Consider the following 53,744-nt stretch of genomic DNA (forward strand, 5'->3'; position numbering starts at 1 on the left):
CCAAGATCATAACCTCCTTCCCACAAGTGCAAATCACTATGACAAACACCTACAGATTTGACTTTAACTAAAACCTGAGGTCCTTGTGGTTTTGGAGTTTCAGATTCAGATACTGCAAGTGGTTGATTAGGGCCAATAATTCTAGCAGATTTCACAAAGTGACTTTTGATACTAACAATATAAGAGTTGACTGGATATGAGAAAAAAATAGAGCCCTTAGATATTATTGAATATGAAGAGAATACACGTGTGAGCGAGTCGCCAACACCTAACAGCATATCTCAAGAACCAGTAAATATCCTATTTAGCCCTCAATCAGTTGCCAAAAAAGACGTTTGGGAAATTGATTTAATTCAAATTTTAAACTTGTTGATAAAAATTCTTGAAAAATCAGGTAAGAAAGACCTCAAAGTAGCAGGAATGGCCGCACTTTCTTCATCACTAATTTACAGAATGAAGGTTGAAAGTATTTTTGCATTACAAAGAGCAGCGATGCAGAAAAAACCAATGCATCAAAGAACAGATGTAGATATTGATTTAATAGATATGCCATACAGACATGAATCCACATATCCAGTTTCATTAGATGATTTGCTAGGATTACTTCAGAATCTAATCGGTACAATTGCAAATCCCCAATCAAGAAGAAACAGACAAGTAGAGATAGAACCAATTGAGGCACCTGACTTTCAGGAATATTTTATTTCACTTGAAAGTATAATTGGAAAATATGAAGACTTGGTAATGAAAAAAATTGCAGATGCAGGATACGGATTACTTCAGAATATAATTTCAGAGCTTGACTCTGTTGATTCAATCAGATGCTTTTTTGCAATATTGTTTTTGGCAAGAGACCAAAAAGTAGACTTGGAGCAGTTTGAAGACGATATCAAGATTACGATGATAAAAGAAGTATAGCTCATTTTGACAAGCATTTACTTTAACAAATGATCAGTTTTTGTGCCTAGAAAATCACTAAATTCTAAACTCAGGTCAATCTTCAATATTTACGATCAGAAAAATCTACACTCAGACAAAAAAATACACAAAACTCATGAAATCACATCTAGAAAGTAAATCACCCAGATTCAAACTCACCATAAAAGAAGATATGGAATCAAGTAAATTTGGAATATTTTAGTCAGTGTAAGAGATAGTTTTCTCAAATAAGAATATGTTGATAAGATAGGATCATATTTTTTAATAGTAAAAACTAATGAAATAATGGAAGATTATAAGAGTTTTTTAGAAGATTTGATGACATCGAACAAAAATGTGAGATTGTCAGCTATTTGCAATTTAGATGGCCAATTATTATTTCAAAAATGTCGTGATGATAGCAGACAGTTGTTTTCCTTAGAAGAAACAAAAAAACAATTGAATCATGAAAATCACATGCATCTAACCGCAGGATTGGATCTAGTTTAAAGTGCTTTTCTCAGGCAGTCATTAATCACTGCTGAAAAGCTTACGGACTTTTCAGTGTCTCGTATCTTCTTTGCCTGAAGCATCCTTATTTTTTTGTCAAGGTCATCGTCTATCATTACTGTTACCCTTTTTGCCATGTCTAGAGTCTGCTGCTAAATTATTAAACACATCCTGCCAAAAATGGAAACTCCAAAAAAATAATTTTACAATAATAGTTCTTTGTAATATTTCTCAAAAATAATTCTAAAGATTCAATCCATACGATTCTGCAATTTCCATGAATCTCCTAATGATTCCAGATATTCTCTTCCTTTGGATGTGTCAATGAACTGTTCGAAGAATTAACAAACTGATCAAAAATGAAGAAAGGGTTTCTTTAACTATATTTTGTAGGAATAGACGAGTAATTGGCCAAAATCGATAATATTGACGAAGCAACAGCAAGAGTTGAGGCGGCACTCTATTCAGCAGGCAGACCACTACGAATAGAAGACATTATCAAAGCCTCAGGCACAGAGTCAAGGACAAAAACACTAGATATTCTTCAAAACATAATGAAAAAGACAAAGTCTGCCTTTAAGGCGTTAGAAGTAGTCATACTACCTGACGGATCCTATGTTATGCAGTTAAAACCAGAGTACAGTGCTACAGTCAAAAGATATGCTTCAAAACCAGTTCTTCCAAATGCTACCCTCAAGACATTATCATACATTGCATATCAACAGCCAATATCATCAAAGCAACTTGTCGAAGTTAGAGGTTCGGGTGTTTATGCACATCTAAAAGAGCTTAGACAATTAGATTACATTAGTCATCAAAATGTTGGGCGAATCAAAATTTACACCACAACAGAAAAGTTTCAAAAATATTTTGGAATTCAAGGAGATGTAGAAGATCTAAAACAAAGATTATTCTCAAAAGTAAGAAAGACTGCAAGTACAAGACATACAAATCCCCCACCTCAAATGGTAACAGAAGTAAACTAGGATTTTTTACTTTAAGGCTAATTTTTTGCGTTTTGTATAAATTAGAGTGATTCAGACAAGTTTTCGTGAGAAAATCAGTAGAGAATCTAGCAACCAGTAAAACAACTGGAGGAAGAAGACATCCACTTAGAATTAGACGAAAGTATGAAACTGATAGATATCCAAATGAAGCTGAAACAGGAGCTCAAGTAACAATAACAAGAGCAGTCCGTGGAAAAAATAGAAAAACAGCTGTTAAAACAATTGATTTTGTTAACCTTGCAACAGGAGATGCTAAAGTAAAGAAAACAAAAATTCTCAAAGTATTAGATAATGCAACAAACAATGATTACAAAAGACGTGGCATCATTACAAAAGGTGCAATATTAGAAACACAGGAAGGAAAGTGTAGAGTAGTTTCCAAACCAGGACAGAACGGAATAGTAAACGCAATTTTAGTAAAGGAATAAAATGAAAGATTACGAACATGTCGTAATCTGGTTGGATTATTTCAACAAGAATTTAAAAAAATCAAAAGGTAGAAGACTAGGATTAGACAAATGTGTTTTTGATCCTTCATTAAAAGAATTAATGGATGCAACAAAATCTGCAGGATTTGAAATAACAGAATCCGATGACAAAGTACGATTCCCAAAAAGACCATTTGTTAGATCAGGGTATGTTGTTTTGCCAAAAGGATCCTCTAAGACAAAAATTCTTAACAAAATTTCCGAAAAACTTGTTGCAAAAAGGTCCAAACAATCAAAATAAAATCAAATCTAGCTCTTAGCTAAAGTAAAGTTGACAGAAGTCTATGATAAGAATATCATGATTAGTGTTTTTAATTGCAGGAGGTAGGCGAAATAATGCACCTAGCCGGTAGTGGCAGGGTAATCATTCAACTATCAAACAAATTAGTTGAAGGACAGATACTCTGCGACGAGAAGGGAACTAGAGTTGCAAAAGTAATGGAATTGATTGGTCCAGTAAGAAGACCATTTGCATCGGCAACGCCGTTGACAAACAACATCAAAAAATACATTGGCAAAAGTGTTTTCGCAACTGAACATTCTCCTGACAATTCAAAGAAAAAATTTAGGAGAAGAAAAAAATGAACATACTAGAAAAACAAAACTGTCCTGAATGTCAAGCAACAGTAGTTAATGACATGCAGAACGGAGAAATAATCTGCTCTGGCTGTGGTGTAGTAGTTGCAGATCAAGTAGCAGATTATGGTCCAGAAACAATAAGTTCGAATCTTGAAGACAAAATGAAATTAGCAAGAGCGACCGGACAAACAACTTATTCCCAACATGATTTGGGAATTACAACTGAGATAGCAATTAGTACAAAGGACTTTAGTGGAAAAACAATCAACCACGAAGTCGCAAACCAAATGCATAATCTCAGAAAGTGGCAACAAAGAGTAAGAGTATCCTCACCAAAAGAAAGACGACTTGCAAATGTTTTAACAAAAATGGGCGAAACATGTGATGGTCTAGGTCTATCAAAAAATGTGTTGGAGACTGCTTCTATGATATACAGAAACTTGGATGGACATGTTGATGTGAAGGGAAAGTCAGTAGTAAGCATTACAGCTGCTACAATTTACATGGCATGCAAACAATGTGATGTAGTAAGATCGTTAGAAGAAATTATTCGAGGAATATGTCCGCCAAAAGACGTAAAATCAAAAACAAAACTTGCAGCAAGATACTATAGAACCATGGTAATGGAAATGGGACAATTAACTGCCCCAGTAGTGACCATGGACAAATACATCTCAAAGATAGCAAACATGACACAAACTGAGGTAAGAGTCGAAAGATTAGCCTTGGAAATTGCAGAGAAAACTAAAGACAGCAGTATTGCAGATGGGAAAGCCCCAAATGGAATTGCTGCAGCATATCTGTATGTGTCATCAGTCCTGCTTGGACAAAGCGTACTCCAAAGAGACGTTTCAAGTATTGCAGGAGTAACTGAAGTTACTATCAGAAATAGATGTAAAGAGATTCTAACAAATTACAAACTCAAAATTACTTTGAGACCATCTCTGGCCAAATACTAACATCCCCCCCTCTTTTCATTTTATTATCAAAAACGTACGTTAGGATCAGCTAAATTTCGTCGGTATTATATATAGAAACAAAGCATTGCGCAACATGGCAATTCTTGAGATCAAAAACCTTCATGTAACAAGAGAAGGAAAAGAGATTCTCAAAGGTGTTAATTTGAAAACAGGTCCTGGAGAAGTTCATGCCATTATGGGACCAAACGGTTCAGGAAAGAGTACATTAGCTTACACATTACTTGCACACCCAAAATACGAAGTTACACAAGGAGATATTTTGTTAGATGGTGAAAGCATTTTAGAATTAACAGCAGATGAAAGAGCAAAGAAGGGATTATTCTTAGGATTTCAATACCCAACAGAGGTTGCAGGTGTTGGATTTTCTCACTTTCTTAGAACAGCTTACAATTCTCTAAGTAAAGCACTTGAAGGTGATGACAGAGAAGTGTTCATCACAGTAAGAGAATTCCAGAAATATCTCAAAGAGAATTTAGAAAAAGTTGGACTAAAAGAAGAATTTCTTTCAAGATATCTTAATGAAGGATTTTCTGGAGGAGAGAAGAAGAGAGCAGAAGTTTTGCAAATGGCAGTACTAAAACCAAAAATCTCCATTTTAGACGAACCAGATTCGGGTTTAGATATTGATGCAGTTCAAGCAGTTGCAAAAGCAATCAGTCAAGTTTCAGGTAAAGATGCAACAGTAATTGTCATTACCCACTATGCAAGAATTTTAAAATTCTTAGACAAACTAGACTTTGTCCATGTATTTGCAAGAGGTCAAGTTCTCAAAACTGGTGATGCATCACTTGCAGACAAACTCGAATCAGAAGGATATGATTGGGTTTTAGAGCAAACAGCATAATCAAACTAATAGAAATTTCACAATAGAAAATCTAGTTTTTATTTAAATAGGGTTTTCAAATTCTACAAAACATGTCAGAGAACAATGAACAATATTATTTCAATTTCTCATTTTTCAAAGTTGATCCAAAGTGGAGATGGATGGCAGACTTGGCAAAAGAAGAATCTGCAAAAGAGGTAGAAAATATTTTAAAAAATTCAGGTATAAAATATAGATCATATTCGAATTTAGGACTAAGAGACGATGCAGATTTTCTATTATGGTTTGTCGCAAATTCATTAGAAGAAATTCAAAAGGCCATAGAAAAAATATACAAAACTGTTTTTGGAAAATATATCATTCCATCAAGAACATATCTATCATGTTCAAGACCATCAATATATGTAAAAGGACAAGGAAAGGAGCACGGATTCATCACAGGAATGGAACCAAAGAAACATGTTATAGTTTATCCATTTACAAAAACTAGAGAATGGTATCTCCTACCTCAAGAGAAAAGACAAGAGATAATGGATGAACATATTGAAGTGAGTAAGAAGTATCCACAAATTATCCTAAACACAACATACTCGTTTGGAATACATGATGAGGATTTCATGTTAGCATTTGAGGTAGACAATGTCAGAGACTTTCAAGATTTGATAATGGATTTGAGAGAGACTCAGGTGTCATCATACGTAAAAAATGACATTCCCATGATTGTGTGTGTCAAAAAGGATATTGTACCATTGATTTCCAGTTTAGGTTAACAACTTTTTAAAAAGGTCAATATCACGTGTGCAAATTTTGGATAAACATAAATGATGAAATTAAAGATCTGGAAATAGTTTAGGAGTAAGTTGAAATGAATTACAATAAACTAGGAAAATCAGATATCAAAGTATCAGAGTTAGGATTTGGTGCATGGTCTATTGCATTAGATTGGTGGGGTAAAAAAATAGAAGAAGATGAAGCAAAAAGAATGCTAAAAAAAGCATATGATTTGGGAATTAACTTTTTTGAAACTGGTGACATGTATGGAAAGGGTAAAAGTGAGAAATTAATCGGTGAAGTTTTCAAGGATATGAGAGAGGAAATTGTAATATCAACAAAATACGGCTATGATTTTTCAGAAGTAGAACAAATTGGTCATAGTGAGTTACCACAAAAATTTGATGAAGACTTTACAAGAAAAGCATTAAGAAACAGTTTAGAAAGATTACAAACAGATCATGTAGATATGTACGGATTACATAATCCAAAATTAAAACATATTAGAGATAATTCAATTTTTAATGTACTTGATAGTTTTATTGCAGATGGAAGTATCAAAACATATCAAGTTGCATTAGGTCCAGCAATTGGTTGGACACAAGAGGGTCTTGAGGCAATGGAAAGACCAAATGTTAGTGCAGTTCAAACAGTTTACAATATTTTAGAACAAACACCAGGAAATGAATTGATGAGAAAAGCTGTAGAAAAAGATGTTGGTATTTTAGTCAGAGTTCCAGAAGCATCAGGAATTTTAACTGGAAAAGTAAATGCAGAAACTAAAATTGATGAAAAAGATCATAGATCAGTCAGAAAAGGAGAATGGATTAAAGCATCATTGCAAAAAGTTGAACAGTTAAGACCAATTGCAGAAAAAAACGATTTGACAATTACAGAATTAGCAATGAAATTTATTATGACAAAGAAAGGATTTGCATCAGTATTTCCCACAGTGATTAGTGAAGATGAAATTGTAAATTATGTTGAAATGACAAAAGGTCAATACATTTCGGCATCAGATATGAAAGAAATTGAAGAATTGTATAATACATGGCCTGAATATGAATTAAAAGCAACACCTCAAGCAAATTAATTTGCAGATGAATTCTTCAATAGATTCTCAAAAAACCCTAGAAGTCATTGAACGAATGAAGCTTGCCAAAATTGGAGAGTATAAGAAATGGGAATCAATTATTAAAAAAATAAAAAATGATGTGCCACTAAACCAAGGAGAATTAGAATACTATACTAATCTCACGAGAATTTACAAAGATTCCACAATTACAAGTAGAAGTAAGGTTTACCATACAAAACTATCAGAAGAAGACGAGAAACCTCCATGCAAAAAATGTGGCGAGGATTCAGCATTTTATTGCAACATGAATGATCAATATTTCTGCACAAAACATGTCGTTGGACATGATGAAAATGAGATTTAAGATGCAGTGACTGCTTCTTCTAATGAAAACGAGTTCTCTACAAAATATTCTACACGTGTTTTTTTGAATTCACGAGAACTAAAAAGAATTCTATAATCATCAACATTGATTTGTTTTTGAATTGTTTTTGCCATTTCATTTGCCTCATCATGGGTTTTACAATGAATCATTGAAAAAACATTGTAAGGCCAATCAGGATAAGTAGGCCTTTCATAACAATGACTTACTTGAGGAAATGCACCAAGTTGGGCTCCAACGTCAGATATTTTTTCTTCAGGAACTTTCCATACAATCATTCCATTTGCAGTAAAGCCGACTTGTCTATGTCTTAGAATTGCAGCAAAACGTCGCATCACTCCAATTTCTTCATAATACTTCATCTTTTCAAACAATTCATTTTCTGAAATTCCGAGATTGTTAGCTGCCTTTACAAATGGCTTATCAATTATGTCCATATCTTTTTGTAATTCACGAATGAAATCTTTGTCTTGTTCAGTAGGTTCAAATTTTACATTTTTAATTTCTTTTTTCTCCTCAGTTGGTGCAACATCATGTTTCTTTTCATCAACCATGTCAAGTTTCACACCAATCTTGAATAATTGTAACGTAGGAAGCATTCTAACTTTTTTAATTCCTTTTAATACATTGAATTTCTCAAGCTCAGTTTTTAGATCAGAACCAGGAGGAACTGCCAAAGTAAACCAAAGATTGAATTGGTGATCACGCTCATAATTATGACTAACACCGGGATGTCTGTTTATTTGACTTGCAACATATTCCAATTTGTCATGTTCAATTTCCATTGCAACTAGTGAGCTAGTATAACCAAGTTTTCGCGTATCAAAAATTGCACTAAGCTGTCTTAGTACACCAATCTCTTTTAGTTGCTTTAGACGCTCTTTAACAATCTCAGGAGTAGTATCAAATTTTTTTGCAATTTCATCAAAGGGTCTTGTAACTAATGGGAATGTCCACTGAATTTCATTAAGAAGTTCTTTGTCCAATTCATCCATAGATGTCAACAAAACAATGACCCTTTCATTCAATTAAAAATGTAGCTAGGTAAACACGCTGAAATTTTTAATACATAAATAGAAATCGAAGGCTTTTTGATCGATGATAGTAAATCTAAACATTCAGGGAAAAACAGTAATTGTTATTGGGGGAGGAAGTGAGGCACAAAAAAGAATCAATTCCTTGATAAAAGAAAAATGCAATATTACAGTAATCAGTGATAAAGTAAATTCACAAATTAGCAAATTCGTAAAATCAAAAAAATTCAATTAAAAAAACAAAAAATTGAAAATACAAAATTCATTTCAGAATACAAACCAGACATCATAATAACTACAACCAATGACAAAAAACTTAATCAAAAAATCATTAATGCTGGAAAAAAGAAGAAAATAGTAACTTACAGTTCAGATAACCCTGAAGAAAGTGACTTCTCAAATCCATCCATAGTTGATTTTGAGAAAATAATCCAGATAGCAATTTTTACAGGAGGTCAAAGCCCTGCAATGTCAAAAAAACTCAAAAGAAAATCAGAAGAGGTATTTAGAAAAGTCATTACAAAAGAAGACATTGATCAAATTAAAATTCAAAAGATCGCAAGAGAGATGGCAAAAAGGAGTATTACAACACCAGTACAAAGAAGAGCATGCCTTCAAAGTATCATGAATGACAAGGAGATTGATCAATTAATAAAAGACGGCCAGATGAAAAAAGCTGAGAAGCGAGCCATTACAATATTGAGGAATTGGAAATGAATCAAAATATCATTAATGCACGTGTGACTTTTCGTAATTCACCAATCCATATTTTAGAACAATTTACAATAAAAGACATTGAAACTGCATATGAGCAATTCAAAAAGCATTCAGGATTAGATGAGTGCGTCATTATTCAAACATGTAATAGAATTGAATTGTTTGGAAAATCAAAAAATCAGGAATTTGATAAAATAAAAAAGACGTGGGCATCACTTGCAGGACTAGAAGAACAAGTTTTTGATGAAAATATGGAGATTGAAGAAAATCAAAAAGCACTACACCATCTATTAAAGTTAACATCAGGACTAGATTCCATGGTATTAGGAGAAGAACAAATCCTGGGCCAAATTAAAAATTCCATTACATCAGCTAGAGAAACAAAAGCATCAGGTCAACATCTCAACACATTATTTGACAAAGCAATTAGAATAGGTACTAGAATTAGAAATTCTAGCGGAATTGGCAAGGGCGGGATTTCAGTTGGCTCAATGGCAGTTAAACTTGCAGAAGAAAACATTGATGAATTAAAAACAAAGAAAACTTTGCTTATAGGAACTGGCGAAGTATCTACATTAGTTGCAAAGTCATTACAGAGGCGAGGATATTCATTTGATGTAACCAGCAGAACTCTTAGTAGATCAAAAACATTTTGTGAAACAATGGGTGGAAATCCAATTAAGTTCGAACATGTTCTTTCAGGGTTTGATAATTATGATGTAATATTTGTAGCAACAACTGCGCCATATTTTCTTGTAACATATGAAAGAATTACAGAAGCAATGAAAGATAAAGACAAAGGAATAATGATTTTGGATTTATCAAATCCACGAACAGTAGATGAAAAAGTTGCAACTATTGGAGGAGTGAAACTGATGAACTTGGATCAAATTGCAGAAATGGTAGAAAAAAACATGAATGCAAGATTAAACAAGGTAAAAACCGTTGAAAATATAATTAACGAAGAAGTATCGGTATTAGAAGCCTCGATGAAAAGACTAGATGCCGAACCGCTTGTAAAAGATGTTTTCAAGAACATAGATTCACTTAGAGAAAAAGAGCTCCAAAAGGCACTCCAAATGCTTGATGAAAAAGATGAGAAAAAGATCAAGATTATTGATGAATTAACAAAAGCAGTAGTAGAAAGTATTGTTTCAACTCCAATGAACAATATCAGAAAGGCATCTGAACAAGGCAAGCCTGATGTTGTGGATTTGGCAAGTAAACTCTTTGACTACAAAAAACAAGAAGAGGCAGACTAGGATTATATTTTACCCAAAGAGAATTTCTAGTATGTCATTTCCAACTAGACGTCTACGCAGATTAAGAACATCAGACAAAATGAGAGAGTTAGTCCAACAAACTACACTTTCTCCAAAGGATTTCATTTGTCCAGTATTTGTTCAAGAAGATCTAAAGACTAGAACCAAAGTCGAATCAATGACAGAGATTGAAAGACTGCCATTAGATGATGTTAATGATGAGGTTGGAACAATTAGTGATTTAGGCATTCCTGCAATCATGTTATTTGGAATTCCTACTCAAAAAGACGAAGCAGGTACTTCTGCATTTGATGATAACGGAATTGTCCAAAAAGCAATTTCTCAAATTAGAGAAAACTTTGGAGATAAGATGGTGATTATGGCAGATGTATGTCTATGCCAATTTACATCCACCGGACATTGTGGAATCGTTCAAGGAAACAAGATTGATAATGATACTAGTTTAGATACACTTTCAAAAGTTGCCGTTAGTCAAGCAAAGGCAGGTGTAGATACAGTTTCACCTTCGGCAATGATGGATGGTCAAGTTGCAGTAATTAGAAATGCACTTGATGATGAGGGATTCTCAGATGTATCTATAATGTCACATTCAGCTAAACATCGTTCAAACTTTTATTCTCCATTTAGAGATGCAGCAGAATGTGCACCAAAATTTGGTGACAGAAAAACATACCAAGTTCCATATACAAATGCTAGAGAAGCAATGATGGAAGTGGAAACTGATATCAACGAAGGGGTAGACATTGTCATGATAAAACCTGCACTATCATATTTGGATTTGATTGCGGAAACTAGAAGAAGATTCAATGTTCCAGTATCAGCATATAGCGTTTCAGGAGAATATGCATTGGTAAAAGCAGCATCACAATTAGGATATGTAAATGAGAAAGACATGACTGAAGAGATACTGTATTCAATTAAGAGGGCAGGAGCAGACATGATAGTAACTTATTTTGCAAAATCTGCTTCAAGATTTCTACAAGAATCATGAGAAACGACGAACGCTACGAGATTCAAAGAGCATTTGATTTACTCCCACACGTAATAGGCGCAAGCTGGGCAGCAGTTGAATTTAGAATGAGAGGTATCAAAAAACCCTCAAGAGAGGAATTTCGTGAAAAAACTTTAGAATACCTAAAGATGGCAGAGCCAATCTTTGAATCATATCCACCAGACGAAGAATTTGCTGCCATCCGCAAGTATATTGATTTTAGAAAGAATGATGAGTATGAGAAAATAAAATCGGGATTAAACAAAGAGATTGAAAAAAGATACGACAGATATGTAGATTATGGCTAAAACAGCCATTGACAAAGAAATGAAATAAATGTTAAGGCAAACATCAAAGTGTATGAAAAATATTTTAGTTCCATTTGATGGTTCAGGATTCTCTCAAAAGGCATTTGAAAAAGCGTTAGAGATAGCAGAAAAATTTAGTTCACAGATTATAGTTTTAACGGTGTTGCAATCTAAAGTATCAGATTCTGCAGGAATTTCTCTAAAGAGGTTGCAAGAAATTCAGGAGGAAGAGGAAAATGAAGCTTTGGCCATACTAAAGAAATTAGAAGATCAGGCAAGTGCAAAAAACATTTCCTTATCAATGAAAATAATTCACAATCCTTCATCATCAGATGGAATAGTGGCTTTTGCTGCAAACAACAATATTGATTTGATTATAATGGGATCTCAGGGTAAAACAGGTCTTAAAAAGATTGTATTAGGAAGTGTTGCAAGTGGGGTTCTAGCACATACCAAATGTTCTGTTTTAATTACCAAAGGAACAGAGTAATTATTTCATCTATACAAGTACGTGAACGCTAAACTTCTTGTTTTAGTTGTTTAAGGTAGTCTCTTAGGATTTTGGTTCTTCGTTTTGCTTCTATTTTTCCAGATTTCGTATTCATTAATGATTCAAGTTTTAGTAATTTTTGAAAGAAATGGTCCACAGTCCATGTTTTGTCATCAGGAATTCTTTTTTTACAAAAGGGATCATCAATATGGTAAAATGGTCTATTCAAAGAACCACCCGTAGCAAAGACTCTAGCAATTCCTATTGCGCCCAAGGCATCCAATCTATCTGAATCCTGAAGTATTTTGCCTTCAATTGTTTTGGGAATTTTCTTTTGAGAAAAGCTATGATCACGTATGGCGTCTGAAATTATTGTGATTTCATCTTTAGAAAAATTATATTTCTTTAGAATTTGTTGTGACTTTTTAGCACTTTGAATAGAAGACATTTTTGAGCGCTTGTCAGATTTTGGATAAGAAACAATGTCATGTAACAATGTTGCACTCAAAACCAGTTTTTCATTTGCTTTTTCATATTTACAGATTTTTTGTGCATTTTTGTATACCCTCATAACATGTTGGAAATCATGAGCAGGATCATTATCCATAATTTTTTTTACATCCTTTTTTAGTAATTCAAGAACTTTCATTTAGAACCTCCAGATTTTGGGTTTGACAAATTTTAATTTTTTCTGAGTAATTAAAACAGTCCAGTTAATAGATGCAAAGAGAACAATCACCCCAATTCCAACACCGTCAATTAGTAGTATTCCAGTAAGACGATCTTCGAATATTTCCAAAAAAGGTTGTAAAACAGCATTTCCAAAATATATCATAATGATGTAAGAGATTGTTCTACCAAACCAAAATCCAACATAGATTCCAATGCTTTTTGCACGCATTAGACCATAGGTGATAAACAGCATATTACTTGGAAGAGGAGTGGCACCAAAAAGAAATGATGCAAGCAAGTAGCCATATTTTTTATGATTTAGATAATCTCCAATTATGTCAAGATTGGATTTTTGTTCTTCTCCAACAAATTTCCTAAATAATCCACTGATTTTTTTGAGAAAAAATCTACCAAGTGTGGCACCAGTAGCACCAACTGTAGCAAGAAAGACTACGTTCAAGTTTGGATCAAGAAGATAAAATGATGTTAGAACAATCCAGCTTGGTGGCATCAAAATTGGAGATGCGTTTACTAGAATCAGTACTAAAAAAATTCCAAAATAGGATAATTCGCCAAAAATTTCAAAAATATCTGCCATCTTTCAAAGATTATGTCAGCTTTTTTGTTTCTAAACCCTTGGATCGGGTTTTAGTCACAAAATAATTTGATTCTGATCCAAAAAATTAAAAAAATTACAATTTTTTCAAAACAATGATCATGTATTGTAAAAAATTGGATCAATCATGCAATATCTTTATAAGCAAATTGCGCCTATATCATGCATGTCTGAGATGGTTTGGAAGTGTTTTAGATGCAATCTATCCTTCAAGGACGAAAATTTGGCAGACATGCACAAGGTAATTTCAGAGCATTCTGTAACCAAAGTTAAGACACTTGTTGCTTAATTTCAAAAATTTGTAATTTTGTATAAAATTTAGTGCAGAGAGTGGGATTTGAACCCACGAACTCCTAAAAGAAGGGATTTCCTATTTGGAAGATCTTGAGTCCCTCTCGGTTGACCGGGCTTCGATATCTCTGCAATGAGAATGGACAAAGAGCAGTATTTTTCGATTACTATTGGGAAAAATTTGAAAAATGATCTGTTGTTTTAAAGAAGTTTTAACAAAGCTTATAATCGTGCACAATGGACTCAAAAATACATGGCAGAATACATACCAATTTCACAAGTAAAAAAAATGCGAAGTGGAATAAATGCTAAAGCAGAAGTGAAAAGCAAAGGAGACCCAAGAACTGTAAATCTAAAAAGTGGAGGTACAGTTGACGTCTGTGATGCAGTTATAGCTGATGGTGAAACTGAAGATGACCAAATGAAATTGACATTGTGGGGAGATGATATCAAAGCAGTAAATGTTGGAGATGTTGTTGTGATAACAAATGGATACACCAACGAATTCAAAGGTGAAGTCTCTTTAACAAAAGGAAAGTTTGGTCAAATGGAAGTAAACCCTCAATAATTCCTTTTATTATCTAGATTATTTTTCAGATCCACCAGTATTACAATAATTCCAACTATCAATACTATAATTCCTAAAACAAGTAAAAATCCAGAGATCATTAATGGTAAAACCATATTCATTACAGGGGAGTTTGGATTAGTCAAAGATTCAGAATTTTCAGGATCTTCAGAAAACATAGCAACCACAGTAACACTTCTTTCACCAAGGTTTTGGATTTCAAGATTCAATGTGTCAGATTGAGATATTTGTAAGACTTCAAAAAGAATTGGTTCGTCTTGAACAAAGGTTCCATAACTATCACCAAAAATATTTGAAATAATTATTGACAGTTTATCACCATCTTGATAATCAAGAATTTGAATTCCCCACAAAAGAGGTACATCTGAAGAATATGTCGTGTAAGAAAAGTGTGCCGAGTCATCAGGCATGATTTGAATCTCATTTGAAATTTCATCAAACATGCCTTCAAACAATGAGGATACAGAAAAATCATCAGGTCCAGTGACATTAGATGGAACAGTAGATACTGCAATCGAAAGTGAAACTACAATCAATACAATTCCAGAAATAGTAATGATGGGCCCACGTTTTTTCATTGTAAAAATATTGATGTAAAACCTACTTTAAGGGTATAGAAAATTTATTCTAACGTTTTCTTTTCTTTTTAGATGCAGTCTTTCTTGCTGGTTTCTTTTTAGATGCAGTCTTTCTTGCTGGTTTCTTTTTAGATGCAGTCTTTCTTGCTGGTTTCTTTTTAGATGCAGTCTTTCTTGCTGGTTTCTTTTTAGATGCAGTCTTTCTTGCTGGTTTCTTTTTAGATGCAGTCTTTCTTGCTGGTTTCTTTTTAGATGCAGTCTTTCTTGCTGGTTTCTTTTTAGATGCAGTCTTTCTTGCTGGTTTCTTTTTAGGAGATTTTTTTCGCTTAGACAAAAGTTCTTTTAGTTTTGATGCAGCTTTTTCTAATGCTTTTTTGGCAGAATCCTCAGACTTTTTTCGTCTTTCTAATTCTTTAACAAATTTTTCTGCTGCTTTTTTACTAGATACCATTGTCTCACGTAGGGAGGGCTTTGATTGAGATTGCTTTTGAATTTTAGTTGAAATCTTTGATTTTATTGTATCAAATTTGGCAACATCATTAGCAATTTTTTTGGCAGTTTTTTGCCTACTTTTAATTTCAGAGTTTAACTCCTCAACATGGTCTTCAAGTGAGCGTAGTCTTGCCTCAGCATTTTGTTTTTCTTCAGGATTTTCAGAAAATTCAATTTCCTGCTTTGTCTGCTCAATTGCCTCTTTTTCTCTAGATAATCTCTCTTCAGCTGCCTGAACTAATCTTTCAATACTTTCTAATTGAGAATTTTTTTGATTAAGAACACCAGAGACATCTGAAACATCTTCTTTCTCAGATTCTATTTTTCTATCAATAGAGTTAAGACCAGAAGATGAACGTCTTTGAGCAGATAGAACCTCCTTGAGCTGTTTTTCAGCTTTTTTTCTTAGTTTAGTAGATTCTTGCTGCTTTTTGCGTAGTTGTAAAACTGTTTTTTCTAATGATGCCAATGACTCAAACAAATCAAAAGAGTCGATTAAGTTGTTAATATAATCATGATTTGACTTTCCAGTTAAGAAAATTAACTAATATTGATCGCAAATATCACTTTTTTAAAAAATATTAGTCAATGAATTTGATAATTATCATGGATTTTCATCCAAAAGACTTGCCAATTTTTAAAACTTATGATCTAAAAGACGAAAAAGATGCAGCAAGTGCTGTTGAAGACATGGTAAAAATTGGATTTCAAGATAAAAATGAGGGGTTTCGAGTTTTGATGCCAAAAGAATCAAAGATTGCAAAAAGAATTGGATATACTGTCACAACAGGTGTAACTCATGGATTGAGACAAAAAAATGAAATTCGCGATGTAAGATATTGGACATATCATCATGATTCTGATCACTATGCAATAGTCTTGATTAGCAATTCTGCACTAACAAAATTAGGTTTTTGATTTTTCAAAAATTTTGTAGAGTTTTGTTCTATTTGCCATCACACCTGCAAGCATTATTCCAATAACAGTTCCACCTATCACATCCATAGGATAGTGTTGTAAAACATAGATTCTACTCAATGAAATCATTGCAGGATACAAGAACATCAGATAGGCTCCACGTGGGAATCTTTCAGATAACGCATATCCCAGAATAATTCCAAATATCATGGCTCGAGCAGCATGCCCAGATGGATATGATGCATCAAATCCACCCTCACAAAACAGGGCAAACGTATCACGGCTAATTTCTACGGGAAATTCCACACCTTCATAATCAAAGTCAGGTCTATCACGGTCAACTCCACATTTTATGTATCCAGTTAGAAGAGTAGTCAATACAATTAGAATCATAAGAGTAATTCCTATTCTTCGTGTTTTAGGAATAAGTAACATCAAAATTCCAAAAATTAACATGTTAAAGACATCACCACTTTCAGTCACATATTGCATTATGATGTCAAGTGTAGGGTTTCCAACATTTTGAGAGAAAAACGAAATAATACTTTGATCAAAACTTTCAGTGATTCCTGAATACACCAATCCTGTCAGAATCAAAAATAAAATTGTCAGCAATACAAATGAACGAGACCTAATATCAAAAAGCCAGCTTTGCAATTAATCAAACTCCATGTATGCATCTTTTAATTTTTGTCAATAGATAAGTTTTGGAAATCATTATTTTGAAAATAGATTTGTCAAAATAATTCTGATCGGCTCAAAGAATTTAACCAAGTGGATAATAGAAAAGGCGTGAAGGTACTCACATTAGATGATTTTGATTTAAAAGGTAAAACTGTTTTTTTAAGAGTGGACATGAATTGTCCCATCGATCCAGAAACAATGAAGATTTCAGGTACAAAAAGAATTGAAGAAGCAATTGAAACACTACAATCACTAGAAGAAGCTAAAGTGGTTGTTGCATCACATCAAGGAAGAGTTGGAAATAATGATTATACAGGAATGGACAAGCATGCCAAAGTTCTTGAAAAATTAATGAATCGTAAAATAAAATATGTTGAAGACGTTATTGGCGAAGCTGCACAAAATGCAATCAAGAATTTAGAGAATGGAGACATTTTACTTTTAGATAACCTCAGATTATGTGCTGAGGAGAATTACGAGTTTACACCAGAGAATGCAGCAAAAACAATCATGGTAACTCGCTTGGCCAAATTGTTTGATCTATGTGTATTAGATTCATTTCCTAGCGCCCATAGATCACATCCATCAATTGTTGGATTTCCACAAGTTTTACCAGCATGTGCAGGAAGAATTGTTGAAAGAGAGGTTAGAAATCTAGATGAAATAATGACAGTAGCCAAGGCACCTCACGTAATTGTTCTTGGAGGTTCCAAGGTACCAGACAGACTTGAGGCAATAAAATTACTTATTCAAAATGGCAGAGCAGACCACGTCTTACTTACAGGATTGATAGGAAATGTGTTTATGCGTGCCCAAGCTAGAGTCAAGTCATCATTAGGAATTAAAAGAGAAGAAGAAGTTGTGGCAAAAGCTCACACATTGATAGGAGAATACCCAGATGTATTTGCAACTCCGGTAGATATTGCAATTGACAAAGATGGTGAAAGAGTAGAGATGGATGTAAGAGAGATGGGTAAAGGCGATAAGATTTTTGATCTGGGCCCAAAAACTGTGGAGTATTATTCAAAATTAATTGCAGGTGCAGGAACTGTATTTATTAGTGGACCAGCGGGATTTTTTGAAAAAGAGAACTTTAGTTATGGTACAAAGGCACTACTTTCTGCTGTTGCAAATTCTATGGCAACAACTATTGTTAGTGGAGGTCATTTAACAACGGCACTAAAACAACAAGGATTAGCAGATAAAATTAATCATATCAGTACTGCAGGTGGAGCACTTGTACTTTATCTTACAGGAGAAAAATTACCAATGATAAAAGCACTTGAAGATGCTAGAATAAAACAGCAATCTAAATAGATGATTTACAAGAAGGGTTTGGGCAAATTTTATCTTCAGATGGACTAAGATAGATATCTTGATTGCAAGAATTGCAGTGAGTTTTTTCTACGGGTTCAAATAATTTTAGATGTATGGTTGTAAAATTTTGAGCTACATTTCTTGCAAGACCAGAATCACAAATACCATTGATAAATGATTCAATATCATCAACTATCCAAGAGGATTCAATATCACCATTTTCTTTTAGAATTTCAAAAATAGAGTCATTGGTAAAGACAGTATCAACGTCGTTAAATTTTTCAAAAATTATTTTTCGGATTTGAAGTTCGATTGGTACAGTAGGAGTAAAACTCATTCTAGTACAGATTTGCTGCCTCTTCTTTTAGTTTATCCACATCTTCTGTATTTTCAAGATGTTTTCCAATGTAGGTATAAAGTGCGGATTTGAGTACCTTAAGAGATAGCAAGGCACATTTTATTCGAACAGCCTGTAGGTGTTCAAGACCTAATTCACTAAGAACGTCATTTTTTTCAATCTTTCTTACATCCTCAAGGCTTTTGCCTTTAGTTATTTCAGTTAGGACAGAAGAGCATGCCATACAAATTGCACATCCCTTTCCATGAAATTTAATGTCAGTTACCTTGTTTTCATCAATTTTCATATCAATATCAATACTGTCACCACATAATGGATTTGAGTCATGAAATGTTACATCATGATCTTCAATTGTTCCATAGTTTATAGGATTTCTTGAATAATCCACAATCATTTCATGATAGATATCTGCATTGCTACTCATAACTTAAACACCTTTGCTACTATATTTAATGAATTAACAAGAACATCAATGTCTTCTTTAGTGTTGTAAATGTAAAAACTAGCTCTCGAAGTTGCTGCAACATTTAGTCTTTCCATCAAGACTTGAGCACAATGGTGTCCAGAACGTACTGCAATTCCTTCCTCATCAATGATTTGTGCAACATCATGTGGATGCACGTCTGCAAAATTAAATGAGATAACGCCACCTCGCTTTGAGATATCTTTAGTACCGTAGATGTGAAGTCCTTTTACTTGAGATAGTTTTTCAATAGCATATTTTGTTAGTTCAACTTCATGTTCTCGTATGTTATCCATTCCTATCTTTGTCAGATAATCAATTGCAGCACCTAGTCCTACAACATCAGCAATGTTTGGAGTTCCTGCTTCAAATTTGTAAGGCAAATCATTCCATGTAGTTTCATATTTGTGAACTTCACGAATCATATCTCCACCACCATGGAAAGGACTCATAGTTTCAAGTACAGGTTTTCTAACCCACAAGACACCAATTCCTGTTGGACCAAGCATCTTATGCCCTGAAAATGCAAAAAAGTCACATCCCAATTTTTCCAGGTCAACTTTCATGTGTGGAACTGCTTGAGCCCCATCAACTAAGGTGGGAATTCCTGCAGCCTTGCATTTTTCAATGATTTTTTGAGCATCAGTAATCGTACCAAGGACATTGGACATCAGACTAAATGTTACAAGTTTTACTTTTCCTGTAGCAATAAGTTTGTCAAGATCATCTAAAATTAATTCGCCGTTATCATCCATTCCAATGTATTCTAATTTTGCATGTTTTTCTTGTGTAAGAATTTGCCAAGGAACAATGTTGCTGTGATGTTCGTATTCAGTAGTAACAATAATGTCTCCTTCTTTGATGTGAGGCCTACCCCATGCATATGCAACTAGATTGATTGCTTCAGTTGTTCCCCTAACAAAGATTATTTCTTGTCTGTCCTTGATGTTGACAAATTTTGCAATTTTATCTCTAGTTTCCTCATATGCCTGTGTTGCTTCTTCGGCTAGAGCATAAACTGCTCTGTGGATATTTGCATTATGATTTTGATAATAGTTTGTAATAGCATCAATTACTTGGTTTGGTTTTTGTGTAGTAGATGCATTATCAAGATAAACTAGATGTTTGTTATCTCTAACAGTTCTTTTAAGTATTGGAAAGTCTTTTCTTAGATTTTCAAAAGATGATTCTGCAGTTTGCATATTTTAAACCTCCAAGTAAATTTTGCTGTCATCTATTTTAACATTGTATACCTTAAGGGGGGTTTCAGCAGGAAGATTTTGAGGTTCACCATTCTCTAAATTGAAAACAGAGAGATGTAATGGACACCTAACTCCTTCATCACTTAGAATACCTGTTGACAGGTCTGCATCAGCATGTGTACAGATTAGGTCTGTTGCATAAATTTTTCCTTTAAGATTTGCCAAAAGAATTTTTTTATCATCATGTGTAAAACCGAAAAGTTGTCCTTCTTTTACTTGATCTAGATTACAAGCTTTTATCCATTCAGACAGAAAAATCACCTATACTTGTAATGTTGTTCTATTTCTGCATCTTCATTATAGCGTGTTTCTTCTATCTCAACGAATTTGGTTAATTCCTCATCGGTGTTAATAGTAAGTTCACGATTGTCCCATTTAGATTCAATAAGATAAGCAATCCATGCTCTGACTTGGTAAGACATCTTTCTAGAAAGTGGTTCTAGAAATCCTTCAACAATAGTTCTTTCAGCCTCTTCATGGCTTAGGCATCTTGTTTTTAGGTAGAAAATTTGTTCTTCATCAATTTGAGCAACGGATGCAGAGTGTGTTGCCTTTACGTCATTTGTGAAAATCTCTAGTCCAGGAATTGCATCTGACTTTGCATCTTTGTCTAGTAAAATTGAACGTCCAGATAGAAAAGAGTTTGATTTTGTGGCATTTTCTTTAATCCTAATCATGCCTTTGAATAAAGATTTTGATTTGTTTCTGAGAATTGATTTTTCAACTACACGTCCTTCAGTTGCAGGACTCTCATGGTTTACATTTGTTTGAATGTCAAATGATTGCTCATTATTACCAAAGACTACTTCAGAGTCATTTGATGATGCACCTGTCCCGTTTAAGAAATAATCAATTTTGTATCTCGATAGCATAGAGCCAAAGAGACCAGAATACCAGTTTATTTTTGCATCTTGTGCAAGATCAGTTCTTCTTGTAGAGAAATTAACTGCATGCTGATCAATCATTTGTAATGTTGTAACATCTAGTTGTGCATTTGCTGCAACATTGGTGTTAAGTAACTCAAGATATGCTTGTTGAGAATCAGATTTTGGAGAATATAGTTCCTGTACAACTGTTGCCTTGCTGCTTTCATCAGCAAAGATGATGTTTCTAGATATGACAGAGTGTCCATCATTAGACAAGCAAGATAAGAAATGAATTGGTCTCTCTAAAACTAAATTGCGTGGAATGTGGATAAACACTCCTGAGTTGAATGCAGCATTGTTTAATGCAGTAAATTTGTCATCTTGAGATTTTGATGCCTCAAGTGCTTTTTTGACAAGTTCAGGGTTGTTGGCAATTGCATCCGAGATAGATGAGATTACCAACCCCTTTGATTTAAGATCATCAGGTAAGTTGATTTTTGTAATATTTGCTCCAATTTGAATAATACAGATTTCATTTTCAAGCTCTCCTAATCTTTTTTGAAGAAATGATGGGGCTGTTTGTGCAGTTGATGCAGACAATGAAACCTTTTCAGGATCCATCTTTTTTGCATCAGTGTACTTGTTGTAAAGAGGAGATAACTCAAGTGGAAGACTAGCATAAACAGATAGCGAATCCTTTCTGTAATTTTTTAGCCAATCTGGCTCATTTAGAAATGAAGAGATTTCATCGATGTGACTTGTATCTAATTTAGAGAGAGTTTGTGACATGGTTAATCAAAATGAAATTGGGAGTTTATCCCACAGAGTCGTCCATCTCTAGTTTGATGAGTCTGTTTAGTTCTACTGCATATTCCATTGGAAGTTCTTTTGTAAATGGTTCCATGAAACCATTAACAATTAAGGACAATGCCTCTTCTTCTGAAAAGCCTCTACTCATAAGATAGAAGATTTGCTCATCACCAATTTTTCCAACTGTTGCTTCGTGGGTAATAGTGGCATCTTCCTGATTAATTTCCATGTAAGGATATGTATCAGTCTTTGATGTATCATCTAAGAGTAATGCATCACATCTCACAGTGGATTTTACACCAGTTGCGCCCTTTGCTACATTGAGTAGTCCTCTGTAAGTGGAACGTCCATTCAATCTGCTTACGGATTTGGATGTAATTTTAGAGGTAGTGTTTGGTGCCAAATGAACCATTTTTGCACCAGTATCTTGGTGTTGGTCCTTACCTGCAAATGCAATAGATAATGTTTCACCATATGCACGTTCGCCCATAAGATAAACACCTGGATACTTCATTGTGAGTTTACTTCCAATGTTTCCATCAATCCATTCAACTGTAGCACCTTCATATGCATAAGCTCGTTTTGTTACGAGATTGTAAACATCGTTACTCCAGTTTTGGATTGTTGTATATCTTAGATGTGCATCTTTGTGTGCAACCAGCTCAACAACTGCAGAATGCAATGATTCTGAAGAGTAAACAGGAGCAGTACATCCTTCGATATAGTGAACATCTGCACCTTCATCTACAATGATCAATGTTCTTTCAAACTGACCAATGTTTTCTGCATTAATTCTAAAGTAAGCTTGTAGTGGCATGTCAACTTTGACACCAGGTGGAACATAGATGAATGAACCACCACTCCAAACTGCACTGTTTAGTGCTGCAAACTTGTTATCCTCAGGAGGAATAATCTTTCCAAAGTATTTTTTGAAAATTTCTGGATGTTCCTTTAATGCTGAATCAGTATCCAAAAACAGAACACCTTGTTTTGCTAAATCTTCTCTTAAGCTGTGATATACAACTTCTGATTCGTATTGTGCACCAACACCTGCCAAGAATTTCTTTTCAGCTTCTGGAATTCCTAATTTGTCAAAAGTATTTTTGACGTCTGCTGGAACATCATCCCAGCTCTTTTCTGTCTTTTCAGATGCTTTTGCATAATAGTAGATATTTTGAAAATCAATGACACTAAGATCTCCACCCCAGGTTGGCATTGGTTTTTTCATGAAAATTTCATAAGAACGCAATCTAAAATCAAGCATCCATTGTGGCTCATCTTTCATTTTACTGATGCCAATTACTGTTTCCTTAGTCAGGCCTTTCTTGCTAAGGTGGACATACAATTCTGTAGAGTCCTTAAAATCATATTTTGAATAATCCATATCGAGGTTTTCAGTTGCCATGAGTAAAATAACCCCGTTATATTATAAATACATGAGGAAAAATAGGCAGAGCTAAATAGGCAGAGCTAAAGTTCTTCATCATAGAACTTTTTTGATTTCTTCTTTTTTGAATCTGTTTTCATTTCTTTCTTGTGCTTTTTCTTGTCTTTCTTTTTCTTCTCTTCTACTTCAAGCTCAATCTCAATTTCAGTCTCTATTGGTTTTTCACAATGAGGACACGTGATATGGATCTTCTTTTTTATTTCGTATTCCATAATTTCAAAAACATTTCAAAGTATTAGAATTTGATCATAATTTATGCAATAGTTAAAGTGTTTTTCATTGCATCAAATGCGCCTGCAACAGTATGGACTTCAGCGACTGTATTTTTGACTTTGAATTTTTTTAATTCGTCGGAAGTAAACGGTCCAATAGAAACTACGGATAGTTTGGCAAGATTATCCAACAAGGTATTTTGATCATAATCTTTTTCCATAATTTCAAAGAATCCTCTAACTGATGATGCACTGGTAAATACAATCCCATCAATCTTGTTTTGAGAGAATAGCTCTCTGAATCCATTCCATTGAGTGGTATCTCTGAATGCACAAACATCATACAAGTGAATTTCAAAAACATCTATGCCTATTTTGTTTAAGAGTTCTTTTAGAAATGGTGTAGATGCACCGCTCCTAGGAACTATGACTTTTTTGCCAACAGCAGTAAGTTGTGTGAATAATTCTCCGATACCAACAGAGGAGAATGTTTCTGCAGGCTGATGATTAACTTTGATTCCTTGTTCTTCAAGGGCAATAGTGGTTTTTGGGCCAACAGAGAGCACAATTGTGTTTGCTACTGCTAATTGCAGTGTTTCGAGTTTTCCAGATTGTTTTGCAGTATCAAACAATAGTTTTACAGCCTTTGAACTCATAAAAACAGAATAGTCAGGGTTGTAAGTTTTTACTGATTCTAAAAATTCATCTACAATTTTTTCTCCTTTGCTGACAAGTTCAATTGTTGGTAATGCAATAGGTGTTGCATTATTTTGCTCAGATAGAGAAATAAACTCAGCAGCATCATCTTTGGAGCGAGTAATTGCTATAGTCTTTCCATCAAGCATTATTTCCACCCAATTGTATCTGACAGGTCAACAACTTTACCAATTATGATATTAGATGGAGGAGTTATTTTATTTTCTTTAACTTTTTTTGCAATGTTTGTGACTGTTCCTTTAATCATTTTTTGTTTAGGAGTAGTTCCATTTTGAATTACAGCAACTGGAGTTTTTTTATCCATTCCACCTGCAACCAGTTGTTTACAGATAATATCAATTCGAGATAACCCCATCATAATTACTATTGTGTCAACAGACTTTGCAAGTCTCTTCCATTTTACAATCTCTTGTTTCTTTTCAGGATCCTCATGACCAGTTACAAAGACAACGGACGAGGCATGTTTACGATGAGTCAGTGGAATTCCGGCATAAGTGGCAGAGCCAATTCCTGAAGTTATACCAGGTACAATTTCATATCTTACCTTGTTTTCTTTGAGAAATTCTGCTTCTTCTCCACCGCGTCCAAAGATTATTGGATCGCCTCCCTTTAGTCTGACAACGTTCTTTTTTGATTTTGCATATTTTACCATCAGATCATTTGTGGTATTTTGATGAGTAGTGTCATCACCTACTGCCCGTCCTACATAGACTTTATCAGTTTTTTTAGGGATCATGGAAATAATTTTTTTGCTAACTAGTCTATCATACAAAACTACATCTGCCTTTTTGAGCAATTCAACTGCTCGAAGTGTAATTAATTTACTATCCCCGGGTCCGGCTCCAACAAGATACACCTTTCCTGTCATGTCTTATTCCATTCCTCCACTTTTTCTCTCCAATTTAATGCAAGATCATTTACCCCTTTCTTGCGAAGTTCTTCTCCAGCACTTTTGCCAAGAGATTTTGGATTGTTTTTATCACCAGTCTTGCTTACGTGAAGAGATTGCTTTCCATCAACAGAAAATGCAGTTACTGTTAGTGTAATATCAGAGTCATTAGACTTTGCATATGCACCAACTGGAAATCTACATCCAGAATCAACAAAGTCAGATAATGTACGTTCTGCCTCAATCTCCAAACGAGAGTCAGCGTCCTCAATTCTTTTGAGCATCTCAATTGTTTGTGAATCATCAGCTCTTGCAACAATAGCTATTGCTCCCTGACCAGGTGAAGGAGAAAAGTCATCAGTAGATAGTTCGGTGTGTTTTACATCAAGTCCTAATCTAGTTATTCCTGCTTTTGCAAGAACAATTGCATCATAGTTGTCTCCAGATATTTTTTTTATTCGAGTTTCAATGTTTCCGCGAATTGGTTTAACTGTAACATCAGGTCTTTTTCTAGATACTTGGACTGCCCTCCTGAGTGAACTTGTTCCAATCACAGCACCAGGTTTTATTGAATCAAGTGAAGATCCATCAGGTGAGATAAACACATCATTTACTGCTTCTCTTTTTGGGATACAAGCTAAAATTAGATTCTCATCTAACTCTGATGGAACATCTTTTAGACTATGGACTGCAAAATCAATTTCCTTTAGTGCGACTGCCTTATCAATCTCTTTTTCAAAAATTCCTTTCTGGTCTATTGTAAATAAGGGTCTGTTATCAGTATCGCCTTTTGTTGTAATTGTTTTAATTTCATATTCTGCATCAGGATTTGCTTTTTTTAATTCATCAATGACCCAATTTGTTTGAGCGATAGATAACTGGCTGCCTCTGGCCCCTACCACATACTTCAATTTTTCACCGACTTTAGTGCCAAATGATATGCATCAAGTGTTTTGTTTAGATCATTTTCAGTGTGGGCATCAGACAAGAAAACAACTTCAAACTGAGATGGGGCAATGAAGATTCCTTGTTTGAGTAAAGTTTTGAATAGTTTTTGGAATTTCTTTGCATTTGCTTTTTTTGATGTCTCATAATTGGTTACGGGTTTGTTTGTAAAGAAAATCTGGAACATTGATGCTGCAAAATTGATTTGATGGGGGATTCCCATGTCAGTTGCCATATCATCTAAAGCAGTGGAAAACAAGAGATTGAATCGCTCTAGTTTAGAGTATAGCTTGCTTTTGAGTTTGTTTATAGTCTTAATTGAGGCAATTGCAGCGCTAACAGAGATAGGATTTCCAGCAAATGTGCTTGCCTGATAGACTTTACCTCCAGGAGAAAGCAAATCCATTATCTCTTTTTTGCCACCTACTGCAGAAATTGTAAATCCATTGCTCAGAGCCTTTGCCATAGTAGTAAGGTCTGGTTTTATTCCAAAGTGTTCTTGTGCACCACCAGGAGCAACTCTGAATCCAGTAACAACTTCATCAAAGATTAACGGGATGTTGTTTTCTTTTGTTATTTTTCTCAAGTCAGATAGAAAATTTTTCTCAGGTAAAATTAATCCCATGTTAGCTAGAATTGGTTCAACAATTACTCCAGCAATGTCCTTATTTTTTTGAATTGTTTTTTGCAAATCTTCAATGCTGTTGTATTGAACTACCAAAGTATTCTTTGAGACTTCATCTAATCCACCATCAGAAACTGAGATGCCGTTATGTGCAGAACCTGAGCCAGCTTTTACTAAAACAGAGTCATGAGCTCCATGATAGCATCCTTCAAACTTGATAATCTTTTTCTTTTTTGTGAATCCACGTGCAAGTCTAATTGCAGTCATTGTGGCCTCACCACCAGTATTCATTAATCGAACTTTGTTAATGGATGGGAAATTACCAATGATCAGTTTAGCAAGTTCAGTTTCAGATTCTGTGGGAGTACAGTAAAGTGTACCTTTGGCTAGTTGTTTTGAGACAGAGTTGATGATCTCTTTTCTTCTATGTCCTAAAAGTAATGCACCATAACCATTGCAAAAATCAATTAGTTTTCTATTATCTTCATCCCAGATGTATGCGCCATCTGCCTTTTTTGTGAAAAATGGATATGGTTCAAAGTATCTAACAGGACTATTGACACCTGAAGGAGTCACCTTTTTTGCATCTGAGAAGAGTTTAGAATTTGTCAACATCATAGTCTGAATTAGGTTATTATTATTCGTAAAAGCCTAAATTTTGAGAATTTTTAGGCATAAAACTATGCATAAAGATATTCATCAGATCTTTCTTTTTTACACCAACAATTAGGGCTACATTGATTATCTCTATTTTCAGACATGATTTGTTCCCTTTTGGTTCTCCCTATCATTGCAACTTGGATGAATCGCCTGGGTTGACTCTCGTACAACTTGTTTTATAATGTCTGCAACTTCTTTCGACAATAAGATTTTCGAAAATGAATAAGTGTCATGCTCAAGGAAGCGGGCAGCAGTCATTGATAATAGTAATAAGAAATTTGTTAAAACATAATTGTAATTATTTTATGTAAAAAACTAAAATTGTGTAATCTATATAGAAACTGAATTATTGAAGTTTATTACAAATATCATCGCAAGAAGGACAGAATAATACATCCTCAGCAAATTTTCCTCGTCTCAAGATTTCAGTTTCATTATTTCTACATTTTGTGCATTTGATTTTTTGCATGTTAAGGGATTATTTAGTAGATCTAAAAATAATTTCTAAAGGATTTATGTAAGATATATAAAAAGAATACCAAAATACATAAAATTATGAAGTTATAGAAATTTCAGTGTTACATCCATGAAATCGAAGTAATGTTTTTTGCTCACATTCAAAACAAATTTCTTGGATAACAATATTACATGAAGAACATTTTAAATGATTTTGTAATTTATTTCCACATTTACGGCAACTTTCATCAGGCATTATGCAAAAAGAGTTTCCTTTAATCTCCAGTCAAAATCTCGAAGTAAAAATGAAATTTTTTTTGCAACATAATTTGGAACTACATCTAAATCACATAAAACAAGAATTTGACCTTCGGCATAAGGGAAGATAAATTCCAAAAGAGTTTCCCTCTGAACACAAATATAGTTTAGAGGTCCAATAAGGTCATCAAATTCTTTGCTAAGGGAAGTTTGTAAGCTTCTTTGCATGAAAAACATCTCTACCTCTTGTTTTGACATCTTTGTGATGATTCTATCATTGCGAAATTGGAGCTCTGTTGATTTACCGTTCTTGCTTAAAGAAGATACAAAAAATATTCTCTCATCAGAGGCCAGAATGTCTTGGCACAGGTGTAAAATTGCTTGATTCCGCTCAAGATTAGATGATATCATCATAAATCATAGGCTCAACTGGAACTAAAATAAGGAGTCTTTAGATTAGATAAAACTAAGAAAACTATGAAAGATATGGTTTTTCTATAATTCTTCTCTTCGTTGTTTTTCAAATTTTTTCTTGAACAAAAATGCCACAATTATGGTTCCAACAAAAGGAGCAGTCCAATATAGCCACAAATCACCCACAGCACCAGACAACAAAGCAGGTGCAAGTGCTCTTGCAGGATTCATCGATGCACCTGAGATAAAGGCCAAAAACAAAATATCCAATCCAACAATACCTCCAATTGCAACGCCACTAAATCCTCTCAATCCTTTTGTATACACCACATAGAAGATTACGCCCATAAGCATTGCAGAAGCTAATACTTCGACTGGAAAAATTAGAAATAATGAAAAATCATAGTTTGGTGCATTGGCACCAAGATTTGATTTGTTTCCGATAAACTGCAAAACAAAAAGTGAACCTAGCAGCGCACCAATAATTTCTGCTGCAAAATAATATACAACTTGAATTTTTGATATGTGTCCTGTAATATAATATCCAATAGTCACTGCAGGGTTAAAATGCGCAAGAGAAATCTTTCCAAAAGAATATACGCCTATCAGTAGTGCAATAAATGGAGCTACTGCAGCAAACGGAATCCCCAACTGCCCATTAAAGAATTCAGCATCATAAACAATAGAACCTGTAGCAAATACTACAAGAATAAAAGTTCCAATTAATTCAACAGTAAAAATTTGTAAATTGGAGTAAGCCATTGTTTATTTCTCAAGAGATTCAATTAACTGCAAAACTTCTTTTAATATTTGATCACGAATTTTTCTAACATCATCAATTGATTTTTCTTTAGGATCTGAAATATTCCAATCAAGTACATCTTTTACAAACAATGCAGGACATGACTCTTTATCCATACATCCCATATTGATTGTTTTTGAAGAAGTTTCAATCATTTCATTAGATAATGATTTTGGAGATTGTTGTGTCATGTCAATTCCAACTTCTTTCATCACTTGAACAACTATAGGATTTAGTTGAGAAGATGGAGTTACGCCAGCACTAATCACGTTAAATTTTGCAGGAGCATATTTTCGAAAAAATGCCTCAGCCATTTGGCTCCTACCAGCATTTTCTACACACACAAACAAGATATTTTCCATACATTAACATAAATATTAGTTTATATAAATTTAGATTGATATGAATGGAGTGAGTCTACTAAAATGCATATGTGATGATACCAGATTTGAGATTTTAGAATTATTACAAAAAAACAAAGAACTGTGCGTAAACGATTTTGTAGAGAAATTAAAAAAAGATCAGCCATTAGTGTCACATCATCTCAAGACACTCAAAAAGTGTGGAATTGTAAAATCAAGAGATGAAGGAAAAAAGGCAATGTATGCAATTTCAAGTAATCAACTTGCAGAACTTATCTCAAATGTTACTAACGCAAGCAAAAAGATTCCAGTTTTATGTTCAGATGATTCTTGTTGTTAAAATTTTTCTGGGCGTAACACGCCAACATCACTAACATAAAGCACTATAGCAAAGTTTGCAAAGAGGGTTCGAGATATTTCTTCTACAACATCAGGTAGTTTTTCTTCTCTCATAATTACTTCAACTTTGACATTTTTTTCATTTTTGAATCCCTGTCCACGTAAACCACGTGCACCATTTCCATCAACTTCATAAGTTGTATATCCAGTGATTTCATGTTTTTTGAGTATCCCAATAATATTTTCTTGTGCTAAAATCTCACAAGTAATTGTAAGCAGTTTAACGTTGAACAGTTTCATGAGAATACCTCAGTTATGTAATTGAATAAGTCTATCGTTCCTTCTCCAGTATGCACAAGTGTTGATATTGTAAACAGAATCGGCAATGTGACAATAATGTTAAATGGAAATGTAATTCCCAGAGCAGATGTGATATACAAACTTGGTTTTGCCTGAGGAATTGCATGGCGTAAAACTGCAGGAGCTGCAATAAATGAGGCACTAGCCATTAACAATCCAAACATTACTGCACCACCTATACTTAATCCCAGAGCAGTTGAAACTAGAACACCAATGATTCCATTGAATAAAGGAATGAGTATAGCAAAACCAGTAAGGAAAATGCCTACTTTTTTGATGTCATCGAGCCTTTGACCGGCAATGATTCCCATCTCAATCATGAAAATTACTATTGCACCAGTAAACATATCATCAAATACAATCTTGATGGACTCAAATCCATCTTTACCTATGATATAACCAATCACTATACTTCCTAGAAGAATTACAATTGCTTTTCCAGTTATGGATTCATGTAGCACTTTTGAGAGTTTTGTCTTTGTTTGGTTTAATCCAACATCAATTTCAGTATCATCATCTGAAAAAGACTGCTTCTTTGCTTTGATCTGTTTTGATACTGCCATATTTGTCATAAATATTGCTAAAATGAAGGCAAGTGGTTCTAGCACTGCAAGGATTGCTGCAATATATCCTTCAGATGAAACGCCTTGATTTTTCAAAAATGACAAGCCAACTGAAAAATGGACTGCGCCAACTGCACCATAAGTTGATGCGAGTGCATAAGAATCAAAGATGTTGAATTTTCCTAATCGTCTGAGAATTTGATAGTGATTTAATGTAAATAATAATGAAAGTCCAATTGCAACAAACATTGGAATCAACATGTTTTCAAATCCAGTGTTACGCATCTCTATTCCACCATGAAGACCGATTGCTGCCAAGAGATAGATTGGTAGGAATTCTGAAATTGCTTCAGGAATTTTCAAGTCAGATTTTATTCTAGCAGCAATAATCCCAAATAAGAAGAAAAGAATTATTGGAGTAAGAAGATTAGCTTGAATTAATTCTAGAATTTCCATTTGAATATTTCAGCCAATTTTTGGTTGAATAAAAATCAAGGTACGCCTAGTCAGACTTTGTATGAGATGCAATTCTAGCCTCACTAGGTCTGTGTTTTCCAGTAACGATGTAGTTAATTGCATCACTCATAAACACAGCATGATCACCAATACGTTCTAGATATCGTAAGAGTAATGCTTCAGCTAGAGCACATTTGGTGTTGTTTGATTCAATGAGTTTAGGAAGTCTGTCTTTGTAGATTTGATCAATTACTTTTTCATCCTCACGAATCTTAATTGCTTTTCTCACATCAAGTTCTGCAAATGACATAACTGCTTCTTTTATCATATGCTTTACTTTTTTTGTAGATTCAATTAGTGATGCGTTTGTACATTCTGAAACATCTCCAAACAAGTCACGTACTTGTGTTATATCATAGGCATACCTACCAAATCTAGAAAATGCGTAAGATATTTCAGTAGATGAACGTATCAATCTAAAATCGTCAGCTACTGGTTGAAATTTTAGCAACATGTCAAAAGTCAAGTCTTCTACTTCATAGTATTTGGAGCGGATTGAATCAGATAATGCCAAGACTTTATCCATCGTGTTTGTCCCATCAAGATACGAATCTATTGCAAGCGATATTGATTCAATTACCATATCACCCATCTCTGCCATAATAAAAGACAGTTTTTCTAAAGAGGGATCAATTAAACGAGCCATTATCCAAACTGACCCTGAACATATTTTGCAGTCAATTCATCTTTAGGATCGGTAAAGAGTTTCTTTGTTTCTCTAAACTCTATCAAGTCACCAAGATACATGAATCCAGTATAATCAGAAACCCTAACTGCTTGCTGCATGTTATGGGTAACGATAATGATAGTATACTCTTTTTTGAGTTCAGTAATTGTCTCTTCAATTTTTTGGGTGGCTATAGGATCAAGTGCTGATGCAGGCTCATCCATAAGCAACACTTCAGGCTGTATTGCCAATGCTCTTGCAATGCAAAGGCGTTGTTGTTGACCACCAGACAATTCAATTGCAGATTTTTTCAAATCAGTTTTCACCTCATCCCAAAGGTAGGCCATCTTAAGGGAGTCCTCTACAATTTCATCAAGGATTTTTTTGTCTCTAACGCCGTTTAGTTTCAGTCCAGCAGTTACATTATCATAAATAGACATTGTTGGAAAAGGATTTGGTTTTTGGAAGACCATTCCAACTTTTCTTCTGTGATAAATTGGATCAATTGATTTATCATAAAGATCAATATTATCAATCATCACTTTACCATCAACTTTGGCATTTTTTGTCATATCATGCATTCTGTTTAGACAACGAAGAAATGTTGTCTTACCACACCCAGATGGTCCAATCAAGGCAGTAACAGATTTTTCTTTGAATTTCATTGTGACATTTTTTACAGCTTCAAAACCATCATAGCTGATTGTGACATTTTCAGCAATCATTTTATATTTTTCAGAATCAACGGTAATAGTTGGATCAGAAGTAACCTGTGTTTCTATATCGGTTGGTTTAACGCTCAATGCTGTCAATTTTTAGTCTTGCCTCCTTTCTTAATTAATTGTCCGAATAATCCATTCTTTCTTTTCTTATTTGCAAAAAAGTATCTAACAGTAAGATTGATTCCAAGAATAATGAAGATCAAGACTAATGCAGATCCCCAGCCTTGTAGTTGCGCACTATCATAAGGCAACAAAGACAATCTCCAAATTCGTAATGGGAGCGCATCCATTGGAACATCCATACTGCTAAAGAATTGACTGCTTCCCAAAATAGTCATGATTAATGGAGCAGTTTCACCACCTATTCTTGAAACAGAAAGCAAAATTCCAGTAATCATTCCATTTTTTGCAGCAGAAACTACAATTCTAAATGTAATTACCCATTTTTTAAGTCCAAGGGCAGTACCTGCTTCACGATATGTTATAGGCACCATTTTGAGAGACTCCTCAGTAGTTCTAGCAACTATTGGGAACATAATCAAAGACAGTGCAAACGCTCCTGCCCAAACTGAGAAATGTCCTAAAATCAATACAATCACCAAGAATGCAAATATTCCTAAAACGATTGATGGGAATTCCATAAACACATCATTGAAGAATCGAATAGTACGAGCAAGTTTATTGTCGCCATATTCAGAGAGATAAATTCCAGACATCACACCAATCGGAACACCAATCAGACTAGACAATCCAATAATTATCAGAGTTCCTTGAATGGCAGGACCAATTCCTCCTTCACCGGAACCAATTGCACCAGGAGTTGCAGTTAAAAATTCATAGCTTATTGCAGCAATTCCATTTTTAAAAACTTCAACAAGAATACTGCCTAAAGGAATTATTGCAATAATTACACAAGCAAAAACAATAATTCTAACAATTTTATCAACGACTAGTCGTTTCTCTACATTTTGTTTGAATAATGCGCGATACTCTTGTCTTCTTTCATTAGTTGTGCTCAATTGTTAATCGCACCTTCCTTTACTTTGAGCATTCTAGTAACTAGTAAGTGAGCAACAATATTGATGGCAATTGCAATTAATAACAAAACCAATGCAACACCAATCAACGCGGGAAGATGAAGTGATGCAGGGGATGCCTCAACAAATTCATTTGCAATAATACTAGACATAGTTTGGCTAGGTTTGAAAAATGATGATGGGATTGCAGCAATTCCGGTTGCATTTCCAATTAGCATAGTCACTGCCATTGTCTCACCTACAGCTCTACCTAATCCAAGAATAGAGGCCCCAATCAAACCAGTTTTTGAATAAGGAAATACTGCAAGCTTGAACATCTCCCACTTTGTTGCGCCAAGCATATATGCAGCCTCCTTTTGTTGTTGAGGGACTGCCTTCATTACTTCTCGAGAAACAGCAGATACTGTTGGAATAATCATAATAGCTAAAATCACACTTGCAGTAATGATGTCCAAACCAAAAGGAGTTCCAGAAAATAACCAAATAGAATCACCAAACACATCATGAAGTGGAGTTTCAATCCAATCCTTGAAATAAATTCTAAAAACAAAGAGACCCCACAGTCCATAAATTACACTTGGGACAGCTGCCAACAATTCTACAATAAATCCTAAAGGGCCTCCAATCTTTGCAGGTGCATCTGAAATGAACATCGCAATTCCAATACTTAGCGGAACACCAATAATCATTGCAAGGGCAGCAGTTACCAAAGTTCCCAAAATATAGGGCAGTGCGCCAAATGATTCACGACCTTCTACAGCATTCCAATCAGTTCCAGAAATAAAAGATAATCCTTCTTCCTCCCAAATGGGATAAGATTCAGAAAATAATTGAAATACCAATAACACTACCATTACTAAAACATAAACACCCGCAACGGTTGCACCAATTTTGAAGATTTTATCAGCGATTGGTCGTCTGCTAGATTTTTCAGATTTTAGTTTTATCTTTCCCACAATTTTGGGCGTAAATGTGATGTTATCTAGGATCTGATCATATTTTATGAGAACATCATAGTTCTATATAGATCCTCAACAAAATTGTAAAAAGGAAAATTTCCAAATAGAAATCAATTGGAAACCGTTGAAAGTTCAAAGCAAACTAGACGTATGCAACTCAGTGGCGGCTCTACATACATTATTTCATTACCAAAAAACTGGATAGAGGAATTAAAGATCAAAGTTGGGCAAAACGTTACAATTGTTAAGAATTCCAATCAATCATTAACACTATTTTCAAATGAAAAGACCAACAATGGGGGGAAAACCATAGCAGTCATTCCGTCTAGTCAAAAAGAATCAGGTGAATCTATAAAAAGAAAAATAATTGCAGCATATCTTAGAGGATACAACACCATTGAGATAAAATCAAAGGGAATCAGACTTCCTACAGAACACACTAGAAATGTCAGGGAATTAGTTAGAACAAGTATGATCGGAACTGAGATCGTGGAATCTAGTTCAGAGAAAATCTCAATTCAGATTCTAACTCGTCTTCCAGAATTATCATTTGAGACAGCTCTCAAGAGAATGTATCTTATGGCAAGCAATATGGTAAGAGAAGCTGTTGAGAGTATTGATGAAGAAGAAGATATTCACGCAGATGAAGTGGTAAACATGGATGATGAGGTAGACAGATTTGGATTATACATGAGACGTAACCTGGTATTAGCAGTAGAAAATGAAAACATACTACAAGACATGGGACTAAGAAAACCATCAGATTGTCTGGGGTATAGAGCAGTAGTTACAAGAATTGAAAGGATTGCAGACCATGCAGCACATGTTGCAAAAAGAAAAAAATTCATCGAAGGAAAACTAGATACAAAGTTATTCAATAAAATTAAAAGACTATCTGAAGAATCCCTTACAGTATTTGAAGAAGCAATTACGGCAGTTCAAAATCAAGATTTCATTAAAGGCGAAAAGGTTGCACAGAAGGTTGCAGATGTGATTGAAGATGAACGGCAGATAATGTCCAAAGTTTCAGATACAGACAAAAATTCCATTTCAATCAGATTCATTCTACAAGACCTGAGAAGAATTGCAGAATATTCAGGAGATATTGCAGAAGTAGCCATAGATGAAAATATTCAAAAAATAATCATAGAAGAGTAATTTTTAGGAAAATTTACTCATAAGTTCTTGAATTTATGATAAAAACTATCTAATTTGTCAAAAATATTACGATGGAATACGATTTAACATATTATCGCTATAATTACACAGTGATAGAGTGGTTCTCTCAAGTATTGTGTTGGAAGCATGCAGGGATTGTAGATTCATCAACAGTTGCAAATGCATACATCTGGTTGACTGCACATTTTAGCGATATTGCAGGATATGCTAGCTGTAATGCAAATCATTTAGCAACAATTTGATAAAATAAAGAAAAAGGAAAAGAATCTACTGAACGTAGAAGCCTTTACCCCAGTCTTGGGTATTTCTTAGGTCTGCAGAACTAATGTTGTTTGCAGATTCGATTTCAAACATTGCATCGTAGATTGGATTGTTTGGAGTATATCCTTGGCATTCAAAGTTAAAGATGCTTTCTAATGCAAACTTATTTTTGATGTAGCTCTCTTCGTTGTTTGGATCTGTTTCAACAGTGTAATCAGTTACTCTACAAGTAGAATAGTTAAATCCACGAACTACTTCACCATTAGAAACAATTTCTACATCAATGTCTACAAGATCTTTTAGTGCAGATCCTGCAACACTTTGAATCTTACGATTGTTATCTACATGCTTATACAGCATTGGATAATCACCTACAATTCCTCGCAATTCCAAGGTAGGAGCTACAGTTTTTCTTGTAAACTTTTCTGCAGCAACACCCGTGTTACCGTTTTCATTGTTTACATTTTCAGTTGCAGTCAACACTTCACTTTGCTTAAACATTGAAAACTCTATTGTCTCAATGCCGTTTGCAAAGGTAAAGGTTGTAAATACATCTAGTCCTTGATCAGTATTTTGCAAAGATTCCATGTAAACATTTGAAAGTTGGGAGGTTTTCCAGATAGGAGTATCTCCATACAGTTTTTCAAAGTTTGAATTTATGGGCTTAATACCAGAGCATGTAAAGGTTAACTGATGAACAACAGCAAAGCCACTTTTTCCGGTAAAGCCTTCTTCTTTGTCAGCCTTTGTAACAATCTTAGCATCACTTACAACACATTCTCTGAAATTGAATCCTCTCAAAGTCTCCTCACCATTAGTAAACTCGACTTTAGCATCAAAGTCTATATTTGATGCATATGTCATTCCAGAGACATCTTTTGAATTCTTAATTGCTTTGTATAGTAGTGGATAATATTCTAAAACACCTTCCACTTTAAACTCTGCAATAACATTCTCTTGAGATTCTTCATATGCTGAAACTAGGTTAAACACAGGAAATTGAATTTTTTCTGCACCGTTATCATACATAAAAGTCACAAAAGTTTTTGTGTCCTTTGCAAACTTGAATCCAGAATCACCAAAATCAGTAAATGATACGGCAGGTTTTACAAATTTTTTATCTATATCTACACCGCTACATACAAAGTCTATCTTATCTACAACTGCAAATCCAACATCTTTGAAATAGCTTTCATAGTCGTTGGAATCCAGAGTTTCAACTTGATAGTTGTCAATTCTACAGGTGTTATAATCTATAGACATGATAGATTTGCCTTCTTTAATAAAAGCCGCATCTACGTCAAAGTATTTCATTTGATAATCAAATGCGTTGTTTGAGAATCTGTATTTGTATGCCTGATCCATTGCTTCGTGCAACAATGGTGATTTGGTAACAGTTCCTTCAACTGAGAAGGATACGCCTGAATCACTTATGAGATTTTCACCCATATTAAAGACAGGAAATGAATACACTTCAACTCCATCTCTAAATGTAAAGGTAAGTACAGGAGTAATGTCACCAGTCATTTTGTATTTTCTATCCTCTTCTGCAAATACACTAGAAGTTGCAAAAGTAGCAAAAGCAATTGTTGCAATAATGCTAAACACTGCAATGTTTTGTACGTTTTTGATAGTCATTGAATATCAAAATGAAATTCTATCTATAAGCTAGATCCTCATTCTATCCAATTAGAATATATCAATAGATAGCCATCGTAATGCTATATAGAGAAATTTTTTGAATATCAGTCTAAGAAGTTAGAATAAAAATTTGTAATATCAAGTTTCAAAAAATAAAAGTAAAAAGAAAAGAGTTTAGACTTTGAGAATTCCTTCTTTGATTAGGAATTGTAGTCCGTTGATATAGTCTTGATCAGTTATCAGTCCTTCTGACCACCATTTTGCGTTATCTCTAATCCATTTTGGAATTTCTAATGCACCGCCATCTGCAGATGCCTGATAATCCCAAAGTACTTCACCATCATAGGTTATTTTGGATAGTCCTTGCTTTCCTATCTCTTTGACTTTGTCAGCTAGTGGAACATACAAAAGACTAGAAGAGAATTCCTGACCATCTGTAATCATCCAGTGAATAAGGTGAATGACTGCTTTTGCCTGCTCTTTGTTTTTAGTAACTGGTTTTAGATCATCATACACAAGTAGGTATGTGAAACTAGCAAGTGGATATGAATCTGAACCAGGTGCATTTACTAGAGATACTCCAACCCAGCTTTCTTCAGCTGCAGGTAGGGAATTTGCAACACCACTAGATGCAGCAGAGATGCTGTCTAATGTTGGTTCAATAAATGCACTTTTGTCAGCATTTTCAATGAATGCAAAACTCATTCCTGTTTGGAATGCATATGCAAGTTCAATGTATCCAATTGAGTAAGCAGTTGATTTTACAATTCCAGCAACACCTTCATTTCCTGCAGCAGCAAGACCTGAAGGCCATGGAACAGATTTTCCTTTACCTATCTGTTCATCCCATTTTGGGCTTACAGTTGTTAGATAATCTGTGAAGATGAAAGTTGTTCCTGAACCATCTGATCTGTGTGCAGTAACTATTTCTTTGTCAGGCAAATTCAAACCTGGATTCTCTGCAGCAATTGCAGGATCATTCCATTTTGTAATTTCTCCCAAGAAGATTTTAGCTACAACATCTGCAGTCAGTTTTAGTCCTTTGTTTGGGACTTCAGGAAGGTTGTAAACTAGCACTACACCGCCAATTGATTCAGGGATGTGTAATGTTCCTTTAGCTAGATCTCTTTCTTTTTCACTCATTGGTTTATCTGATGCTGCAAAGTTTACAGTTTTTTCAATGTGCTGTTTGATTCCACCGCCACTTCCAATTGATTGGTAGTTGAGATTTACATTGTTGTAAATTTTGTTGTATTCAACTCTCCACAAATCAATGAGTGGAAAGGGAAATGTTGCACCGGCACCTGTCAAATTAAATTCAACATTTGCATCTGGGGCATCAGGCATAGAATCGGCATTTGCATTAAGAGGTGGTACGATAGCAACTAATGTTGCGATCAAAAGTATTGATGTTATTTGTTTTCTCATTGAAAGAACATGTTTTGAAATTTATTTACAAATAGCAATCATAGATTACGGGAAAACAAGATCACTCTATTAACTATATAGAAATTCTAGTCATTACAATTTAGAATGATGCTTTCTTGTGAGTCATAGCAGTTATCACTCTCAGAACCACCATCAATCACATCAGAGCCTGAACCGCCATAAATCACATCATATCCTGATTCGCCTTTGAGGATGTCATGTCCACCATTTCCATTAATGGTGTCAGATCCATCATTTCCAAAGATAATGTCATCGCCGTCCCCACCAAAGATACAGTCATCTCCTTCAAGACCGCTAATCACATCGTTTCCACCTAGTCCAAAGATTAGATCATTTGCAGCAGTTCCCTCTAGATAATCGCCATCATCGGAGCCAACTACCATGTTATAGTCAGAATAAACATTTCCACATGCAAAGACGGTAATGATTTGATAATCTTCAGCAGTATTTCCGGCATAATCAAATGCAATCCAGGTGACTTTGTTTACACCCAAAGAGAATGCTTCAGGAGCGTTATTCAAAATTGCCTTTATCCCACTATGAAAATCATGTGCAATCGCATCACCGATTGATACTGGTGTAAATAGATCAGTTGCCTCTAATTTCATATCACTTGGAGCCATGATCGTAGGATCAATATCATCAAAGGTGTAATCTTCAGTTATTTCAGGTGCAATGATTTCTACTTTTTCAACTATCGCAGGTTCTGAGTAAAAGGGAGTTTCAAATGATTTTACCTTGTGTGCTGCAGAATCTACTACCAGTAATTCTCCGTTTGGTCCCAATGCAACATCAGTTAATCTAGTAAAGGTTTGAGATAACGGACCGTTCTTCTCAAAGATATCTAAACGCAAATCACCATCTAGGTGAAGATACAAAACCTTGTTATTATCTGAATTTGTAACAAAAACTTTGTCTTCAGGAGATACTGCAATTCCTTCAGGGGAAAATACATAGTCTAGTCCATTAAACTGATATGACTTTATGTGATTTCCATTAGAATCAAATTGTTCAATCTTGCGATTGCCTTTATCAGTTACATAGACATCACCGTTTTCATCAACATCAATTCCAATTGCTGTAAGAAATTGTCCTGGGCCCATTCCGCTAGTTCCAAATGATAAAACAAATTCCCCATCAGTTGTAAATTTTTGAATTCGTTGATTGCCAGTATCTACGACATAGACACTTTCTGAATCAGCTGCAATGCCATATGGATACTTGAACTCTCCATCATGAATTCCCTTGCTGCCCCATCCATCTACATAGGTTCCATTCATAGTAAACACTTGAACTCTATGCAAACTCTGGTCTGCAACATAAACTAAATCACCGCTTATTGCAATACCAGATGGGTAATGAAATTCACCAGGCAGTTTTCCGCTCTGTCCCCAATGAGTAATGTATTGACCATCACTTGAGAACTTTTGAATTCGTTTATTTCCTAAATCACTGACGTAAGAGTTTCCGTCCTCATCAACTGCAATAAATTCAGGATATGAAAAATATCCAGGTGTGTATATTCCAAATTCCCCCCATTCCAAAATAAAGTCATAGTCACCCAAAGCAAAAGAGTATTGAGTTAAAGTGCTAGATAGTAATATTACAGAAAAGACTGCTACAAGTGCAGGTATTGTTGTCAACAGATAGTCGTTTCAAAATTTCTCAAAGATCAACAGAGTTAACAATAGTTTGATTTTTTGTCAACTTTATCTCAAAATGGTTTGTTTACTTCACGCGTGAACACATAGCTTGCAAGCCCAACCATCACCAATACAAAGACAAAGATAATTCCAAGGCTAAGCAATACAGACACCCCTCCCTCAGAAACACCAGTCATCATCTCCCTTACAAGCAAAACTGTGTAGGTTACAGGATTGAGTTTTGCAATTGTTGCAAGCCAATCAGGAAGCAGTTCCAAGGGGAACAGTGCAGGACTCAGCATGAACAAAGGCATTCCAAGGAAATTGATTACACCCCAAAAGGTCTCCTGAGACTTTGCAGTAGCTGCAACCATCACAGAGATTCCTGAAAATCCTAGAGAAAACAAAATTACAATTGCCATAATCGGGGCAATCATTATTGGATTTGGAAACGTTACACCAATTGCCAAAGCAATTCCCAGAATCAAACTAGCTTGCAGAGCTGCAATTAGAGATATTGCAGACATTTTTCCCAGTGCGATTGCAGAGCGAGAAATTGGAGATGTTAGTGCCTTGTTCATAAAACCATATCGTCTATCCCACAAGGTATTGACACCACCAAAGATGCTTGTAAAAATTGCAGTAAGAATAATGACACCCGGTGCCATAAACTCAATGTACTCACCTTCAAAACCAACTGATTGAATTAGTGGTTGAGTTCCTGAAAACGTATTTCCAATCACTATAATCCAGATTGCAGGTTGTATTAATCGAATTAAAACACCACTGCGGGATTTTTTGTATCGTTTTAGTTCTCTCCAAAAAATTGTATAGGTATCACACATCAAAGTATTCATGCACGTAACCTCTTCATTTTTGCGTGTTCTCGTTTTCGATTAAACGTTACATCATCGTCTCGAATCTCATGACCTGTATAAGATATGAATACATCATCAAGTGTGGGTTGGGTCAATGAGATAGAAGTAATCTTGATTCCAATGTCTGATGAAATTTGAAATACTTTGGGGATAACTTCAGCTCCATTTGATACAAACAAAGTGAGTTTGAAATTGTCTTCATTAATTTTGTTAATAGGCTCTATTTTTTTGAGTTCAGATATGAAAGAGTCCCTATTGGAATCATCCTCAGTCACAATAGAGATCACTTCATTTCCCATAGCATTTTTCATGTTTTCAGGTGAATCTATCACCTGAATTTTTCCCCCATCAATTATTCCAATTCTATCGCAGAGTTGATCAGCCTCTTCCATGTAGTGGGTTGAAAGAAATATTGTCATCTCAAACTCGTCATGAATTTTTTTAATATATTCCCAAATTTTCCGTCTAGTCTGAATATCTAGCCCAACTGTTGGCTCATCAAGAAACAAAACCTTTGGTCGATGCAACAATCCACCAGCAATATCTAGTCTCTTTCTCATACCACCTGAATAAGTTACAACTGGCTCGTTTTGTTTGTCAGATAATTCAATTAAATCTAAAACTTCATCAATTCTAGAATCAATTTCATTTTTTGGTATGTGGTTTAGTTTTGCTTGTAACAAGAGATTTTCTCGTCCAGTAAGATATTCATCTACTGTAGTCTCTTGCTGAACATATCCAATATTTTCTCTGACCTTTTTTGCATCAACTCTTACATCATATCCAGAAATCAAAGCTTGGCCAGATGTAGGTTTTAGCAAAGTTGTTAGAATCATCATAGTAGTGCTTTTTCCTGCCCCATTAGGTCCAAGAAATCCAAAGATCTCACCATTCTCAACAGTAAATGAGATATCGTCTACTGCAATGACATCACCAAATGATTTTGTCAGTGATTTTGTCTCTATGGAATGCAACACATAGATCGCATTTTTCAATTATAAATTGCTAAGTATTCAATTACTAATTCATAAAAAAATTTAAAGAGTGATTTGAGAGTATTCTTCATGAAAGGGTTATGTCAAAAATGTCACTCATCAAATGTAGATGTAGTAATTCAGGAAGGAATTCCTGTTTGTGAAAACTGTTCGAAGAAAAGCTAAGTGATTTTTGAAAAAAGAAATTAAAAAAAGAGATTATTCAAGTTCCTTGAATTCGTCTTTGGTCATTCTTAAAATGATTTTTTCTCCAATTCCCCAAATTTCTGATTTGGATAGGATCTTTGAATGCATCAATCCATCTGATACTTCGATTGATTCTAATTCATTGGTATCAGGATGTCTGTGCAATCTCTTTACTTTGCCAATCTTGCGGCCATCGATATCAATTACAGGAATTCCTGTTCGGACAGGAGGTCTACAAAGAAGTAATTTCTCCTCAGAGAATTTGTCAATGTAATCATTTGAGAGAAAATAGTCTTTGTTGAATCCTTGGTGGATTGTAACACCAGATACGGTAAGTGTGTCTTGATTGATGTGAATGTGTTTGACTTTGCCGTACTCTATTCCTTCTCTATCTATGACTTTTTTTCCAGTAAAGGTATCTGCAGTAGCCAGGTTTGATGGCATTCCTTCTAGTTTTACGGACATGGATTGAGGTGTTCAGATTTGCTTATCATACCAAATATCAGAAATTTCTAGCAATGGGGTTAAATTACTTGACAGAAAGAAATTACGCATGAAGATTACAGAGGACTTGTTTAGGCCGGTTCTAGTAACAAAGGGAAGAAAGACAGGAAAAGAGCATGCAGTGATGCTAAGGGCTGTAAACTATAATGGAAAAATCTATTTTTCAAGACACAGACCAGATGGAGATTGGTTTCAAAATGTAATTGCAAATCCTCAAGTAAAAATTCAATACAATGATTCTGTTTTTTTAGGAAAAGCAAAACTAGTTGCAGATGAAGAGTTGGGCAAAAAAATTTCTGAGCTAAAATATCCTGGCGAAGAGAGGGCAAAAGAGAAAAGAGTAACAATAGAAGTTACTCTAGACTAACTAGATTTTTTAAATTTCCACAAATAATATGCAGTCAATCCGCCAAGAATTACTGTAATTACTACAAATGGTATAAACAAATCAATCTGAGTTACACCAGAATCAATTACATCTTCAGTAATTTCTAAACTTCGTGGTGCAAAATCCTGTGATTGTGATTCGGCAACAGGAGCAGAAGCAATAGATTCAGGCTCTCCCACATGGACAGAAGCAACAGATTCATCACCTGACTCTAGACGCTTAGACATGTCTTCAGTTGCAGCAAACTGTTTTGAGGAATCTACTGGAATTGATTTTTCTTGCAGTTGAGATAGTGACAATAATCCTGAAACTCCAGTTGCAATAGCAAGTCCAGCTACCTTGTAGATGTGTCTAAATGAGCGAACAAGTAGTTTGCTTTCTTTAGTTTTTTCAGATAGTTTTGGAGGAACAATTACAATACTAAATTTTGTAGCAGAATAAACTTTCATGTCTTGAGATTTTGAATTTTTTTCAATCTTTGAAATTTTTACGACACCCAAGTCTTGTAATTTGTTAAGATGGTATTTTACCAGTTGCAGTGAGATGTCGGTCTTTTGTGCAATTTGGTTTGCTGTCAACTCTTCGTTGAAGAGCAATTGCAGAATTTCACGGCTAGAATCATTTGTAAACAGTTCTCCAAAGGACTTTATTTTTTCATCATCTGTGGCTAGAATTTTGATTTTCTCAGTTAGTCCGTCATCAGGATTTTCAGCTGACATCAAATTTGATAGGGAGAATCTTGAATATGTAAGTTCTTTGGTAAAATTTCAATTTCACTAATCCTTTTATCCCAAACTACCAAAGAATAGTAATCACTAAAACGGATAAACAAAAAAAGATGATAAAAATGAACTCAAAAATAATAATCCCAATTGTAGTTGCCATTTCGGTAATAGTAACAGCAGGTATCACATATTCCGTAACATTTGACCAAGAGCCACAAACAAGAATAGTTACAGAGGTACCAGAACCAGAAATTATCTATGTAGACAAATCAATTTCAGAATTTTTTGAAGGAACAAACGACATAAAGAAAATATCATCACAAGAAGATCTTGCATCAATTCTTGAGGCATCATCAACGTTTAGAACAGTATACAGTGATGGAATGATTAGAACATTTGCAGCAGTTGATGAAATGGCATTTGATAGTGCCATGCCAACTGCAGTCCCTGAATCAGGAATGATGATGGAAAAAAGACAGTCAGGTGCAGAGTATTCAACAACAAATGTTCAAGTGCAAAATGTTGATGAGCCAGACTATCTCAAAAATGATGGCAAGTATGTCTATATTGTTTCAAGAAATACACTTTCAATAATTGATGCGTATCCTGCCAAAGACGCAAAATTAATTCTAAAAATTGCCCTAGACATTGAATCTCAATACATTCACAACATGTTCCTCAACGGTGACAGATTGGTGATATTTTACAACGGACAAAGTGACGAAGAGATCATTCCACAGTTTGACTTTATCCCAAGACCATCTTACAGTCCAGTTACTCATGCATTGATTGTAGATGTCTCAGACAAGGAAAACCCAACAATTCTCAAGGACTACTCAATTGATGGTCATTTCAGAGATGCCCGAATGATTGGAGACTATGCATATTTTGTTACAAATAGCCACATCAACCACCAACACCCAAGACTCCCAGTAATAATGGAGGATTCTGTTAGAATCATGACACCAGAGGCATTTTACTTTGATAATGTCGAAGAGTTTTCAAACTTTAACACATTAACTGCAATTGATATCTTTGGAGATACAGTAAACTCTGAGACATTCCTTATGGGATATACGGGCTCATTCTATGTTTCAGAGAATAATTTCTACGTGACATATCAGCAAAACATGCCATTTGGATTCTATGAAAACTCATCACGAGATAGATTCTATGAAGTAATTGTTCCACTATTGCCAATTGACATTCAAAACCAAATTAACAATATCAAAAATGATTCATCACTAAGTTCATCCCAACAATGGGTAAAGATTTCTGAATTTATGCAAGACTTTTACAACAAAATGGACAAAAAAGACAAAGAGGAATTATTTGAAAAAATTAGAGATGCGCTAAATGAGTATGATGCAAAAATCCAAGAAGAAACAAGAAAGACAATCATTCATAAAATTTCAATTGATGAGGACAAAATAGAATATGTTGCAAAGGGAACTGTCCCAGGAAGACTACTTAACCAGTTCTCAATGGATGAGTCAGGAGACAGATTCAGAGTTGCAACCACAATAGAGTATTACATTCAGCATGAAGGAACAGTCAGATCAAATGCAGTCTATGTCTTAGATGATCAGCTCAACATAGTTGGAGAACTAGAAAACATTGCACCTGATGAGAGCATATTTTCATCAAGATTCATGGACGATAGGCTCTACTTGGTAACATTTGAGCAGATTGACCCATTCTTTGTAATCGATTTATCAACTGACACACCAAAGATTCTAGGCGAACTAAAGATTCCTGGATTCTCAAACTATTTGCATCCATTTGATGAAGAGCATGTAATTGGAGTGGGCAGAGACACCAAAGTGGATAGTAATGATAGAGTTCAGCAATTGGGAGTCAAAATTGCATTGTTTAATGTAGCAGATGTAAAGAACCCCAAAGTTGTAGATGACTATATTATTGGAGACAGGTCAAGTCATTCTGAAGCATTACACAACCACAAGGCATTCTTCTTTGATAAGACAAGAAACGTGCTTTCAATTCCAATAAGTAGCGATTCAAAGGGCTTGGAGGGAATTTCTTCAAAGATGTTTGCACCAGAGTACAACCGCTGGAGTGGATTCTATGTATTTGATATAGATGAGACAAATGGATTTAGCATCAAAGGAACAATCACTCATTCAGATAGTGATTCAAGATACTACGGCATGGGAGATGCTAGAACATTTTACATCGATGATGTTTTATACACAGCATCACAAGGATACTTGAAGATGAATTCTTTTGAGAATCTAGAAAAGATTAATTCAATAAAACTAGAGAACACTGGCAAGTTTATTGATTACTTGGAAGAGCCAGTAATGGAAGTAGAACCTGTCAGATAGAATTCAAACAATGTGAACTATAGTACTTAGTCCTCGCTTTTCTGTTTCAACATCATTTTCAAATTCATAAATGGTAACCGTAAATGATATGACATCTCGCTGCTTTGCATTTTCTGCATGAAGTTTTAGATGTATATCCATAAATTCAAAATCATCTAGGGGCAGATTTGTCTCATCCAAGTATGCGCCACATGTTGATTCTATCCTAAATCGGTCATCTTTGAAGTGATATCCCAGTCTAACTTTCCTACCTTTTCTTGCAGTTGCTTTTACATTTACATCAATTATTCCAGGTTTTGCCTCAGTGTAACTTGCAGTCTTGTTTACAAAGACTCCAATTTGGAGAGGTTTTCCAGCAGTTGATTCTGCCATCTTTTGTATACCGTCATTCATTACAACATCTATTGCTGGAATCGATGTTGCTACTTTTGCAATCCAAGTGTTTGTTTTAGTAATGGTTGCACGAATTCCTTCTCTTCTTCGTTTATCTTCATCTTCAGGCAATTTGTAATAATCAACCCATGCCTCATAGTCATGAGAAATATCTTCGATAAAGTCCATGCATGTCCTTTGATATGAGTTCACATCAGTAGTTCTCTCTGACTCATCACCAGTTCTCATAGAGTCATCAGTCGGCATTGCCATACCCTAAGCCATTCCAAAGTTCTAAAAAAACCAATCTGGGAAAAAATTAATGGTTATAATAGGAATTTCTTTTCAAAATAATCATGATATTTTCAGAATTGATTGCAGATCTTCAAGATGCTTTGAAAAAGGACTTGGCGCAGATTCGGTTTCTCTTAAAGAAAAACCCAGCAATGGGATACACCAGAATTGTCGATATTGGAAAAGAGGTAGGCAAAAAATACAACATCAAACTAGTTGTGAATTTTCCAAAAGAAGGAAGAATCGAAGAATTTGAGATGTATGGGAAAAGGGATTTGAGCTTGATCGTAGACTATGAAAGAAAGAGATTTCCAATAGACAGAGAGCAAATCAAACAAAAGGCATTGGAGTTCTTAGGAGATGTTCAAACAGAAGATGCATACATGTATGAGAACAAAGAAGGGGTCAGAGTTTTTGGGAAAAACTGGAAGATAGACATTTTGCCTCACTCAGTACACATCTGGACTGAGTTTGATGAAAAAGTTACAGCATTTTGTGATTGGTTAATGGAAAATGCATATCAGATGAAAAAGAAATAATCTACTAGTTTTCTAGTTTTTCAAGCAAGTCTTGGGCTTCAGAATTTTTAGAGTCTATCTTTAGAACTTGTTTGCAGCACTCTATGGCTTTGTCTTTTTGTTCCAAAGCCAAATGAACATTGGTCTTTAGTTTTAGTGTCTCAACGTCAGTCTCATCTAGCTCAAATGCTTTCTCAAAATATGGTAATGCATTTTTTGCATCATCTACTAAAAAATAGACACTGCCCATAATGAACATAAAATCATGATCATCTGAATATTGAGATTCTAGACTTTTTCCAAGTTTTATTGCGTCTCCATACTCACCATCTTTGATCAATTTTTTTATTTTACGTTTAGGATGCTTGAAAAGTCCAACCATTTTTCCTCAATTGAGTTTAGCTAGTTCACAATTTGAATGTAGACAATCATGAAGAGATGCTCATGATTCCTTCTTTGATTAGGAATTGAATGCCCTGAACAAAGGAGTTATCATCAATTGCGCCATCTGCCCACCATGCAGCATTTTGTTTTATCCAAGAGGGAATTTCATTTGAAGAGCCAGTTCCTTGTGCAGTTGGTGGAATCTGCATAATTCCTTCTTTGATTAGGAACTGAATACCCTGAACAAAGGAGTTATCATCAATTGCGCCATCTGCCCACCATCCAGCGTTGTTCTTAATCCATTCAGGGATTTTTTGAGTTGTGCTTACTGGGGGAGTTACTGTGCTTCCATCACCATAAATTGTAATAGGAATTTCCAAATAATCATCTTGAGTTGATGGGACAAGTCCTTCAGGGGCCAAGCCATAAATCCAAATAACATAATTTGCAGTTCCTGGTTTTTCCTTAACTACCATATCCAAAATATACTGGCCTGATGGAGAATAGAGGTATTGCCTGCCTTCTTCTTGAGCAAGGGATCTTAGCGGAGTCAAATTATCATCTACAACCAGAACATCAAATTGGACTTGATTCAAAAATTCTGTATCATCAAATTTACTGATGAATTTGATTAGCCATTGCATTTCACATCCTTGCACAGGATCTTCAGGTCCATAAAATACATGAATTTGATAAGCAAAGTTTTTGGTGGCCTTCTTTACTTGAGTATCTCTTTCAAAGCTAGTATCACATCCTTGTGCTGAAAAAGTATCAACAGTTGAAACAATTCCAGAAAATGGACTAGTAGATACATTCTCTTGATATTTTAATAATTCAAATTTGTATTCAGCTGGTGGAATACCTTCTGAGACATGTGTCAAAGTATGTGCTTTTACAGGAAATGGAAATTCATCTACAATCCAAACTTTACTAGAATATCCACCAGTCTTCCATCCAATTTGTACAGTATCCCAAGTTCCAGATTGCACAGTAATTGTTTCAATTTTCATTGGAAGTACTTGTTCACCACCAATGTTTCCAATCTTTCCCCAAGATGTAGCACTAAATGCTTTAGGTCCTTTTCCACCTGCACTTCCATCAGATGTAGCAAATGCAGACAACCAAGCTACTGAAGACTTGAATGCGCCACGATATACTCCCAATTCAGGACTTCCGCCAGTTGGTTCAGGTGCAATCTTTCCAAGTTCCATTTCACCAACAATTACTTTGTTGCCATCATATACTACAACTTCTGCTAACCACTTTGTTTCGCTACCAACTTGCTTGTCTCCCTTTATCCACATATCAAGACCAAATTGAGCACATTCTTTGTAGTCAACATGGCACATATTGTATGAAAAATAGTCACCTTGTTTGAGACCTTCACCAACATACCAGGTTCCAGGTTTATCGACACCTCCAGATTGGATCTGTGCAAATGCTGAAGGAATCATCAATGTACCTAAAAGTACAGTCAAAAGTATTGAAAGAGTAAACAGTTTATTCAAATCTAAAAAAAATTATCAAAAGAGATAGTTAAACGTTATTCAACCTTGTTCAAATAAGCAAATATAGAGGAAAATTTAGAGATTGGTTAGACATGTGTGAATGCCCAAAAGTTCACTTGTATGAAGTAGAATTCAAGTTAGATGGAATGAATGTTGTACCAACCCACAAAAATTGCGGATTTGCACTTGATTCAAAACAAAACGACAAGTTCCAAAAAGAGTTAGTAAAATCTTGGGGCTTTGAAGAAGACGAAGAGTAATTTTAAAAATAAAAGAAAAAATTGGAATAATCCAATTACATGTCTTTAGTAGCTTCTTTACAAACGTCAGTATTACATTTGCAATCTGCACTACAGATGCAATGACCTTGCATTGCACAATCACATGCATAATCAGGATCGCCGCTATCAGCTTCGCATCCACATGCTTGATCTGTCATGACAAACCATAATCTTACTTATTTTAAAAGGTTAGTACAAGACGATGGAAGAATTATTCCAAGCCTGCTCCAAGTAATCTATTGCAAGAATTTTGAATTAAATCAGCCTGTTGTAGCAATACATTAGAATCAGCCTCAATATCAAATGCAGTCTTTAGCACATGAATAAGATCAGGATTTCTGTGTAGCGTGTCTTTGATTTTTATGAAATTTTCCTTGTTGAGATATCCAAGATAAAAGTAGCAATCTGAAATCATCGAATTTTGTAAAAAATAGTCATGCTTTTTTTGAATGACTTGGGAATTACTATTTTCAACCATATCAGAAAATCCGATGGTAGACTTTGTCATGCGTTCAAGTAAGACAGGTGTGGCCCTTTCAATTCCAACTGTTTGAGTTACAACAGAGATGTGTTCATTGATTAGAGTTTTTTTTAATTTTCTTAAAGAGTCAAGTAGATGCGTAGGTCCTAACCTCTGATTATTCAATGATGAGATGGCATCTGCCAAATAAAATGATGCACACTTTTGCCAACAAGGAGCAAATTCATCAGAATTCTCAATTGCTTCTTTAGTTTTTTGGCAGCAAAACATTGATTCAATCAAAGAATTTTTAGCAAAATCAGAAAACAGAGATGGACGTTTTTCTTTGATTTTTGAGAGAAACATACGAAGTTCCCAAGAGTCATCTTGAAGAATTTGCATGTTATCATATTGCAATAGTTTTTTTGAATTGTTTTCAGAAAATGTACCATGATAAAGAACGACAGTTTCATTATCAATTTGTATAATTTGATCAGGTTCTGATTTGTCATCAAAAACTACAATATCATATGCACATGAATCAAAACAGTTTTCAGAAATTCTACATCCACCTAGACCCACAGGAAAATCAGATAACTCTAGTCTTTGAGCAAGTTTTTTCAAATCCATATGAAATGATATTACTAGATTTTCTATAAATTGCCAAACTCACAAAGTTTAACAAATTCATGTAAAGTCAAAACCTTTCCTTTAAATTGAGACATAGATTGTTTTGGATTAAGCTCCTATAGTGTAGTCCGGTTAAGCATACAGCCCTCTCAAGGCTGTGACCCGGGTTCAAATCCCGGTGGGAGCATTATCATTCTGGTTTAAATCCCCCCACGGCTATACAATATAGCAATGTCAAAACAGCAGATTTCAGGCTCCAAACAAGACAAGATAAGAATATACGATTATGACAAAATTATCACACGAACTTTTGCATTAATGGAAAAGGACCTCAGTGACAACAATGTAAGGGTTATCAAAAAATTTGACCGCGTCTTGGTAAATGAATCATTATCAGATGCAAGACGCTCAAAGATTCTTGGAACAATACTTTCACTTTCAAGAATGCTAAACAAGGATTGGGAAGATACCAATAAAGAAGACATTGAAGAATTGGTGTACAACTTTAACAAGAAATTCAGCAAGAGTGGTCAGGAAACCAATACCACTGCAGACCACAAAAAAATTCTAAAAAATTTCTACAGATGGTTAAAGCGTGGTTCAAGGGACCAAAAACAAGTAGGAGACCCAACTGAAACTTCATGGATTAGAGTCAAGAAACCCAGAGAAAATCTTACTGCAGATATGTTAATCACAGAAGTAGAAAAAAATTCTTTGCTCAAGGCATGCGGAAGTAATCTCAGAGACAGGGCATTTGTTCATACATTTTCAGATTTAGCTTGCAGACCAGGAGAAATATTGAGTCGGCAGATAAAGCATGTAAAGTTTGATGACAAAGGAGCTGTAATCGTAGTTGATGGGAAGACAGGTCCAAGACCAGTAAGAGTAATTGAATGTGTGCCAGACTTGGCATCATACTTTGACAAACATCCAAACAGTTCTGATCCGGAGGCACCATTATGGATTGCAATGGATGAAAAGAAATTTGGAAAGCCCTGGTCATATGCTGCAATGAGAAAAAGACTGCAAAGAATTTGTGATATTGCTCAAATTCACAAGAGAGTATGGCCAAATCTATTCCGCCACACAGGAGCTACAAAAACAGGAATGTTTCTTACAGAGTCCTTACAAAAGAAGAGGTATGGGTGGTCATCAGGCTCCAAGATGCCAGACAGATATGAACACATGATGAACTCAGATGTAGAGGAAGCAATTTTCAAGCATTATGGAATTTCAAATAACAAAAACGATGACATCGTAAGCAGACCAAAAATGTGTCACATTTGCAATATTTCAAATTCTCATGATGCAAAGATCTGTTCAAAATGTGGAAAACCACTAAGTTTGGAGGCTTCAATAGAAAAAGAAGAACAAGAAAAGAAAGAAAGAGAGCAGTTTGAAGAGAAGATCAAACAAGTTGACGAATTGTTAGAAAAACAAAAAGAACTAACAGTTACAAGACTTCAGGAAGAATTCTTTGCAAGAAAGATGCAGAAAGATTATCAAAAGATACAAGATGAGATGATTACGATGCGAGCAGAGCTAAATGCATTCAGAAAAGACAAAAAATAATCAGAAATAGACAACCTCACAAGACACAACACATGAACAATTCAATCCTGTTTCTGGCCAGCAAATTTTAATTCATACGGCCTTATTTCAATCCTGTTTGAGTAGGAGACGATTGTGTAATAATCAGATTCAGCATTTGCAGCCAGTATAGCTTCTCTTGGAATCGTTATTTTTGTAGTGTTGTTGTCTTTGACATTGATTTTTTTAATAATTGCATAATACAAGATTTCAGACTCAGACATACAATCCAAGTTTAATCTATTTTTAAGTACAAAAAGGCATTATGTTTTTGTTAATTTAGTCAATTGT

Annotated in this window: 69 protein-coding genes, 2 tRNA genes and 1 pseudogene (1 of these 72 running past the window's edge); 30 read left to right on the forward strand and 42 right to left on the reverse strand. The window is 34.8% G+C overall.

The window, feature by feature from the left end:
* Window positions 1-155, reverse strand: partial view of an alcohol dehydrogenase gene (locus NPIRD3C_RS08405; RefSeq protein ID WP_148703712.1) — the 5' portion only. It extends 922 nt beyond the left edge of the window; only the first 155 of its 1,077 coding nucleotides appear in the window; it begins with the start codon at window positions 153-155; the stop codon falls past the left edge of the window.
* A gap of 94 nt (window positions 156-249) precedes the next feature.
* Between NPIRD3C_RS08405 and NPIRD3C_RS08410 the strand changes: the two genes are divergently transcribed.
* Window positions 250-918, forward strand: coding sequence for a chromosome segregation protein ScpA (locus tag NPIRD3C_RS08410; RefSeq protein ID WP_148703713.1), 669 nt, complete (start codon window positions 250-252; stop codon window positions 916-918).
* Window positions 919-1,424: 506 nt separating this feature from the next.
* Here NPIRD3C_RS08410 and NPIRD3C_RS10725 read toward each other — a convergent pair.
* Window positions 1,425-1,565 (reverse strand): hypothetical protein, encoded by a 141-nt coding sequence (locus NPIRD3C_RS10725; RefSeq protein WP_182126703.1) that lies wholly within the window; start codon window positions 1,563-1,565, stop codon window positions 1,425-1,427.
* A 270-nt stretch (window positions 1,566-1,835) separates the two neighbouring features.
* On the opposite strand from NPIRD3C_RS10725, the gene scpB reads away from it, so the two are divergent.
* From scpB to NPIRD3C_RS08455, 9 genes are all read left to right on the forward strand, one after another.
* Window positions 1,836-2,414 carry an SMC-Scp complex subunit ScpB gene (gene scpB / locus NPIRD3C_RS08415; protein ID WP_148703714.1) on the forward strand — a complete coding sequence of 193 codons (579 nt, stop codon included), beginning with the start codon at window positions 1,836-1,838 and terminating at the stop codon, window positions 2,412-2,414.
* A gap of 65 nt (window positions 2,415-2,479) precedes the next feature.
* A complete protein-coding gene (locus NPIRD3C_RS08420) occupies window positions 2,480-2,863 on the forward strand; it encodes a 30S ribosomal protein S8e (RefSeq protein WP_148703715.1) in 384 nt (127 codons plus the stop codon).
* A 1-nt stretch (window position 2,864) separates the two neighbouring features.
* Entirely contained in the window at window positions 2,865-3,164 is a 300-nt protein-coding gene (locus NPIRD3C_RS08425; protein ID WP_148703716.1) for a signal recognition particle subunit SRP19/SEC65 family protein, read from the forward strand.
* Between the two features lie 95 nt (window positions 3,165-3,259).
* Entirely contained in the window at window positions 3,260-3,508 is a 249-nt protein-coding gene (locus tag NPIRD3C_RS08430; RefSeq protein WP_237087648.1) for an H/ACA ribonucleoprotein complex subunit GAR1, read from the forward strand.
* Entirely contained in the window at window positions 3,505-4,461 is a 957-nt protein-coding gene (locus NPIRD3C_RS08435) for a transcription initiation factor IIB (RefSeq protein WP_148703718.1), read from the forward strand. Before NPIRD3C_RS08430 ends, NPIRD3C_RS08435 begins: the two co-directional genes overlap by 4 nt.
* A gap of 94 nt (window positions 4,462-4,555) precedes the next feature.
* Window positions 4,556-5,326 carry a Fe-S cluster assembly ATPase SufC gene (gene sufC, locus NPIRD3C_RS08440; protein WP_148703719.1) on the forward strand — a complete coding sequence of 257 codons (771 nt, stop codon included), beginning with the start codon at window positions 4,556-4,558 and terminating at the stop codon, window positions 5,324-5,326.
* Window positions 5,327-5,397: 71 nt separating this feature from the next.
* On the forward strand, window positions 5,398-6,075 hold the full coding sequence (locus tag NPIRD3C_RS08445) for a chlorite dismutase family protein (protein WP_148703720.1): 678 nt from the start codon (window positions 5,398-5,400) through the stop codon (window positions 6,073-6,075).
* Window positions 6,076-6,170: 95 nt separating this feature from the next.
* On the forward strand, window positions 6,171-7,169 hold the full coding sequence (locus NPIRD3C_RS08450; protein ID WP_148703721.1) for an aldo/keto reductase: 999 nt from the start codon (window positions 6,171-6,173) through the stop codon (window positions 7,167-7,169).
* 7 nt (window positions 7,170-7,176) lie between these two features.
* Window positions 7,177-7,515, forward strand: coding sequence for a hypothetical protein (locus tag NPIRD3C_RS08455; protein WP_148703722.1), 339 nt, complete (start codon window positions 7,177-7,179; stop codon window positions 7,513-7,515).
* On the opposite strand, the gene ahbA is transcribed toward NPIRD3C_RS08455, so the two are convergent.
* A complete protein-coding gene (gene ahbA, locus NPIRD3C_RS08460; RefSeq protein WP_148703723.1) occupies window positions 7,512-8,528 on the reverse strand; it encodes a siroheme decarboxylase subunit alpha in 1,017 nt (338 codons plus the stop codon). The two genes, NPIRD3C_RS08455 and ahbA, sit on opposite strands and share 4 nt — an antisense overlap.
* Window positions 8,529-8,631: 103 nt before the next feature.
* Here ahbA and NPIRD3C_RS10925 point away from each other — a divergent pair, with 103 nt between their 5' ends.
* The 7 genes and pseudogenes from NPIRD3C_RS10925 to NPIRD3C_RS08485 all read left to right on the forward strand — a co-directional run bounded on the left by NPIRD3C_RS10925 (window position 8,632) and on the right by NPIRD3C_RS08485 (window position 12,356).
* Window positions 8,632-8,802, forward strand: a complete 171-nt coding sequence (locus NPIRD3C_RS10925) for an NAD(P)-dependent oxidoreductase (RefSeq protein ID WP_250634635.1) — start codon at window positions 8,632-8,634, stop codon at window positions 8,800-8,802.
* A gap of 29 nt (window positions 8,803-8,831) precedes the next feature.
* A pseudogene (locus NPIRD3C_RS10930) lies at window positions 8,832-8,915 on the forward strand (bifunctional precorrin-2 dehydrogenase/sirohydrochlorin ferrochelatase); the annotation flags it as partial.
* A 120-nt stretch (window positions 8,916-9,035) separates the two neighbouring features.
* Window positions 9,036-9,284, forward strand: coding sequence for a hypothetical protein (locus NPIRD3C_RS10895; RefSeq protein ID WP_237087763.1), 249 nt, complete (start codon window positions 9,036-9,038; stop codon window positions 9,282-9,284).
* Window positions 9,281-10,546 carry a glutamyl-tRNA reductase gene (gene hemA / locus NPIRD3C_RS08470; protein ID WP_148703724.1) on the forward strand — a complete coding sequence of 422 codons (1,266 nt, stop codon included), beginning with the start codon at window positions 9,281-9,283 and terminating at the stop codon, window positions 10,544-10,546. The genes NPIRD3C_RS10895 and hemA overlap by 4 nt, the downstream gene beginning before the upstream one ends.
* A gap of 31 nt (window positions 10,547-10,577) precedes the next feature.
* Window positions 10,578-11,558: a porphobilinogen synthase gene (gene hemB, locus NPIRD3C_RS08475; RefSeq protein WP_148703725.1), complete on the forward strand. Its 981-nt coding sequence runs from the start codon at window positions 10,578-10,580 to the stop codon at window positions 11,556-11,558.
* The gene (locus NPIRD3C_RS08480) at window positions 11,555-11,866 is read left to right on the forward strand and encodes a hypothetical protein (protein WP_148703726.1); all 312 of its coding nucleotides are present in this window, start codon (window positions 11,555-11,557) and stop codon (window positions 11,864-11,866) included. Before hemB ends, NPIRD3C_RS08480 begins: the two co-directional genes overlap by 4 nt.
* Before the next feature lie 52 nt (window positions 11,867-11,918).
* Window positions 11,919-12,356: a universal stress protein gene (locus NPIRD3C_RS08485; RefSeq protein ID WP_148703727.1), complete on the forward strand. Its 438-nt coding sequence runs from the start codon at window positions 11,919-11,921 to the stop codon at window positions 12,354-12,356.
* 28 nt (window positions 12,357-12,384) lie between these two features.
* On the opposite strand, the gene NPIRD3C_RS08490 is transcribed toward NPIRD3C_RS08485, so the two are convergent.
* Complete coding sequence (locus tag NPIRD3C_RS08490) at window positions 12,385-13,005, reverse strand: HD domain-containing protein (protein WP_148703728.1); 621 nt, start codon at window positions 13,003-13,005, stop codon at window positions 12,385-12,387.
* Window positions 13,006-13,626: a hypothetical protein gene (locus NPIRD3C_RS08495; RefSeq protein ID WP_148703729.1), complete on the reverse strand. Its 621-nt coding sequence runs from the start codon at window positions 13,624-13,626 to the stop codon at window positions 13,006-13,008.
* 184 nt (window positions 13,627-13,810) lie between these two features.
* Between NPIRD3C_RS08495 and NPIRD3C_RS11025 the strand changes: the two genes are divergently transcribed.
* On the forward strand, window positions 13,811-13,933 hold the full coding sequence (locus NPIRD3C_RS11025) for a hypothetical protein (protein ID WP_255464659.1): 123 nt from the start codon (window positions 13,811-13,813) through the stop codon (window positions 13,931-13,933).
* Between the two features lie 33 nt (window positions 13,934-13,966).
* Here the strand turns inward: NPIRD3C_RS11025 and NPIRD3C_RS08500 are convergent.
* Window positions 13,967-14,067 (reverse strand) — tRNA-Leu (locus NPIRD3C_RS08500).
* Between the two features lie 121 nt (window positions 14,068-14,188).
* Between NPIRD3C_RS08500 and NPIRD3C_RS08505 the strand changes: the two genes are divergently transcribed.
* Window positions 14,189-14,503 carry a single stranded DNA-binding domain-containing protein gene (locus NPIRD3C_RS08505; RefSeq protein WP_048069404.1) on the forward strand — a complete coding sequence of 105 codons (315 nt, stop codon included), beginning with the start codon at window positions 14,189-14,191 and terminating at the stop codon, window positions 14,501-14,503.
* Here NPIRD3C_RS08505 and NPIRD3C_RS08510 read toward each other — a convergent pair.
* Together NPIRD3C_RS08510 and NPIRD3C_RS11050 are read right to left on the reverse strand one after the other, a co-directional pair.
* On the reverse strand, window positions 14,497-15,102 hold the full coding sequence (locus NPIRD3C_RS08510; protein ID WP_148703730.1) for a hypothetical protein: 606 nt from the start codon (window positions 15,100-15,102) through the stop codon (window positions 14,497-14,499). The genes NPIRD3C_RS08505 and NPIRD3C_RS08510 overlap by 7 nt on opposite strands.
* A gap of 49 nt (window positions 15,103-15,151) precedes the next feature.
* Window positions 15,152-16,063 (reverse strand): ATPase V, encoded by a 912-nt coding sequence (locus tag NPIRD3C_RS11050; protein WP_269464957.1) that lies wholly within the window; start codon window positions 16,061-16,063, stop codon window positions 15,152-15,154.
* 137 nt (window positions 16,064-16,200) lie between these two features.
* Between NPIRD3C_RS11050 and NPIRD3C_RS08520 the strand changes: the two genes are divergently transcribed.
* Window positions 16,201-16,512 (forward strand): hypothetical protein, encoded by a 312-nt coding sequence (locus NPIRD3C_RS08520; RefSeq protein ID WP_148703732.1) that lies wholly within the window; start codon window positions 16,201-16,203, stop codon window positions 16,510-16,512.
* On the opposite strand, the gene NPIRD3C_RS08525 is transcribed toward NPIRD3C_RS08520, so the two are convergent.
* Window positions 16,501-17,169: a phosphatase PAP2 family protein gene (locus NPIRD3C_RS08525; protein WP_148703733.1), complete on the reverse strand. Its 669-nt coding sequence runs from the start codon at window positions 17,167-17,169 to the stop codon at window positions 16,501-16,503. The two genes, NPIRD3C_RS08520 and NPIRD3C_RS08525, sit on opposite strands and share 12 nt — an antisense overlap.
* 117 nt (window positions 17,170-17,286) lie before the next feature.
* Between NPIRD3C_RS08525 and NPIRD3C_RS08530 the strand changes: the two genes are divergently transcribed.
* On the forward strand, window positions 17,287-18,513 hold the full coding sequence (locus tag NPIRD3C_RS08530) for a phosphoglycerate kinase (protein WP_148703734.1): 1,227 nt from the start codon (window positions 17,287-17,289) through the stop codon (window positions 18,511-18,513).
* Here NPIRD3C_RS08530 and NPIRD3C_RS08535 read toward each other — a convergent pair.
* The 14 genes from NPIRD3C_RS08535 to NPIRD3C_RS08600 form a co-directional block, all read right to left on the reverse strand.
* A complete protein-coding gene (locus NPIRD3C_RS08535; protein ID WP_148703735.1) occupies window positions 18,506-18,850 on the reverse strand; it encodes a hypothetical protein in 345 nt (114 codons plus the stop codon). The genes NPIRD3C_RS08530 and NPIRD3C_RS08535 overlap by 8 nt on opposite strands.
* 1 nt (window position 18,851) lies before the next feature.
* Window positions 18,852-19,295, reverse strand: a complete 444-nt coding sequence (locus NPIRD3C_RS08540) for an iron-sulfur cluster assembly scaffold protein (protein WP_148703736.1) — start codon at window positions 19,293-19,295, stop codon at window positions 18,852-18,854.
* A complete protein-coding gene (locus NPIRD3C_RS08545; protein WP_148703737.1) occupies window positions 19,292-20,536 on the reverse strand; it encodes a cysteine desulfurase in 1,245 nt (414 codons plus the stop codon). Before NPIRD3C_RS08545 ends, NPIRD3C_RS08540 begins: the two co-directional genes overlap by 4 nt.
* Before the next feature lie 3 nt (window positions 20,537-20,539).
* Window positions 20,540-20,848 carry a Rieske 2Fe-2S domain-containing protein gene (locus NPIRD3C_RS08550; protein ID WP_148704182.1) on the reverse strand — a complete coding sequence of 103 codons (309 nt, stop codon included), beginning with the start codon at window positions 20,846-20,848 and terminating at the stop codon, window positions 20,540-20,542.
* 5 nt (window positions 20,849-20,853) lie between these two features.
* Window positions 20,854-22,251, reverse strand: a complete 1,398-nt coding sequence (gene sufD / locus NPIRD3C_RS08555; RefSeq protein ID WP_148703738.1) for a Fe-S cluster assembly protein SufD — start codon at window positions 22,249-22,251, stop codon at window positions 20,854-20,856.
* Window positions 22,252-22,276: 25 nt separating this feature from the next.
* Window positions 22,277-23,677 (reverse strand): Fe-S cluster assembly protein SufB, encoded by a 1,401-nt coding sequence (sufB, locus tag NPIRD3C_RS08560; RefSeq protein ID WP_148703739.1) that lies wholly within the window; start codon window positions 23,675-23,677, stop codon window positions 22,277-22,279.
* A gap of 65 nt (window positions 23,678-23,742) precedes the next feature.
* Window positions 23,743-23,931: a hypothetical protein gene (locus NPIRD3C_RS08565; protein WP_148703740.1), complete on the reverse strand. Its 189-nt coding sequence runs from the start codon at window positions 23,929-23,931 to the stop codon at window positions 23,743-23,745.
* A 41-nt stretch (window positions 23,932-23,972) separates the two neighbouring features.
* The gene (locus NPIRD3C_RS08570; protein ID WP_148703741.1) at window positions 23,973-24,776 is read right to left on the reverse strand and encodes a uroporphyrinogen-III synthase; all 804 of its coding nucleotides are present in this window, start codon (window positions 24,774-24,776) and stop codon (window positions 23,973-23,975) included.
* A complete protein-coding gene (gene cobA / locus NPIRD3C_RS08575) occupies window positions 24,776-25,516 on the reverse strand; it encodes a uroporphyrinogen-III C-methyltransferase (protein WP_148703742.1) in 741 nt (246 codons plus the stop codon). Before cobA ends, NPIRD3C_RS08570 begins: the two co-directional genes overlap by 1 nt.
* A complete protein-coding gene (gene hemC, locus NPIRD3C_RS08580) occupies window positions 25,513-26,448 on the reverse strand; it encodes a hydroxymethylbilane synthase (RefSeq protein WP_148703743.1) in 936 nt (311 codons plus the stop codon). Before hemC ends, cobA begins: the two co-directional genes overlap by 4 nt.
* Window positions 26,445-27,722: a glutamate-1-semialdehyde 2,1-aminomutase gene (gene hemL, locus NPIRD3C_RS08585; RefSeq protein ID WP_148704183.1), complete on the reverse strand. Its 1,278-nt coding sequence runs from the start codon at window positions 27,720-27,722 to the stop codon at window positions 26,445-26,447. Before hemL ends, hemC begins: the two co-directional genes overlap by 4 nt.
* 756 nt (window positions 27,723-28,478) lie before the next feature.
* On the reverse strand, window positions 28,479-28,895 hold the full coding sequence (locus NPIRD3C_RS08590; RefSeq protein ID WP_148703744.1) for a hypothetical protein: 417 nt from the start codon (window positions 28,893-28,895) through the stop codon (window positions 28,479-28,481).
* A gap of 81 nt (window positions 28,896-28,976) precedes the next feature.
* Window positions 28,977-29,657: an MIP/aquaporin family protein gene (locus NPIRD3C_RS08595; protein WP_148703745.1), complete on the reverse strand. Its 681-nt coding sequence runs from the start codon at window positions 29,655-29,657 to the stop codon at window positions 28,977-28,979.
* A 3-nt stretch (window positions 29,658-29,660) separates the two neighbouring features.
* Window positions 29,661-30,059: an arsenate-mycothiol transferase ArsC gene (locus NPIRD3C_RS08600; protein ID WP_148703746.1), complete on the reverse strand. Its 399-nt coding sequence runs from the start codon at window positions 30,057-30,059 to the stop codon at window positions 29,661-29,663.
* A gap of 40 nt (window positions 30,060-30,099) precedes the next feature.
* Here NPIRD3C_RS08600 and NPIRD3C_RS08605 point away from each other — a divergent pair, with 40 nt between their 5' ends.
* The gene (locus tag NPIRD3C_RS08605) at window positions 30,100-30,399 is read left to right on the forward strand and encodes an ArsR/SmtB family transcription factor (protein WP_148703747.1); all 300 of its coding nucleotides are present in this window, start codon (window positions 30,100-30,102) and stop codon (window positions 30,397-30,399) included.
* Here NPIRD3C_RS08605 and NPIRD3C_RS08610 read toward each other — a convergent pair.
* The 6 genes from NPIRD3C_RS08610 to pstC are packed head-to-tail and all read right to left on the reverse strand — an operon-like array spanning window position 30,396 to window position 35,219.
* Entirely contained in the window at window positions 30,396-30,698 is a 303-nt protein-coding gene (locus NPIRD3C_RS08610) for a P-II family nitrogen regulator (RefSeq protein ID WP_148703748.1), read from the reverse strand. The two genes, NPIRD3C_RS08605 and NPIRD3C_RS08610, sit on opposite strands and share 4 nt — an antisense overlap.
* A complete protein-coding gene (locus NPIRD3C_RS08615; protein WP_148703749.1) occupies window positions 30,695-31,777 on the reverse strand; it encodes a sodium-dependent bicarbonate transport family permease in 1,083 nt (360 codons plus the stop codon). Before NPIRD3C_RS08615 ends, NPIRD3C_RS08610 begins: the two co-directional genes overlap by 4 nt.
* A 46-nt stretch (window positions 31,778-31,823) precedes the next feature.
* Window positions 31,824-32,483: a phosphate signaling complex PhoU family protein gene (locus NPIRD3C_RS08620; protein ID WP_148703750.1), complete on the reverse strand. Its 660-nt coding sequence runs from the start codon at window positions 32,481-32,483 to the stop codon at window positions 31,824-31,826.
* Window positions 32,483-33,316 (reverse strand): phosphate ABC transporter ATP-binding protein PstB, encoded by an 834-nt coding sequence (pstB, locus tag NPIRD3C_RS08625; protein WP_202812469.1) that lies wholly within the window; start codon window positions 33,314-33,316, stop codon window positions 32,483-32,485. The genes NPIRD3C_RS08620 and pstB overlap by 1 nt, the downstream gene beginning before the upstream one ends.
* On the reverse strand, window positions 33,313-34,245 hold the full coding sequence (gene pstA / locus NPIRD3C_RS08630; protein ID WP_148703751.1) for a phosphate ABC transporter permease PstA: 933 nt from the start codon (window positions 34,243-34,245) through the stop codon (window positions 33,313-33,315). The genes pstB and pstA overlap by 4 nt, the downstream gene beginning before the upstream one ends.
* A complete protein-coding gene (gene pstC / locus NPIRD3C_RS08635) occupies window positions 34,242-35,219 on the reverse strand; it encodes a phosphate ABC transporter permease subunit PstC (protein WP_148703752.1) in 978 nt (325 codons plus the stop codon). The genes pstA and pstC overlap by 4 nt, the downstream gene beginning before the upstream one ends.
* A 153-nt stretch (window positions 35,220-35,372) precedes the next feature.
* Between pstC and NPIRD3C_RS08640 the strand changes: the two genes are divergently transcribed.
* A complete protein-coding gene (locus NPIRD3C_RS08640) occupies window positions 35,373-36,380 on the forward strand; it encodes a phosphate uptake regulator PhoU (RefSeq protein ID WP_237087651.1) in 1,008 nt (335 codons plus the stop codon).
* Window positions 36,381-36,451: 71 nt separating this feature from the next.
* On the forward strand, window positions 36,452-36,643 hold the full coding sequence (locus tag NPIRD3C_RS08645; protein ID WP_148703754.1) for a hypothetical protein: 192 nt from the start codon (window positions 36,452-36,454) through the stop codon (window positions 36,641-36,643).
* A gap of 25 nt (window positions 36,644-36,668) precedes the next feature.
* Here the strand turns inward: NPIRD3C_RS08645 and NPIRD3C_RS08650 are convergent, their stop codons facing one another.
* The 6 genes from NPIRD3C_RS08650 to NPIRD3C_RS08675 all read right to left on the reverse strand — a co-directional run bounded on the left by NPIRD3C_RS08650 (window position 36,669) and on the right by NPIRD3C_RS08675 (window position 43,919).
* A complete protein-coding gene (locus NPIRD3C_RS08650) occupies window positions 36,669-38,300 on the reverse strand; it encodes a hypothetical protein (protein WP_148703755.1) in 1,632 nt (543 codons plus the stop codon).
* Window positions 38,301-38,477: 177 nt separating this feature from the next.
* Complete coding sequence (gene pstS, locus NPIRD3C_RS08655; RefSeq protein ID WP_148703756.1) at window positions 38,478-39,731, reverse strand: phosphate ABC transporter substrate-binding protein PstS; 1,254 nt, start codon at window positions 39,729-39,731, stop codon at window positions 38,478-38,480.
* Between the two features lie 86 nt (window positions 39,732-39,817).
* Entirely contained in the window at window positions 39,818-41,395 is a 1,578-nt protein-coding gene (locus tag NPIRD3C_RS08660; RefSeq protein ID WP_237087652.1) for a 6-bladed beta-propeller, read from the reverse strand.
* Between the two features lie 71 nt (window positions 41,396-41,466).
* Window positions 41,467-42,252, reverse strand: a complete 786-nt coding sequence (locus NPIRD3C_RS08665; protein ID WP_148703757.1) for an ABC transporter permease — start codon at window positions 42,250-42,252, stop codon at window positions 41,467-41,469.
* Window positions 42,249-43,247 carry an ATP-binding cassette domain-containing protein gene (locus tag NPIRD3C_RS08670; RefSeq protein ID WP_148704186.1) on the reverse strand — a complete coding sequence of 333 codons (999 nt, stop codon included), beginning with the start codon at window positions 43,245-43,247 and terminating at the stop codon, window positions 42,249-42,251. The genes NPIRD3C_RS08665 and NPIRD3C_RS08670 overlap by 4 nt, the downstream gene beginning before the upstream one ends.
* A gap of 219 nt (window positions 43,248-43,466) precedes the next feature.
* Window positions 43,467-43,919 carry a PRC-barrel domain-containing protein gene (locus tag NPIRD3C_RS08675; RefSeq protein ID WP_148703758.1) on the reverse strand — a complete coding sequence of 151 codons (453 nt, stop codon included), beginning with the start codon at window positions 43,917-43,919 and terminating at the stop codon, window positions 43,467-43,469.
* Window positions 43,920-44,007: 88 nt separating this feature from the next.
* Between NPIRD3C_RS08675 and NPIRD3C_RS08680 the strand changes: the two genes are divergently transcribed.
* On the forward strand, window positions 44,008-44,325 hold the full coding sequence (locus NPIRD3C_RS08680) for a nitroreductase/quinone reductase family protein (protein WP_148703759.1): 318 nt from the start codon (window positions 44,008-44,010) through the stop codon (window positions 44,323-44,325).
* On the opposite strand, the gene NPIRD3C_RS08685 is transcribed toward NPIRD3C_RS08680, so the two are convergent.
* A complete protein-coding gene (locus NPIRD3C_RS08685; RefSeq protein ID WP_148703760.1) occupies window positions 44,322-45,065 on the reverse strand; it encodes an ArsR/SmtB family transcription factor in 744 nt (247 codons plus the stop codon). The two genes, NPIRD3C_RS08680 and NPIRD3C_RS08685, sit on opposite strands and share 4 nt — an antisense overlap.
* 119 nt (window positions 45,066-45,184) lie before the next feature.
* Between NPIRD3C_RS08685 and NPIRD3C_RS08690 the strand changes: the two genes are divergently transcribed.
* The gene (locus NPIRD3C_RS08690; RefSeq protein WP_425338873.1) at window positions 45,185-47,416 is read left to right on the forward strand and encodes a beta-propeller domain-containing protein; all 2,232 of its coding nucleotides are present in this window, start codon (window positions 45,185-45,187) and stop codon (window positions 47,414-47,416) included.
* 3 nt (window positions 47,417-47,419) lie between these two features.
* On the opposite strand, the gene NPIRD3C_RS08695 is transcribed toward NPIRD3C_RS08690, so the two are convergent.
* Window positions 47,420-48,061 (reverse strand): hypothetical protein, encoded by a 642-nt coding sequence (locus NPIRD3C_RS08695; RefSeq protein WP_148703762.1) that lies wholly within the window; start codon window positions 48,059-48,061, stop codon window positions 47,420-47,422.
* A gap of 83 nt (window positions 48,062-48,144) precedes the next feature.
* Here NPIRD3C_RS08695 and NPIRD3C_RS08700 point away from each other — a divergent pair, with 83 nt between their 5' ends.
* The gene (locus NPIRD3C_RS08700; protein WP_148703763.1) at window positions 48,145-48,621 is read left to right on the forward strand and encodes a hypothetical protein; all 477 of its coding nucleotides are present in this window, start codon (window positions 48,145-48,147) and stop codon (window positions 48,619-48,621) included.
* Window positions 48,622-48,625: 4 nt separating this feature from the next.
* Here NPIRD3C_RS08700 and NPIRD3C_RS08705 read toward each other — a convergent pair whose 3' ends face one another.
* Window positions 48,626-48,982: a tetratricopeptide repeat protein gene (locus NPIRD3C_RS08705; RefSeq protein ID WP_148703764.1), complete on the reverse strand. Its 357-nt coding sequence runs from the start codon at window positions 48,980-48,982 to the stop codon at window positions 48,626-48,628.
* A gap of 46 nt (window positions 48,983-49,028) precedes the next feature.
* Entirely contained in the window at window positions 49,029-50,438 is a 1,410-nt protein-coding gene (locus NPIRD3C_RS08710) for a peptidase (protein ID WP_182126724.1), read from the reverse strand.
* A gap of 146 nt (window positions 50,439-50,584) precedes the next feature.
* Here NPIRD3C_RS08710 and NPIRD3C_RS10735 point away from each other — a divergent pair, with 146 nt between their 5' ends.
* On the forward strand, window positions 50,585-50,752 hold the full coding sequence (locus NPIRD3C_RS10735) for a hypothetical protein (RefSeq protein ID WP_192827846.1): 168 nt from the start codon (window positions 50,585-50,587) through the stop codon (window positions 50,750-50,752).
* A 35-nt stretch (window positions 50,753-50,787) separates the two neighbouring features.
* On the opposite strand, the gene NPIRD3C_RS10740 is transcribed toward NPIRD3C_RS10735, so the two are convergent.
* On the reverse strand, window positions 50,788-50,931 hold the full coding sequence (locus NPIRD3C_RS10740) for a hypothetical protein (protein ID WP_014962771.1): 144 nt from the start codon (window positions 50,929-50,931) through the stop codon (window positions 50,788-50,790).
* A gap of 53 nt (window positions 50,932-50,984) precedes the next feature.
* Complete coding sequence (locus tag NPIRD3C_RS08715; RefSeq protein WP_148703766.1) at window positions 50,985-51,863, reverse strand: hypothetical protein; 879 nt, start codon at window positions 51,861-51,863, stop codon at window positions 50,985-50,987.
* A gap of 112 nt (window positions 51,864-51,975) precedes the next feature.
* On the opposite strand from NPIRD3C_RS08715, the gene NPIRD3C_RS08720 reads away from it, so the two are divergent.
* A tRNA-Glu gene (locus NPIRD3C_RS08720) sits at window positions 51,976-52,050 on the forward strand.
* A 44-nt stretch (window positions 52,051-52,094) separates the two neighbouring features.
* A complete protein-coding gene (locus NPIRD3C_RS08725) occupies window positions 52,095-53,435 on the forward strand; it encodes a tyrosine-type recombinase/integrase (protein ID WP_148703767.1) in 1,341 nt (446 codons plus the stop codon).
* A gap of 41 nt (window positions 53,436-53,476) precedes the next feature.
* Here the strand turns inward: NPIRD3C_RS08725 and NPIRD3C_RS08730 are convergent, their stop codons facing one another.
* Window positions 53,477-53,677: a hypothetical protein gene (locus tag NPIRD3C_RS08730; RefSeq protein WP_148703768.1), complete on the reverse strand. Its 201-nt coding sequence runs from the start codon at window positions 53,675-53,677 to the stop codon at window positions 53,477-53,479.
* Between the last annotated feature and the right edge of the window lie 67 nt (window positions 53,678-53,744).

It is taken from the genome of Nitrosopumilus piranensis (assembly GCF_000875775.1).
Lineage (GTDB): Archaea > Thermoproteota > Nitrososphaeria > Nitrososphaerales > Nitrosopumilaceae > Nitrosopumilus > Nitrosopumilus piranensis.

Excerpts from the sequence above, each read along its gene's own strand:
- NPIRD3C_RS08490 (WP_148703728.1), bottom strand. The coding sequence starts at position 13,005 with ATGAAAGTTCTTGAATTACTAAAAAAGGATGTAAAAAAAATTATGGAT.
- NPIRD3C_RS08600 (WP_148703746.1), bottom strand. The coding sequence starts at position 30,059 with ATGGAAAATATCTTGTTTGTGTGTGTAGAAAATGCTGGTAGGAGCCAA.
- NPIRD3C_RS08445 (WP_148703720.1), top strand. The coding sequence starts at position 5,398 with ATGTCAGAGAACAATGAACAATATTATTTCAATTTCTCATTTTTCAAA.
- NPIRD3C_RS08570 (WP_148703741.1), bottom strand. The coding sequence starts at position 24,776 with ATGCTTGATGGAAAGACTATAGCAATTACTCGCTCCAAAGATGATGCT.
- cobA (WP_148703742.1), bottom strand. The coding sequence starts at position 25,516 with ATGACAGGAAAGGTGTATCTTGTTGGAGCCGGACCCGGGGATAGTAAA.
- NPIRD3C_RS08710 (WP_182126724.1), bottom strand. The coding sequence starts at position 50,438 with ATGATTCCTTCAGCATTTGCACAGATCCAATCTGGAGGTGTCGATAAA.
- NPIRD3C_RS08605 (WP_148703747.1), top strand. The coding sequence starts at position 30,100 with ATGAATGGAGTGAGTCTACTAAAATGCATATGTGATGATACCAGATTT.
- NPIRD3C_RS08430 (WP_237087648.1), top strand. The coding sequence starts at position 3,260 with ATGCACCTAGCCGGTAGTGGCAGGGTAATCATTCAACTATCAAACAAA.
- NPIRD3C_RS08520 (WP_148703732.1), top strand. The coding sequence starts at position 16,201 with ATGGATTTTCATCCAAAAGACTTGCCAATTTTTAAAACTTATGATCTA.
- NPIRD3C_RS08645 (WP_148703754.1), top strand. The coding sequence starts at position 36,452 with ATGGAATACGATTTAACATATTATCGCTATAATTACACAGTGATAGAG.
- NPIRD3C_RS08675 (WP_148703758.1), bottom strand. The coding sequence starts at position 43,919 with ATGTCCGTAAAACTAGAAGGAATGCCATCAAACCTGGCTACTGCAGAT.
- NPIRD3C_RS08620 (WP_148703750.1), bottom strand. The coding sequence starts at position 32,483 with ATGGCTCGTTTAATTGATCCCTCTTTAGAAAAACTGTCTTTTATTATG.
- NPIRD3C_RS08640 (WP_237087651.1), top strand. The coding sequence starts at position 35,373 with ATGCAACTCAGTGGCGGCTCTACATACATTATTTCATTACCAAAAAAC.
- NPIRD3C_RS08455 (WP_148703722.1), top strand. The coding sequence starts at position 7,177 with ATGAATTCTTCAATAGATTCTCAAAAAACCCTAGAAGTCATTGAACGA.
- NPIRD3C_RS08425 (WP_148703716.1), top strand. The coding sequence starts at position 2,865 with ATGAAAGATTACGAACATGTCGTAATCTGGTTGGATTATTTCAACAAG.
- pstS (WP_148703756.1), bottom strand. The coding sequence starts at position 39,731 with ATGAGAAAACAAATAACATCAATACTTTTGATCGCAACATTAGTTGCT.
- NPIRD3C_RS08730 (WP_148703768.1), bottom strand. The coding sequence starts at position 53,677 with ATGTCTGAGTCTGAAATCTTGTATTATGCAATTATTAAAAAAATCAAT.
- NPIRD3C_RS08485 (WP_148703727.1), top strand. The coding sequence starts at position 11,919 with ATGAAAAATATTTTAGTTCCATTTGATGGTTCAGGATTCTCTCAAAAG.
- NPIRD3C_RS08610 (WP_148703748.1), bottom strand. The coding sequence starts at position 30,698 with ATGAAACTGTTCAACGTTAAACTGCTTACAATTACTTGTGAGATTTTA.
- NPIRD3C_RS08705 (WP_148703764.1), bottom strand. The coding sequence starts at position 48,982 with ATGGTTGGACTTTTCAAGCATCCTAAACGTAAAATAAAAAAATTGATC.
- NPIRD3C_RS08505 (WP_048069404.1), top strand. The coding sequence starts at position 14,189 with ATGGCAGAATACATACCAATTTCACAAGTAAAAAAAATGCGAAGTGGA.
- NPIRD3C_RS08535 (WP_148703735.1), bottom strand. The coding sequence starts at position 18,850 with ATGAGTTTTACTCCTACTGTACCAATCGAACTTCAAATCCGAAAAATA.
- NPIRD3C_RS08650 (WP_148703755.1), bottom strand. The coding sequence starts at position 38,300 with ATGACTATCAAAAACGTACAAAACATTGCAGTGTTTAGCATTATTGCA.
- NPIRD3C_RS08450 (WP_148703721.1), top strand. The coding sequence starts at position 6,171 with ATGAATTACAATAAACTAGGAAAATCAGATATCAAAGTATCAGAGTTA.
- NPIRD3C_RS08435 (WP_148703718.1), top strand. The coding sequence starts at position 3,505 with ATGAACATACTAGAAAAACAAAACTGTCCTGAATGTCAAGCAACAGTA.
- NPIRD3C_RS10925 (WP_250634635.1), top strand. The coding sequence starts at position 8,632 with ATGATAGTAAATCTAAACATTCAGGGAAAAACAGTAATTGTTATTGGG.
- NPIRD3C_RS10735 (WP_192827846.1), top strand. The coding sequence starts at position 50,585 with ATGTGTGAATGCCCAAAAGTTCACTTGTATGAAGTAGAATTCAAGTTA.
- NPIRD3C_RS08700 (WP_148703763.1), top strand. The coding sequence starts at position 48,145 with ATGATATTTTCAGAATTGATTGCAGATCTTCAAGATGCTTTGAAAAAG.
- NPIRD3C_RS08565 (WP_148703740.1), bottom strand. The coding sequence starts at position 23,931 with ATGGAATACGAAATAAAAAAGAAGATCCATATCACGTGTCCTCATTGT.
- NPIRD3C_RS08540 (WP_148703736.1), bottom strand. The coding sequence starts at position 19,295 with ATGAGTAGCAATGCAGATATCTATCATGAAATGATTGTGGATTATTCA.
- hemL (WP_148704183.1), bottom strand. The coding sequence starts at position 27,722 with ATGTTGACAAATTCTAAACTCTTCTCAGATGCAAAAAAGGTGACTCCT.
- sufC (WP_148703719.1), top strand. The coding sequence starts at position 4,556 with ATGGCAATTCTTGAGATCAAAAACCTTCATGTAACAAGAGAAGGAAAA.
- NPIRD3C_RS08615 (WP_148703749.1), bottom strand. The coding sequence starts at position 31,777 with ATGGAAATTCTAGAATTAATTCAAGCTAATCTTCTTACTCCAATAATT.
- NPIRD3C_RS10895 (WP_237087763.1), top strand. The coding sequence starts at position 9,036 with ATGTCAAAAAAACTCAAAAGAAAATCAGAAGAGGTATTTAGAAAAGTC.
- NPIRD3C_RS08495 (WP_148703729.1), bottom strand. The coding sequence starts at position 13,626 with ATGGCAGATATTTTTGAAATTTTTGGCGAATTATCCTATTTTGGAATT.
- NPIRD3C_RS08480 (WP_148703726.1), top strand. The coding sequence starts at position 11,555 with ATGAGAAACGACGAACGCTACGAGATTCAAAGAGCATTTGATTTACTC.
- NPIRD3C_RS11025 (WP_255464659.1), top strand. The coding sequence starts at position 13,811 with ATGTCTGAGATGGTTTGGAAGTGTTTTAGATGCAATCTATCCTTCAAG.
- NPIRD3C_RS08680 (WP_148703759.1), top strand. The coding sequence starts at position 44,008 with ATGAAGATTACAGAGGACTTGTTTAGGCCGGTTCTAGTAACAAAGGGA.
- NPIRD3C_RS08595 (WP_148703745.1), bottom strand. The coding sequence starts at position 29,657 with ATGGCTTACTCCAATTTACAAATTTTTACTGTTGAATTAATTGGAACT.
- NPIRD3C_RS08665 (WP_148703757.1), bottom strand. The coding sequence starts at position 42,252 with ATGAATACTTTGATGTGTGATACCTATACAATTTTTTGGAGAGAACTA.
- NPIRD3C_RS08715 (WP_148703766.1), bottom strand. The coding sequence starts at position 51,863 with ATGGATTTGAAAAAACTTGCTCAAAGACTAGAGTTATCTGATTTTCCT.
- hemB (WP_148703725.1), top strand. The coding sequence starts at position 10,578 with ATGTCATTTCCAACTAGACGTCTACGCAGATTAAGAACATCAGACAAA.
- NPIRD3C_RS10725 (WP_182126703.1), bottom strand. The coding sequence starts at position 1,565 with ATGGCAAAAAGGGTAACAGTAATGATAGACGATGACCTTGACAAAAAA.
- hemA (WP_148703724.1), top strand. The coding sequence starts at position 9,281 with ATGAATCAAAATATCATTAATGCACGTGTGACTTTTCGTAATTCACCA.
- NPIRD3C_RS08695 (WP_148703762.1), bottom strand. The coding sequence starts at position 48,061 with ATGGCAATGCCGACTGATGACTCTATGAGAACTGGTGATGAGTCAGAG.
- sufD (WP_148703738.1), bottom strand. The coding sequence starts at position 22,251 with ATGTCACAAACTCTCTCTAAATTAGATACAAGTCACATCGATGAAATC.
- NPIRD3C_RS08510 (WP_148703730.1), bottom strand. The coding sequence starts at position 15,102 with ATGAAAAAACGTGGGCCCATCATTACTATTTCTGGAATTGTATTGATT.
- sufB (WP_148703739.1), bottom strand. The coding sequence starts at position 23,677 with ATGGCAACTGAAAACCTCGATATGGATTATTCAAAATATGATTTTAAG.
- NPIRD3C_RS08545 (WP_148703737.1), bottom strand. The coding sequence starts at position 20,536 with ATGCAAACTGCAGAATCATCTTTTGAAAATCTAAGAAAAGACTTTCCA.
- ahbA (WP_148703723.1), bottom strand. The coding sequence starts at position 8,528 with ATGGATGAATTGGACAAAGAACTTCTTAATGAAATTCAGTGGACATTC.
- NPIRD3C_RS08690 (WP_425338873.1), top strand. The coding sequence starts at position 45,185 with ATGATAAAAATGAACTCAAAAATAATAATCCCAATTGTAGTTGCCATT.
- NPIRD3C_RS08725 (WP_148703767.1), top strand. The coding sequence starts at position 52,095 with ATGTCAAAACAGCAGATTTCAGGCTCCAAACAAGACAAGATAAGAATA.
- NPIRD3C_RS08590 (WP_148703744.1), bottom strand. The coding sequence starts at position 28,895 with ATGATGATATCATCTAATCTTGAGCGGAATCAAGCAATTTTACACCTG.
- NPIRD3C_RS10740 (WP_014962771.1), bottom strand. The coding sequence starts at position 50,931 with ATGACAGATCAAGCATGTGGATGCGAAGCTGATAGCGGCGATCCTGAT.
- NPIRD3C_RS08685 (WP_148703760.1), bottom strand. The coding sequence starts at position 45,065 with ATGTCAGCTGAAAATCCTGATGACGGACTAACTGAGAAAATCAAAATT.